The organism is Streptomyces sp. MK7 (assembly GCF_032658145.1).
GTDB classification, from domain to species: domain Bacteria; phylum Actinomycetota; class Actinomycetes; order Streptomycetales; family Streptomycetaceae; genus Streptomyces; species Streptomyces spiralis.
The window spans coordinates 172253-228079 of the sequence record NZ_JAVACL010000004.1; the positions used below are offsets into that span (position 1 = coordinate 172253).

Consider the following 55827-nt stretch of genomic DNA (forward strand, 5'->3'; position numbering starts at 1 on the left):
CGTGCTGGACGGGGTGGCGCGGATCGTCGCCGTGCACTGCGACCCCCGGGTGGACGCCGGGATGATCGGGCTCAGACAGGGCGCCATCACCTCCGCCTGCGACCGGCTGGAGGTCTCGCTGGACGGCCCCGGCGGCCACAGCGCCCGGCCGCACCTGACCACCGACCTCGTCACCGCCACCGCCCGGGTCGTCACCGACGTGCCCGCGCTCGTCGGCCGCCGTGTCGACACCCGCGCCGGGCTGGCGGTGACCTGGGGACGGATCGAGTCCGGGCACGCCCCGAACGTCATCCCGCAGCACGCCGAGCTCTCCGGGACCGTGCGCTGCCTGGACATCAACGCCTGGCGGCACGCACCCGACATCGTGGTCGCCGCGATCGACGAGGTCGCCAACCTGCACAAGGCCAAGTCGGAGATCAACTACGTCCGCGGGGTGCCGCCGGTCGTCAACGAACCCGGGGCGACCGAACTGCTGCGCGAGGCCATGGTGGCGCGGCGCGGCGAGGACTCCGTCGAGAGCACCGAGCAGAGCCTGGGCGGCGAGGACTTCTCCTGGTACCTGGAGCACGTCCCCGGCGCCATGGCCCGGCTCGGCGTGCGCACCCCCGGCGAGCGGACCCTGCGCGACCTGCACCAGGGCGACTTCGACGCCGACGAGTCCGCGATCCGGGTGGGCGTGGAGCTGTTCACGGCCGCCGCCCTGCTCCACGCGGTGGGCCGGTGAGCGGCGGCCCGGTGAGCGGATCGGCGGACCGTTGAGTGGCGGCCCCCGACGGGGCCGTCGCACCGCCTGGCACACGGCGGTAACAAGCCACTCGCACACGGCCCGAAATCCGCGCCGTACAACCGCCAGACCCTGAGTTCAGATGCCGTTTGCCTCGAATCGATAACGGCTTCGCGAGAGGTCTTTTTCTGACATCTACGCGCGTTACGATGCCGAAGCCGGCGCCGTCGGGGCGTCTCGGTTCGAGCACTGGAGTGGTGCTCACATCAAGCGCCGACATGGCGCTCAGGTCAGGTGAAGGAGCCTTCCCGTGCGCCGGGTAGCCAAGCTTTCCGCTGCGTGTGCCGCCACCGCAGCCCTCGCACTGTCTGCCACTGCCTGTGGCAGCACCTCCTCCGAGAACAACGACAAGTCGTCGTCCTCCTCCAGTGATGGCAAGGGCGTCAAGATCGGCCTCGCCTTCGACGTCGGCGGCCGTGGTGACCGCTCCTTCAACGACTCCGCCGCGCGTGGCGCCGACAAGGCCAAGAGCGAGTTCGGCGGCGAGATCAAGGAGCTGACCGCCAAGACCTCGGACACCGAGGCCGACCGCGAGCAGCGCCTGTCGGACCTGGCCCAGGCCGGCTACAACCCGATCATCGGCGTCGGCTACGCCTACTCCGACTCGATGAAGAAGGTCGCGGCCAAGTTCCCGAAGACCAGCTTCGGCATCGTCGACTCGGTGGTGGACGTCAACAACGTCGACAGCATCACCTTCACCGAGGAGCAGGGCTCCTACCTGGCCGGTGTCGCCGCCGCGCTGAAGACCAAGAAGAACCACGTCGGCTTCATCGGCGGCGTCGACGTCCCGCTGATCAAGAAGTTCGAGGCGGGCTACGTCCAGGGCGTCCACGACACCAACCCGAAGATCAAGGTCGAGACGCAGTACCTGAGTCACGGCTCGGACACCTCCGGCTTCGCCAGCCCCGACAAGGGCAAGGCGGCCGCGCAGGGCATGCTCGACAAGGGTGCCGACGTCATCTACTCGGCGGCCGGCTCCTCCGGCAACGGCGCGATCGAGGCGGTCAGCGGCGCCAAGGGCACCTGGGCCATCGGCGTGGACTCCGACCAGTACAACATCCCGGGCCTGGCCAAGTACAAGAACTCGATCCTGACGTCGATGGTCAAGAACGTCGACGTCGGTGTCTACGACTTCATCAAGTCCGTCCACGACGGCAAGCCGCTGACGGGCGTCAACTCCTACTCGCTCGCCAAGGACGGTGTCTCGCTGGCCACCAGCGGGGGCTTCATCGACGACATCCAGGCCAAGCTGGACGCGGCGAAGAAGAAGATCGTCGACGGCGGCATCAAGGTCAAGACCACCCCGTGACCTGATGGGTCCCGTCGGACCCGGCTCGACGAGGGGCCGCAGCGCAGCCCCTCGTCGAGCCATAACAATGTGCCAACTCTACGCGCGTAGCAAGGAGTTGCCGCGCTAGCGTCGCCGACGCCTGCCCTCCCCCCGCAGCCCCTTTCCCCGAGGAGAGTGCGCCATCAACGCGTCCAGCCCTCCCGCTGCCGTCGAACTGCGCGGCATCACCAAGCGCTTCCCCGGCGTCGTCGCCAACCGCGATATCGACATCACGGTCCGCACGGGCACCGTTCACGCCCTGTGCGGTGAGAACGGCGCCGGCAAGTCCACCCTGATGAAGATCCTCTACGGCATGCAGCAGCCGGACGAGGGCACCATCACCGTGGGTGGCGAGCAGGTCACCTTCCACAACCCCGCCGACGCCATCGCACGCGGCATCGGCATGGTGCACCAGCACTTCATGCTCGCCGACAACCTCACCGTCCTCGAGAACGTCGTCCTCGGCGCGGAGAAGCTGTACGGCATCGGCGCCAAGGCGCGCGCCAAGATCAAGGAGATATCCGACGCGTACGGCCTGAACGTGCGCCCGGACGTCCTGCTGGAGGAACTCGGCGTCGCCGACCGTCAGCGCGTGGAGATCCTCAAGGTCCTCTACCGCGGCGCCAAGATCCTCATCCTCGACGAGCCCACCGCCGTCCTCGTGCCGCAGGAGGTCGACGCCCTCTTCGACAACCTGCGCGGGCTGAAGGCCGAGGGGCTCACCGTCATCTTCATCTCCCACAAGCTGGGCGAGGTGCTCTCCGTCGCCGACGAGATCACCGTCATCCGGCGCGGCACCACGGTCGGCACGGTCGACCCCGGGACGACCACCACCAAGCAGCTCGCCGAACTGATGGTCGGCAGCGAACTGCCCACGCCGGAGACCGAGGAGTCCACCGTCACGGACGTCCCGCTGCTGAAGGTGGAGAACCTGCGCCTGGCGCAGACCGACCTCGACGGCGTCGAACGGATCATCCTCGACGACATCTCCTTCACCATCCACAAGGGCGAGGTCCTCGGCATCGCCGGTGTGGAGGGCAACGGGCAGTCCGAACTGGTCGAGGCCATCATGGGCATCCGCAACCCGGACGCCGGCGTCATCACGCTCGACGGCACCGACATCTCCCACAGCCCCACCCGCCGCCGCCGCGAGGCCGGCGTCGGCTACATCCCCGAGGACCGCCACCGCCACGGCCTGCTCCTCGAGGCGCCGCTGTGGGAGAACCGCATCCTCGGCCACGTCACCGAGCGGCCCAACTCGCGCGGCGGACTGCTCGACCTCAAGGCCGCCCGCGCCGACACCGAGCGCATCGTCGAGGCCTACGACGTGCGCACCCCGGGCATCGAGGTGACCGCCGCCTCGCTGTCCGGCGGCAACCAGCAGAAGCTGATCGTCGGCCGCGAGATGAGCCACGACCCGAAGCTCCTCATCGCCGCCCACCCCACGCGGGGTGTGGACGTCGGCGCGCAGGCCGCGATCTGGGACCACATCCGCGAGGCCCGCCGCAAGGGCCTGGCCGTGCTGCTGATCTCCGCCGACCTGGACGAGCTCATCGGGCTCTCCGACACCCTGCGGGTGATGTACCGCGGCCGCCTGGTCGCCGACGCCGACCCCGCCACCATCACCCCCGAGCAGCTGGGCTCCGCCATGACGGGTGCGGCCACCGGCCACCTGGAGCACACAGAGGACGCCGACCGATGAACAAGCTGACCCAACGGATCGACAAGGAGCGGCTGCTCCTCGGGATCGCGGCGCCGCTGCTGGCCGTGGTCGCCGCGCTCGTCGTCACGACCCTGGTCATCCTCGCCACCGGCAAGAACCCGGGCGACGCCTTCAGCGACATGGTGACCTACGGCTCCGCCAGTGACAGCCAGGTCTACATCCTGAACAAGGCGACGACGTACTACCTGGCGGGCGTCGCGGTGGCCCTCGGCTTCCGCATGAACCTGTTCAACATCGGCGTCGACGGCCAGTACCGGCTCGCCGCGTTCATGGCCGCGGTCCTCGGCGGGGCGCTCACCGTCCCCGGCTGGATCGCCATTCCGCTGATCATGCTGTGCGCCGTGGCGACCGGCGCCCTGTGGGCGGCCATCGCCGGCGTTCTGAAGGTGACCCGCGGGGTGAGCGAGGTCATCTCGACGATCATGCTCAACTCGATCGCCACCGCGATCATCGCCTACCTGCTCCAGCCCGGAAAGCTCGGCCAGCTCGACCAGGCGGGCACCCTCGTCTCCACCAAGCCGCTGCCGGGGGCCTCGCACCTGTTCAACATGGACACGGGCCCCGCGGGCGTCCTCGACGGCTTCATCTTCTTCGCCGTGATCGTCGGCATCGCGTTCTGGTTCGTCCTCGGCCGCACCCGCTTCGGCTTCGACCTGCGCACCGTCGGCCAGTCCGAGTCGGCGGCCTCCGCCAGCGGTGTCAGCGTCAAGAAGATGGTCGTCACCAGCATGGTCGTCTCCGGCGCCGTGGCCGGCCTGATCGGCATGCCCACGCTGCTGAACGAGAGCTACCAGTTCGACAACAGCTTCCCGGCGGGCATCGGCTTCACCGGCATCGCCATCGCGCTGCTCGGCCGCAACCACCCGGTCGGCATCGCACTCGGCGCCCTCCTGTGGGGCTTCCTGGAGCGCACCACCAACCATCTGGAGTTCGAGGGCTACGACAAGGAGATCCTCGGCGTCATCCAGGGCGTCATCGTCCTGTGCGTCGTGATCGCCTACGAGGTCGTCCGCCGCTACGGCCTCAAGCGCCAGCAGCAGCGGGTCGGTGCCGAGCTCGCCGCCCAGGCCGTCGCCCCGATGAAGAAGCAGGAGGTGGCGTGATGACTGCCACGATGACCGACACGCCGCCGCCCGTGGCGCCCAAGGCGGACGCCGCGGCCAAGCGCCAGGGCCGGTCGCTCGGCCAGATCCTCATGATCGTCGCGGGCGCCCTGCTGCTCGTCGCCGCGGTCCGCGTGATCACCGGCGCCAACCAGCTCGACTCCGCCGGCCAGATCAGCGCCGCGCTGGGCCTCGCCGTGCCGATCGGACTCGCCGGACTCGCCGGTCTGTGGTCCGAGCGGGCCGGTGTCGTCAACATCGGTCTCGAGGGCATGATGATCCTCGGCACCTTCGGCGCCGGCTGGATCGGCTGGCAGACCAGCCCCTGGCTCGGCCTGCTGTGCGGCATCGGCTTCGGTGTCCTCGGCGGCCTGGTGCACGCCGTCGCCACCGTCACCTTCGGCGTCGACCACATCGTCTCCGGTGTCGCGATCAACCTGCTCGCGCTCGGCGCCACCCAGTACCTCGCCAAGCTCTTCTTCGTGGACGGCAAGGCCGCGGACGCCGGCGGCAACCCCAAGCAGTCCCCGCCCTCGGACTCGCTGCCCAACTTCGACGTGCCCGGCCTCTCGGACGCTCTTCAATCGGTCGAGAAGCACCACTGGTTCCTCGTCTCCGACCTCGCCGGCATCCTCGGCGGCCTGGTCACCAACCTCTCCGTGGTGACCATCCTGGCCGCGGTGCTGTTCGTCGGAACCTGGTGGCTGCTGTGGCGCACCCCGTTCGGCCTGCGGCTGCGCTCCTGCGGTGAGAACCCGACCGCCGCCGAGTCCCTCGGCGTCAACGTCTACACCTACAAGTACGCGGCCGTGGCCGTCTCCGGCGGTCTCGCCGGTCTCGGCGGCGCCTTCCTCTCGCTGGTGACCTCCCACATCTACCTCGAGGGCCAGACCGGCGGACGCGGCTACATCGGCCTCGCCGCCATGATCTTCGGCAACTGGCGGCCGGGCGGTCTGGCGATGGGTGCGGGCCTGTTCGGCTTCTCCGACGCGCTCCAGCTGCGCAACGGCGGCGTGACCGTGCACGCGCTGCTGCTCCTCCTGGTGGTTCTTCTCGCGGTTCTCGCCGGCTGGAAGCTCTACCGCAAGGCCCTGTGGCAGGGTGTCATCAGCGCCGTCATGGCCGCGCTCGTCCTGGTCTGGTACCTGGTCACGGACGAGGTGCCGGGCGACTTCGTGGGTGCCACCCCGTACGTCGTCACCCTGCTGGTGCTGTCGCTGTCCGCGCAGCGCCTGCGGATGCCCAAGGCGGACGGCATGCGGTACCGGAAGGGACAGGGCAAGTGATCTCGGACGCGACGACGGTCGACTGGGAGAGGCTGCGCGAGGAGGCGCGCGCGGCGATGTGCCGCGCCTACGCCCCCTACTCGGGCTACCCGGTCGGCGTCGCCGCGCTGGTCGACGACGGCCGCGTCGTCACCGGCTGCAACGTGGAGAACGCCTCCTACGGCCTCGGCCTGTGCGCCGAGTGCGGACTCGTCTCGCAGCTCCAGAACAGCGGCGGCGGCCGGCTCACCCACTTCACCTGCGTGGACGGCCGGGGCGAGATCCTCGTGCCGTGCGGGCGCTGTCGTCAGCTGCTGTACGAGTTCGGCGGGCCGGACCTGCTCCTGGAGACCCCGGCGGGGATCCTGCCGCTGTCCCAGATGCTGCCGCAGGCCTTCGGGCCCGACCACCTCAGCAAGTAACAACCGTCCGGCCCCGTGCGAGCCGTCCCTCGTGGCCGGCCCGCACGGGGCCGTCTCCCTTCGCACCCGGAAGGACCCGATCCCATGGCCATGGACGCCATCTCCGTCATCCGCACCAAGCGGGACCGCGGCGAGCTCAGCGACGCGCAGATCGACTGGGTCATCGACGCGTACACCCGCGGGGAGGTCGCCGACGAGCAGATGTCCGCGCTCGCGATGGCCATTCTGCTCAACGGCATGGACCGCCGGGAGATCGCCCGCTGGACCGCCGCGATGATCGCCTCCGGCGAGCGCATGGACTTCTCCTCCCTGTCCCGCCCCACGGCCGACAAGCACTCCACGGGGGGCGTCGGCGACAAGATCACCCTGCCGCTGGCCCCGCTGGTCGCCGCCTGCGGTGCCGCCGTCCCCCAGCTGTCCGGCCGGGGCCTCGGCCACACCGGCGGCACGCTGGACAAGCTGGAGTCGATCCCCGGCTGGCGGGCGCTGCTGTCCAACGAGGAGATGCTGCGCGTCCTGGACGAGGTCGGCGCGGTGATCTGCGCGGCGGGCGACGGCCTGGCCCCCGCCGACAAGAAGCTCTACGCCCTGCGTGACGTGACCGGCACGGTCGAGGCGATCCCGCTGATCGCCTCCTCCATCATGTCCAAGAAGATCGCGGAGGGCACGGGCAGCCTGGTCCTGGACGTGAAGGTGGGCTCCGGCGCCTTCATGAAGACCATCGAGGACGCCCGTGAGCTGGCGTCCACGATGGTCGGCCTCGGCACGGACCACGGCGTGAAGACGGTCGCCCTGCTCACCGACATGTCGACGCCGCTCGGCCTGACGGCGGGCAACGCCCTGGAGGTCCGCGAGTCCGTGGAGGTCCTGTCGGGCGGCGGCCCGGCGGACGTGGTGGAGCTGACCCTGGCCCTCGCCCGGGAGATGCTGGACGCGGCCGGCCTGAAGGACGTCGACCCCGCCAAGGCCCTGGCCGACGGCTCGGCGATGGACGTCTGGCGCCGCATGATCGCCGCCCAGGGCGGCGACCCGGACGCGCCCCTGCCCACGTCCCGCGAACAGCACGTGGTCAAGGCCGCCGCCTCCGGCGTCCTGACCCGCCTCGACGCCTACGACATCGGCGTCGCCGCCTGGCGCCTCGGCGCGGGCCGCGCCCGCAAGGAGGACCCGGTACAGGCGGCGGCGGGCGTCGAACTCCACGCCAAGCCGGGCGACACGGTGACGGAGGGCCAGCCCCTCCTGACCCTCCACACGGACACCCCGGAGCGCTTCGAATACGCCCTCGAGGCGGTGCGGGGCTCCTACGACATCGCGGCACCCGACACGGCCTTCACGGCGTCCCCCGTGGTGCTGGAACGTATCGCCTGATCAGGCGTTTCTCCTTTCGGGTGAACGGGATCGGTGGACCACCGCCGGTCCCGTTCGGCATGCTGGGATCGGTGACGCACCGATGGGAGAACCGCCATGAGCGCACTCACCGTGAGCCAGGACCCCGACCAGAGCTGGGACGACCTCGTCCGGTTCTGGGAGGAGATGGAATGGCCCGAGGGCAGCAAGGTGGAGATCATCGAGGGGATCATCACCGTGTCGCCTGCTCCCGCACCCCGCCACAACGTCATCGCGGAGCTGATCCAGCGTCGCCTCTACTCCGCGATCCCCGACGACTGGGGCATCTACCAGACACTGGCGATCGCCGTGCCGTCGCGTCTGGGCATGCTCATTCCGGACCTTGTGGTGGCTCCGCGACCGGAGTGCGCGGAATCGGACACACACGTCCCGGCCGCTCTCGCCGAACTCGTCGTCGAGGTGACGTCCAAGTCCAACGCCCGCCACGACCGCATCAGCAAGCCCGCCGCCTACGCCACCGCCGGCATCCCGCTGTACCTCCTCGTCGACCGATGGGCCCCGGACGGTCCCACCGTGACGCTCTACGGAGAGCCGAAGGGCGATGTCTACCGCCCCTTGGTCACGGCCAAGTTCGGCGAACCCGTCAAACTGCCCGCCCCCTTCGACGTCGTGATCGACACCGGCGAGTTCCCGGTGGACTGAAACTTCGTCACCCCAACAACGCCGCCACAGCCACCAGCACCGGCACCGACAGGATCGTCGACAGCAGGATCGACTCCTGGGCCAGTGACTCGCCCACCCGGTAGCGGCTGGCGTAGGTGAAGAGGTTCTGGGCGGCGGGCAGGGCCGAGGTCACCACCACGTCCAGCAGTTGCGGGCCCCGCAGCCCGAAGACGCTCGTCGCCAGTGCCCAGGCGGCGACCGGCTGGCCCACCGACTTCAGCGCGACCGACAGCAGCACCGGTTGACGGTCCCGGCCCCGGCCGGGGGCCGGGCTGCCGCGCAGGGCGATCCCGAAGGCCAGAAGGACGGCCGGGACGGACATGTTGGCGATCAGGGTGATCGGCTCCATCACCGGGCCGGGCACGTGCACACCGGTCGCCGAGATCAGTACGCCGCTCAGGGCGCCCACCGCGACCGGGTTGCGCAGCGGCGTCAGCAGACGCTGCCACAGGGGGCCCTTCTCACCCGCGCCGGACAGGTCCAGGACCGTCAGGGCGATGGGCGTGACCAGGATCTGCTGGAACAGCAGCACCGGCGCCACCAGCGAGGCGTCACCGAGGACATACGCGGCGATCGGGATGCCCAGATTGCCGGAATTGACGTAACTGGAACACAGGGCGCCGATCGTGGTGCGGCCCACGCCCCAGTGCCGTACCGCGCCGAACGCCACGAAGACGCCCGCCGCTGCCGCCGTGCTCGCCGCCGTCACCAGCAGCCGGCCGGAGAAGACCACCGACAGGTCGGCCCGCGCCAGCGTGGTGAACAGCAGAGCCGGGGTCGCCACATGGAAGGCCAGCTTGGTCAGCACCTCCCGACCCTGGTCGCCGAGGTAGCCGCGCCGCCCGATCAGATAGCCGACGCCGATCACGGCCGCGATGACCGCGAACCCGGTCAGCACCCCTTGCACACGGCCTCCTCGGCACAGCTCAGGAGGCCGTCGGGTATCCAGGGCGGTGCTGATGCATGGGGCATGCACTCACCCTCAGGTGAGGGAGGGCTGCGGGTCAATGTGATCTCCGGCGGGTCGCCCCACCGCGATGAGTTGTGCCCCGGCCGGGGGTCTACCGATCGTGGACGCCATGACACCCGCCGTGCTCGTGCTCGCCGGCCCCGTCACCCGGGAGGAGGTGAGGGGGCTGTGCGACGACGTGCGCGGTCTGCTGGAGAGGACCGGGGCCGGTGTCGTGGTGTGCGACGTGGGCGGGCTGGGACCGCCCGGCCTCGGCACCGTCGACCTGCTGGCGCGGCTTCGGCTGGCCGCCCGGCGGGCCGGGGGCCGCATCCGGCTGCGCGACCCCGACCCCGCGCTACACGCCCTGCTCGCCCTGGTCGGCCTCACCTTCGAGATGGAGGGGCAGCCCGAACAGCGGGAACCAGCGCTGGGTGTCGAGGAAGCAGTGGAAGCCGAGGATCCGGCCGTCTGAGATCTCCAGCACCTGCACGGCCCACGGCGTGAAGCCGCCCTTCTCCGGGTCCGGCTTGTACTGGGCGAAGCCCGGCAGCCCGTTCGCCCGGACCGGCAGCAGACGCGAGCCCGCACAGGCCGCGCCGAGCGTCGTCATGAAGCCCGTGATGTCCGCCGAGCCGGTCAGCCACAGGTCGAACGGCGGCATCGTCATCACCGCGTCCTCGTGCAGCAGCGCGGTCAGCGCCGTCATGTCGTACCCCTCGAACGCCTTCACATAGCGCTCCAGGAGCTTCTGCTGCTCCTCGTCCAGCGGATCGGACACCTCGGCTCGGGCGCCTGTGTCCTCCCGCTCGGCCAGTGTGGCCCGTGCCCGCTGCAGGGCGCTGTTGACCGAGGCGACCGTCGTGCCGAGCAGCTCGGCGACCTCGCTCGCCTTCCAGGCCAGCACCTCGCGCAGGATCAGCACGGCCCGCTGCTTGGCCGGGAGCTGCTGGAGCGCCGCCATGAACGCCAGCCGTACGGACTCCTTGGCGATCGCCGCCTCCGCCGGGTCCTCGACCGCCGGCAGGATCCGGCCGTCCGGCATCGGCTCCAGCCAGGTGTTGTCCGGGCGGGGCGCCAGAGCCGCCCGGGCCAGTGGTGTCGACTCCGTCAGATCCATCGGCCGGGCCCGCTTGTTGCCCGCCGACAGCATGTCCAGGCACACGTTCGTCGCGATGCGGTACAGCCACGAGCGAAGGCTGGAGCGGCCCTCGAACCGGTCGTGGCTGCGCCAGGCGCGTACCAGGGTGTCCTGCACCGCGTCCTCGGCCTCGAAGGACGAGCCGAGCATGCGGTAGCAGTAACCGGTCAGCTCGACCCGGTACTTCTCCAGCTCTGCGTCGAGGTCCGCCGTCGCCGTACCGTTGCTCATCGTCGTCCACCCACCCCTGCGGCCGTTCCGTCCGTGCGCGTCGTCGCGCCCAGCACTTCGGAAGCTACAGCAGCCCACTGACAACGGCCCCCGAAGCGGAGAAAGCAGCAGGTCACAGGCGTGTGAGGGGCCCGTGTCCCAGTTCGCCCGGGCTACGCCGCCACCGGCTCGCGCCGCGCCGCCACCCGTGCCGCCCGGGATCCGAGCACCGTGATCGCCACGACGCCCAGCACCGCCAGCAGGCCGACCCCGACCGTCCCCGGCCAGCCCTGGGCGTGAAAGGCCATGGCGCCGACGGTGCTGCCGGCGCTGGAGCCGATGTAGTACGCGGACTGGTACAGGGCGGAGGCCTGGGCGCGGCCGTGGGCGGCGGTCCTGCTGACCGCCGAGGAGGCCACCGCGTGCCCGGCGAAGAAGCCCGCCGTGATCAGGACCAGGCCGAGGAGCACCGGCACGACCGAGTCCAGCAGCGACAGCAGCAGTCCCGCCGCCGTCGTGGCACCCGCCAGGTACAGGGCGCCCCTGCGGCCCAGCCGGCCCACCAGCCGTCCCGCCGTCGACGCCGACACCGTGCCCACGAGATACACCAGGAAGATCGAACCGACGATGCCCTGGGGGAGGGAGAACGGCGCCTCGGTCAGGCGGTAGCCGATCACCGTGTAGACCCCGCCGAACACCGTCATGAACAGCGCGCCGATCGCGTACAGACGGCGCAGCAGCGGGTCGGCCAGGTGGTCGCGGACCGTGCCGGCCAGCACGCGCGGGCGCAGTGAGCCCGGCCTGAAGTGCCTCGGCGCCGGCAGCAGCAGACGGAACGCCGCCGCGCACAGCACCGCGATCACGCCGACGACGCCCACGGCGATCCGCCAGCCCCACGCCTGGGCGACCCAGCCGGTGATGACCCGGCCGCTCATCCCGCCCACGCTGTTGCCCGCCACGAACAGGCCGATCGCCGTGACCAGCGCCCTCGGGCGGACCTCCTCCGCCAGATAGGCCTGCGCGGAGGCCGGCAGCCCCGCCAGCGCGGCACCCTGCAACGCCCGCAGCGCCACCAGCGCGCCCAGCGACGGCGCGAACGGCACCAGCAGGCCGACGGCCACCGCGACCGTCAGCGAGACCGTCATCACCGTACGGCGGCCGAAACGTTCCGACAGCGCGCTCATCGGGAGGACGAACAGGGCCAGCCCACCGGTCGCCGCGGCGACCGTCCAGCTCGCCTCGCTCGCCGCCACCCCGAACTCCCCGGAGATCAGCGGCAGCAGCGCCTGCGTGGAGTACAGCAGCGCGAAGGTCGCGACACCGGCGAGGAAGAGGGCGAGGCTCATCCGGCGGTAGCCGGGACCGCCCGGGGTCATACGGGAATCGGTGGCGTCGACGGCAGGGACGGTGCGTGCGGCGCCCACGACGGTGGACGCCCCGGTACTGGCGGGAGACATGCTTCGACCGTAGGAACCCCGACCCTCATCCGTCCAATGCATGGAATGGCCATAATCGTTCCCATGGCGCATCAGCAGAGGTCACAAGGTCGGCTGTCACCGTCCGGTGACACAGAAGACATCGAAAGGAACACCGAGGAGATCGCGCGCCTGCTCGCGCCCCGCCTCGCCCACTTCGCCGGCGTCGCCCGCATCGAGCACGTCACGCGCGCCGCGCAGGAGATGCGGGTCCCGCAGTCGACCCTCTCCCGTGCCATGGTCCGCCTGGAGCAGGACCTCGGCGTCGACCTGTTCGCCCGGCACGGCCGTACGGTGTCCCTGACGCCCGCCGGCCGCACCTTCCTCACCTCCGTCGAACGGGCCCTCGCCGAGATCGAACGCGCCGCCGAGGAGGTACGCGCCGACGCCGACCCGGCCACCGGCAAGGTCGCCTTCGGCTTCCTGCACACCATGGGCGCCGAGACCGTGCCCGGACTGATCCACGCCTTCCGCGCCGACCACCCCCGCGTCCGCTTCAGCCTCGTCCAGAACTACGGCGAGGCCATGCTGGAACGGCTGCGCGCGGGCGAGCTGGACCTCTGCCTGACCTCACCCGTGCCGGACGCCCCGGACCTCGTCGCCCGCCGCCTCGACGAGCAGAAGCTGCGCCTGGTCGTCCCCGCCGACCACCGGCTCGCCGCCCGCCGCCGCGTCCGCCTCGCCGAGGCCGCCGAGGAGGTGTTCGTGACCCTGGAGCCCGGCTACGGACTGCGCCGGATCACCGACGCCCTGTGCCGTGAGGCCGGCTTCAAACCGAGGGTGGCCTTCGAGGGCGAGGAGACGGAGACCCTGCGGGGCCTGGTCGCCGCCGGGCTCGGAGTGGCCCTGCTGCCCCCGCCGCCCGTCCCCCGGCCCGGGGTGGCCGAGCTGTCGGTCACGGCCCCGCGCGCGGTACGGGAGATCGGCGTCGCCTGGCTGGAGGGCCACCCGGACACGCCCCCGGTGGCAGCGTTCAAGAAGTTCCTGCTGTCCCGGCGCGGCAGGCTGCTGCCGTGACGCCGCTAGGGCCTTTCGTTTGGATCAGGCCGGATCAGGGAGCGGGGTCTGGTGATGGGGGTACCTCCCACGCCGTTCAGGCAGTGGGGGAGGATCGCAAGGCGGAGGAGGGCGTCAGGGCGGAGCCATGGCAACCGACGACAACGCGGCGAGGCGCGGTGCCAGGGCCCGCGAGCCCGGCATGATCCAAACGAGAGGCCCTGGGGCGATCAGTGCCGCAGCGTCCTGCCGAACCCCGCCGCCAGCGGCATCCGCAGCCCCAGCGGCGGGGGTGCGGCCAGGGCGTCCTGCACGGGCCGTGAGAACGGCCGCCCGAACAGGGTGCCCATGATGAAGTCGGTGGCCAGCGCGGTGACCTCGTCGCGGTACTGGCGCAGCCCGTGCCCGTCGGCGTGCACCTCGAACCGGCACACGTCCCGGTTTGCCTTCTTGGCCCGCGCCGCGAACCGGAAGGACAGCTCGGGATCGCTCCGCTCGTCGTTGGTGCCGTGCACGATCAGCACCCGGCGCCCGACGAGCTGCTTGACCGGTTCGGGTGAGGCGGCCACGTCCTCCTCGGGCAGCCAGGGGGCGATCGCCACCACCGCCTCGACGGCCTCGTGCCCGCCCGCGTGCAGCGCCGCCCGGCCGCCCATGTCGAGTCCGGCCAGGCACACCGGGACGTCGCCGTAGCGCCGTACGACCTCCTCGACCGCCCATGTGGCGTCGCGGGCGAGGTGTGCCTCGCTGCCGTTCCAGCCGCGGTAGCGGTAGTGCACCACGTGCGTGGCCAGGCCCTCGTCGCGGGCGGCGCGGGCCAGCCTGCGCCCGAGGGCGCGCATGGAGGCGCTCGCCAGCACCGGGGAGGGCCTGCGCCCGGAGACCTCCCGGCCGCCCGGGAGCAGCAGCACCGCTCCGCTCACCGCCGTCGGCTCCGGGCCGAGCGTCCTCCCCAGCCGGGCCGCGCGGACCGGCGTCGCTTGCTGTGCCATGACAGAACAGTGGCAGAAGCACCGGTCCACGCCACCCGTCCGTGCGGTCACCGTTACGTATCGACGGATCTGTACAGGGCGGGAACCGGACATCTGCCGCACGCTCCCGGAACGGCGGATTTCTACGCGCGTAGGCGTTAGGGTGCGGAAATGACGAGCCAGACTGCCCACCTGGGGAACACCCCGAGCACGGACCAGATCCGCCGGGCGCCCAAGGTCCTGCTGCACGACCACCTCGACGGCGGACTCCGCCCCGGCACCGTCGTCGACCTCGCCCGCGCCTCGGGCTACTCCCCACTCCCCGACACCGACCCGGAAAAGCTCGGCCTGTGGTTCCGCGAGGCCGCCGACTCCGGCTCGCTGGAGCGGTACCTGGAGACCTTCTCCCACACCGTCGGCGTGATGCAGACCCGGGACGCGCTCGTCCGCGTCGCCCGCGAGTGCGCCCAGGACCTCGCCGAGGACGGCGTCGTCTACGCCGAGGTGCGCTACGCCCCCGAGCAGCACCTGGAGGGCGGACTGAGCCTGGAGGAGGTCGTCGAGGCCGTCAACGAAGGGTTCCGGGAGGGCGAGCGGCTCGCCCTCGCCGAGGGACGGCGCATCCGGATCGGCGCCCTGCTCACCGCCATGCGGCACGCCGCACGCGCCCTGGAGATCGCCGAACTCGCCAACCGCTACCGCGACTTCGGCGTCGTCGGCTTCGACATCGCGGGCGCCGAGGCCGGTTACCCGCCCACCCGGCACCTGGACGCCTTCGAGTATCTGAAGCGGGAGAACAACCACTTCACCATCCACGCCGGCGAGGCCTTCGGCCTGCCCTCCATCTGGCAGGCGCTCCAGTGGTGCGGCGCCGACCGGCTCGGGCACGGGGTGCGCATCATCGACGACATCCACGTCCACGAGGACGGCACCGTCACCCTCGGGCGGCTCGCCTCCTACGTCCGCGACAAGCGCATCCCCCTGGAGCTGTGCCCGAGCTCCAACCTCCAGACCGGCGCCGCCGCCTCCTATGCCGAGCACCCCATCGGGCTGCTGCGCCGCCTGCACTTCCGTGCCACGGTCAACACGGACAACCGGCTCATGTCCCACACCAGCATGAGCCGGGAGTTCGAGCACCTGGTCGAGGCATTCGGTTACACGCTCGACGACATGCAGTGGTTCTCCGTCAATGCGATGAAATCAGCGTTCATTCCTTTCGATGAACGGCTGGCCATGATCAACGACGTGATCAAGCCCGGATATGCGGCGCTGAAATCCGAATGGCTGTTTAGTCAAACCGCCTCCACCAGGGCTTCTGTGCCCTCGGAGGACTGAAAGCGGCACGGCGGACGACGGGCGGGTGTGGACGGCTTTCACAAGCCGTCCGCATTTCACTGTTTGCGGCGGACGGCCCGGCGTGTTTACGGTCGTGGACCGCTCGGTTCCCCGTCTTCCAGTCAAGGACGCATTTTCATGAAGCAGTCTGCCGCCAAGACCCTCGGTGTCGCCGCCCTCGGCGCCGCATTCGCCGCCGCAGGGGCGGGCGCCGCGAACGCCGCACCGGCCGTGCCGGACGCCGGCCAGGCGCTGGGCACCGTCAGCCAGGCGCTCCCGACGGAGAACGTCACCAACATGCTGCCGGGGGCCGGTCCGGCGCTGAAGCAGGCCAAGCCCACGCTGGCGACGGGGCTCGCCGCCGCGCAGCCGGTCGCCCAGAGCGTGCTCGAGCACGGCCCCACCAAGCCGGTCGCCGGACTGCTCGGCGGACTGCCGGTCCAGGGCCTGCCCACGCACGGCCTGCCGGTCAACGGCCTCCCCGTCGGCTGAGCACCGCCCACCACCGCATCGCAGCGCACCGCAGCACACAGCACCGACGCCGACATGCCGCCGGGGCGCACCCCTTGCTTCAGGGTGCGCCCCGGCGGCGTCTGTTCCGGCGATGTCCGGCGGATCCGGCGATGTCCGGCCGGTGCGGCTACCAGGCCGTGCGGGCGGCCTTGTCCTCCGAGGGCAGCAGGACCCACAGCGCGAGGTAGACCAGGAACTGCGGGCCCGGCAGCAGACAGGACAGCAGGAAGATCACCCGCATCGTCGTCGCGGAGGTGCCGAAGCGCCGAGCCAGCGCGGCGCACACTCCGCCGATCATGCGGCCGTTCGTGGGGCGGGCAAGGGCGGCGTTCATCTGTCTGCCTCCGTGAGCTGTCGGTGGTGCGGGGGCTCCCCTTCGGCGCCCCGTCTGACATCCACGCTACGGAGACGAAGGGGGCAAAGCGTCGCTCCACGGAGCGATCCCGACCCTGGGAATCGTCGGGGTACGACCCTGAGGCGGCTCCTCCTGCCGTACCTCCGAAACCTCCAGGCGCTCGGCCCTGCGGCGCAGGCGCGAGCGGAGAGCCGGGACGACGGCGAGATGGGCGAGGGCCACGCCCAGGGTGTTCAGCAGCAGCGTGTCGACGTCCACGACACGTCCGGGCACGCCCGTCTGCAACAGCGCGATGCCCACGGATATCAGGGCGCCCGCCGCCACCGTACGGGCCAGGGACGCGAGCGGGGAGGGGCGCGGCCTGCCGCCCGCCAGCGGCAGCAGCACCCCCAGCGGGGCCAGCAGCCCCAGGTCCTCACCGATGCGCCGGGCCGCTTCGGGCCAGCCCAGCGCCAGATCGGCGCGGACGCCGGCGAGGGGCCGCAGATTGGCCGGCATCACCCACGGGACGTTCAGCGGACGCAGCATCAGCCAGGCGACGAGCGCGAGATGGGCGACGAGGAGGACACCTGCCGTCACGCGGACGCGGATCGCGGCGCTGCCGCCGATGGAGCCTTGACGCTGCACGCCCCCCAAGACGCGCCTATCGCCCCGATCGGTTCCGCGCGCCCTTTTTTGTGGCTCGGTTCGCCTCCGGGGCGCAGAAGCCTGTGCCGAGTGGGTGATCGTGCTCGACCCTTCGGGCCTCCGCGTGTTCACCCACTCGGCACAGGCGCGCCCCTTCGGCTCACTCGCCGCGCCGGGCGCCCGCGTTCCGGGGGAGCCGGGATGCCGTGATGCCGCGAGATCCGGAGTGTCGTGAGGTCCGTGAGGTGCCCTGCCTCAGCCGTCCGTGGCATCCGTCGACGACGGCTTCGTCGTGCCCGGGTGGGAACGGAGGCCGTCGGTGCACGCGTAACGGCGCAGCCGGGTGTCGTCGGGGCCGCCGAGCACCACCGAGCCGTCCCCCTCGGCGGCGGCCGAGTCGGACAGTGTGCAGACGATCTGCGCGAGGGCGTACGGATTCAGGCCGGCCGGGGCCTTGCTCACCCGGAGCGTGTCCTCCGGGTCCTTGGGGTGCGGCCCGGTCACGGTCAGGCCGCGCGGGACGTGCGTGGCGTACCCGGCCGCCTTCTCGCCGGCCGACGGCGAGGCGGCGAGCTGTTCCAGCAGACCCTGCGCGACGATCACACGCCGCCGCGCGTCCGCCGTGCCCTCCGGCACCCGCACCACGCGGTCCACGGCCACCAGCGACGAGCCGCACAGCAGGAACACCTGCACGGGCACCCCGCGCGAGGTCTGCGTGGTCAGGTCGGGCCCGGGCAGCGAGCACGGCACCCGCGAGGGCGCGGCGCCGAAGTCGGTGGGCACCTGGGTGGGACGGATCCCGCACCCGGCGAGAAGCAGCAAGGCCAGCGCCGGAAGCGCCGGCAGGCACCGGCGTGCGGACACCCGTCGTCCCCGGCGTCCCTGTCGTCTGTCGTGTGCCGTCATCGGGCACCCCCCTTCGCCGTGCCGCCGCTTCCGCCGCCCCGGCTCTCGCCGCCGCCCTTGCCCTGGCCCTCGCCGTTCCCGTCGCCCTCCGTCGTCTGCGCGGCGAGCGCGGAGGCGTCCCGGGGCAGCCGCAGCGTGAACACGGCGCCGCCGTCGGGCGAGTTGGCGGCGGTGATGTCGCCGCCGTGGATGTGGGCGTTGTTCAGGGCGATGGACAGGCCCAGGCCGCTGCCCTCGGAGCGCGGCCGGGAGGCGCTCGCCTTGTAGAAGCGGTCGAAGACGTGGGGAAGGACGTCCTCCGGGATGCCGGGACCGTGGTCGCGCACCTGGATCACCACCTCGTCGTCCGCCTCCCGCACCGACACCCGCACCGGCGAACCACCGTGCTTGAGGGCGTTGCCGATGAGGTTGGCGAGGATGACGTCCAGGCGGCGCGGGTCCAGGCGGGCGTGGATGCCGCGCTCGGCGTCCAGCTCCACCGCGTCCAGCCAGGCACGGGCGTCGATACAGGCCGTGATCTGGTCGGCGATGTCGACGTCGTCCAGGACCAGCCGGGCCGTGCCCGCGTCGAAGCGGGTGACCTCCATCAGGTTCTCGACCAGGTCGTTCAGCCGCCGGGTCTCGCTGACCACGAGCCGTACGGCGGGCTCGATCATCGGGTCGATGCCGCCGCCCTCGGAGTCCAGTTCCTCCTCGAGCACCTCCGTCACGGCGGTGATCGCGGTCAGTGGCGTACGCAGCTCATGGCTCATGTCCGCCACGAAACGGCGGGAGGACTCGTCGCGCGCGGCCATGTCGGCCACCCGCTTCTCCAGTGCCTCGGCGGCGTTGTTGAACGTCCGGGAGAGATCGGCGAGTTCGTCCGTGCCGGACACCCTGAGCCGGGTGTCCAGCTTGCCCTCGCCGAGGCGGCGCGCGGCCACTCCCAGGCGGTGCACCGGCTTCAGCACCGTCGTGGCGGCGGCCTGCGCCAGCAGCGCGGCCCCGACCAGCGCCAGCGCGGTGGCGATGCCCAGCGACCACGCCAGCGAGTTCAGATCCTTCGCCTCCGGCTCCAGCGACTTGAGCATGTAGCCGGTCGGGCCGCCGCCGATCACCTTCGTCCCCGCCACCAGACAGGGCGTGCCGTGATCGGTGATCCGCTGCCAGTACAGGTGGTACGGCGCCTTGTTGGCCGAGGAGAGCTTCTGCTGCTTGTTCACCGCCGTGCGCAGCGAGACGGGCACGTCCTCGAGGGAGAAGCCGCTCAGCCCACCGGAGTTGCCGTACACCGCCCGGCCGTCCGCGTCCTGGCCGACCAGCAGCACACTGAACCGCTGGCTGCTGCCCGCCATCTGGCCGGCCGTGCGCTGCAACTGGTCCTGCGTGGGATGCACCGGCAGCGCACCCGCACGGTTCTGCATCTCCTGCTGGAAGTCGCGCAGCACCGCGTCCTGCGTACGGGTCAGCACCGCCTCGCGGTTGAGCCAGTACGCGATCCCGGACGCGGACACGGCGGCGGTCAGCGCCACCAGCGCGAAGACGACGACCAGCCGCAGACGCAGACTGGTGAACCGCAGCCGGGACAGAGTTCCCTTACGGCCCGCGGTCCAGCCGCCAAGGCCCCCTTGCCGATCCGTCACTGAGGCGCGTCCAGGCGGTAACCGACTCCGCGCACGGTACGGATCAGCGTCGGGGACGACGGCACGTCCTCGACCTTGGCGCGCAGCCGCTGCACACAGGCGTCCACGAGCCGCGAGTCACCGAGGTAGTCGTGCTCCCACACCAGCCGCAGCAGCTGCTGCCGCGACAGTGCCTGACCGGGCCGCCGGCTCAGCTCCAGGAGCAGCCTGAGTTCGGTCGGGGTCAGCTGGAGGTCCTCGCCGTTCTTCGTCACCGTCATCGCCGCCCGGTCGATGACGAGGCTGCCGAAGGTCGCCGAGTCGTTCGCCTCCCGCTCGCCGCGCCGCAGCACGGCCCGGATCCGGGCGTCCAGGACCCGGCCCTGCACGGGTTTGACCACGTAGTCGTCGGCACCGGACTCCAGGCCCACGACCACGTCGATGTCATCGCTGCGCGCGGTCAGCAGAATGATCGGCAGCTGGTCAGTGCGCCGGATGCGCCGGCACACCTCGAATCCGTCGATGCCGGGCAGCATCACGTCCAGCACGATCAGGTCCGGCCGCTGCTCGCGCAACAGCTTCAGACCGTCCTCACCGCTGGCAGCGGTGGCCACCCGGTGTCCCTGGCGCGTCAGTGAGAGCTCCAGGGCCGTCCGGATGGCGTCGTCGTCCTCGATCAGCAACAGGGAAGGCACGGGCCTCATTCTGGCCCATACGGGGGTGGGGTTTCGACACCTGGAGCGCTCCCACACATCTCCCGCGAATGACGACCGTCACCAATGGCCCCTGTGACAGGTCTGTGACAGTCGGCGGACACGGCCATGAAGTGGCCGGGGCAAGCTTTTCGGCACAGGCAAGCAAGCGGTGAGAACCGAGCAGGGCGAACACGGGGACTCCACGACGGGGGGCGCGAGATGAACACGCTGCACAGCAACAGCACCAGCGCAGTGGTCACGCGTCTGCACGACGTGACCCGGGGTTCGGAGAAGTCCGGTGCCGTGAGCTTGCGGGGGTGCGCTCGCGGCACCGGGCGTCAGCACACCGGGTTCATGACGGTGGCTGACGCGCACACGGGGGAAACACACGGGGGAACCGCGTACGGGGAGGGCTCGGGGGAGCGCCGTACCCGGTCGGAGGCCGTGGACGCCGAAGCGGCGTTCACCGCCTACGTCCAGGAGCGCCGCGCCTCCCTGTACGCGACCGCCTACCACCTCACCGGCGACCGCTTCGAGGCCGAGGACCTGCTGCAGAGCGCACTGTTCTCGACGTACAAGGCGTGGGACCGGATCAGTGACAAGGGGGCCGTCGGCGGATACCTCCGCCGCACCATGACCAATCTGCACATCAGCGCCTGGCGGCGCCGCAAGCTCAACGAGTACCCGACCGAGGAACTGCCGGAGACGCCCGGCGACACGGACGCGATGCGCGGCACCGAACTGCGCGCGGTCCTGTGGCAGGCGCTGGCCCGGCTGCCCGAACTCCAGCGCACCATGCTGGTCCTGCGCTACTACGAGGGCCGCACGGACCCGGAGATCGCGGACATACTCGGCATCAGCGTCGGCACGGTGAAGTCCAGCATCTGGCGCTCGCTGCGCCGGCTGCGCGAGGACGAGGTCCTCAGCTTCGGCCGTGACCAGGAGGAGTCCTTCGGCGAGCTCGTCGCCTGAGCTCACCGGGGGTCTGGGGGAAACGGGGGAAGTACCGGGGGACCGGGGGGAATCACGGGGGCTCACGGGGGAGCGTGACGGGGGACCCCCGGGGGAAGTGGGGGAGCACCAAGGGGAGCGGGACTGGAGGGCCGGGGGGTCCTTCCAGTCCCGTTCTCGTCCGCGCGCGTACGTACCGACGGCGGCCGTACGGCGCTCAGGCCGCCGTGGGCGTCCGTCCCTGGCGGCCTGTCGCCGCGGCGGCCATCCGGCCGAGCGCCTCCTCCCGGCCGCAGGCGTGGGCGCCCAGGGCGATCTGACGGGCGATGATCGACCGCTCGGCGCGCATCAGCCGCCAGCCGCGGCGCAGCAGGAACCGCACCGACTTGCGGCCCTCCCGCAGATCCCGCAGGAAGCGCCGCCGGAAGGTGGTCACGGGCCCGCGGGTCAGGCACAGCGCGTCGGCCAGCACGCCCAGTTCACGGCAGCGCCCGACGATCTCGGCGGCGAAGATGCCCTCCGCGATGAACAGCGGCGTACGGCCGATGTCCAGGATGCTCTCGCCGGTGCGGGCGCTGCGGGCGAGGTCGTACACCGGCACTCCGGTGCTGCCCGTCGCGCACAGCTGGGCGATCGCCTCGACCGCGACGTCCGCGTCCCAGGACTCCGGGTGGTCCCAGTCGATGTCCGAACTCCCCGCCACCAGCGGCAGCGTGGGGTCGTCGCCCTCCTTGTAGAAGTCGTCGAGGCGCAGCACGGGCAGCCCGGAACGGGCGGCGACCAGGGACTTGCCCGAACCCGAAGGGCCGCAGAGCAGCACGACACGGGCGGCAGACGGGGGATGAAGGCTCACGGAACACCAGTTTGACGCATGGTGGCCCTCCTGCCGACCCCGCGGGTCGGCTTTGGAGCGTGGGTTGCGTCTCAACTACCCTGTGCGCTGTTCTCGTTACTCTGCGCACCAGAAGGTGGCACCAGACATGGCTCGACACGCGTCCCCCTCCCAGCTCTCCCGCCCCACCGCCCGGCGTGCCCTGATCGCCGTCGCGACCGCCGGTGCCGCCCTGGGAGCGGGCGCGGCGACGGCCTCGGCGGAGACCGTCCCGGTGGTGGGCGGGACCTACCGCACCGGCTCGCTGGGCAAGGTCGACCCGCAGGCGGGCCTTCAGGCGCTGGCCGGCACGGTCGGCTACGTCACCGGACCGGTCGCCGGCCTCAAGCCCAACCCCCTGGCGGGAACCGGCGTCGACCCGCTCGACAACGGCGTCGGCACCCAGGTCGCCGACTTCCGGCCGCTGACGTCGAGGATGCTCACCGGCCCGGTGGCGCAGGCCCCGTCGGTCGGCAGCATTCCGGTGGTGGGGCAGGCGGTCGGGTCGCTGCGCTGACCGAGGCGAACGCGCACGAAGAGAGCCGCGCCTCCCCCGGACGGAGGGGAGACGCGGCTCTCCGCGTGGGCGGGTCCGTCAGTACGACGAACCCGACGCGCCCAGCGACCCCGTCGGGTGCCAGACCGTCTTGGTCTCCAGGAAGGCGGTCATGCGGTCGATGCCGGGAGTCGCGAAGAAATCCACAGGCTGTGGACGCAGAACGCGCTTGAGGTTGTCGGCCGCCGCGATCTCCAGTTCCTTGGCCAGCGCCTCGTCGGCTCCCGCCAGGTCGATCGCGTTGACGTCCTGGTGCGCGGCGAGCGGGGAAGCGATCTCCGCCGTACGGCCGGACAGGACGTTGACGACCCCGCCGGGCAGGTCGGAGGTGGCCAGCACCTCACCCAGGGAGAGCGCCGGAAGCGGGGACCTCTCGCTCGCGATCACGACCGCGGTGTTCCCGGTGGCGATCACGGGGGCGATCACCGAGACCAGGCCCAGGAAGGACGACTCCTGGGGCGCCAGTACGGCCACGACACCGGTCGGCTCGGGCGAGGAGAGGTTGAAGAACGGCCCGGCGACCGGGTTGCCGCCCCCCACCACCTGGGCGATCTTGTCGGTCCAGCCCGCGTACCAGACCCAGCGGTCGATGGCCGCGTCCACGACCGCCGCCGCCTTCGCCTTCGACAGGCCCTCGGCGTCGGCGACCTCGCGCACGAACTGCTCGCGCCGGCCCTCCAGCATCTCCGCGATGCGGTAGAGGATCTGACCCCGGTTGTACGCGGTCGCGCCCGACCACGCACCGAACGCCTTGCGCGCGGCCACGACCGCGTCACGGGCGTCCTTGCGGGAGGACAGCGGGACGTTCGCCAGCCAGTTGCCCTTCGAGTCCGTCACCTCGTACACCCGGCCGCTCTCGGAACGCGGGAACTTCCCGCCCACGTACAGCTTGTAGGTCTTGAAGACCGAAAGCCGCGGTTCGGTCTTGTCCGTCTTGTCAGACATCGAGGTACGCCTCCAGGCCGTGGCGGCCGCCCTCGCGGCCGAAGCCCGACTCCTTGTAACCGCCGAACGGCGAGGTCGGGTCGAACTTGTTGAACGTGTTGGACCAGATCACGCCCGCGCGGAGCTTGTTCGCGACGGCGAGGATCCTCGACCCCTTCTCGGTCCAGATGCCCGCCGAGAGGCCGTACGGCGTGTTGTTCGCCTTGGCGACCGCCTCGTCCGGCGTGCGGAAGGTGAGCACCGACAGCACCGGGCCGAAGATCTCGTCGCGGGCGATGGTGTGCGCCTGGCTGACGTTCGTGAACAGCGTCGGGGCGAACCAGTAGCCCGACGACGGCAGTTCGCAGGCCGGGGACCAGCGCTCGGCGCCCTCCGCCTCGCCCCGCTCGGCGAGCGCGGTGATCCGGGCCAGCTGCTCGGCGGAGTTGATCGCGCCGATGTCGGTGTTCTTGTCCATCGGGTCGCCGAGGCGCAGCGTGGACAGGCGGCGCTTGAGGGACTCCAGCAGCTCGTCGTGGATCGACTCCTGGACGAGGAGGCGGCTGCCCGCGCAGCAGACCTGGCCCTGGTTGAAGAAGATGCCGGTGACGATGCCCTCGACGGCCTGGTCCACTGGTGCGTCGTCGAAGACGATGTTGGCGCCCTTGCCGCCCAGTTCGAGGGTGAGCTTCTTGTCGGTGCCCGCGACGGTCCGGGCGATCTCCTTGCCGACCGCGGTGGAACCGGTGAAGGCCACCTTGTTCACGTCCGGGTGCGCCACGAGCGCGGCGCCCGCGTCACCGTAGCCCGGAAGGATGTTGACGACACCCTTCGGCAGGCCCGCCTGGCGGCAGACGTCGGCGAAGAAGAGCGCGGACAGGGGCGTCGTCTCGGCGGGCTTGAGGACGACCGTGTTGCCGGTCGCCAGCGCCGGGGCGATCTTCCACGCCAGCATCAGGAGGGGGAAGTTCCAGGGGATGACCTGGCCGGCCACGCCCAGCGGCTTCGGGGCCGGCCCGAAGCCCGCGTGGTCGAGCTTGTCGGCCCAGCCCGCGTAGTAGAAGAAGTGCGCCGCCACCAGGGGCAGGTCGGCGTCCCTCGTCTCCCGGATCGGCTTGCCGTTGTCCAGCGTCTCCAGGACCGCCAGCTCACGGCTGCGCTCCTGGATGATGCGGGCGATGCGGAACAGGTACTTGGCGCGCTCCGAACCGGGCAGCGCCGACCACTTCGCGAACGCCCTGCGGGCGGCCTGCACCGCGCGGTCCACGTCCGCCTGGCCGGCCTGGGCTACCTCGGACAGCACCTCCTCGGTGCTGGGCGAGACCGTCTTGAAGACCTTGCCGTCGGCCGCCTCGGCGAACTCGCCGTCGATGAACAGGCCGTAGGAAGGGGCGATGTCGACGATCGAGCGGGACTCGGGCGCCGGTGCGTACTCGAATGCGGAAGACCGCTTCTCGATGGTCATGGTGATCAGTCCACCGTCACGTAGTCGGGGCCGGAGTAGCGGCCGGTGGCCAGCTTCTGGCGCTGCATCAGCAGATCGTTGAGCAGGGAGGAGGCGCCGAAGCGGAACCAGTGGTTGTCCAGCCAGTCCTCGCCCACGGTCTCGTTGACCAGGACCAGGAACTTGATCGCGTCCTTGCTGGTGCGGATGCCGCCGGCCGGCTTCACGCCGACCTGGACACCGGTCTGGGCGCGGAAGTCCCGCACCGCCTCCAGCATGAGCAGGGTGTTGGCGGGGGTCGCGTTGACGGCGACCTTGCCGGTGGAGGTCTTGATGAAGTCGGCGCCGGCGAGCATGCCGAGCCAGGAGGCGCGGCGGATGTTGTCGTACGTGGACAGCTCACCGGTCTCGAAGATGACCTTCAGCCGGGCGGACGTCCCGCACGTCTCCTTCACGGCGGCGATCTCGTCGTACACCTTCATGTACTTGCCCGCGAGGAACGCCCCGCGGTCGATGACCATGTCGATCTCGTCGGCGCCCGCGGCGACGGCGTCCCGCACGTCGGCCAGCTTGACGTCGAGGGCGGCACGGCCGGACGGGAAGGCGGTCGCCACCGAGGCGACCTTCACGCCCGAACCGGCGACGGCCTCCTTGGCGACGGCCACCATGTCGGGGTAGACGCAGACCGCGGCCGTGGTGGGGGTCGTACGGTCGGTCGGGTCGGGGTGGACCGCCTTGGCGCCGAGCGCCCGGACCTTGCCCGGGGTGTCCGCGCCTTCCAGCGTCGTCAGGTCGACCATCGAAATGGCGAGGTCGATGGCGTACGCCTTCGCGGTGGTCTTGATGGAACGGGTCCCGAGCGAGGCGGCGCGCGCCTCCAGGCCGACCGCGTCGACGCCGGGCAGCCCGTGCAGGAAGCGGCGCAGCGTGCTGTCGGACGCGGTGACGTCGACGAGAGCCCGCGCGGGGGGTGCGGAGGGTGCAGTGGTGGGCATGGTCACCAGGCGAGCATATCTACGCGCGTAGCGGCTTGTACAGTCCCGGGTTTTGTCCGGGCGCGGGGGCGGGGCTCGGGGTTGGGGCTTGCGGGGCTGGTTCGGGGGCGGGGGTGGGACGGGTTTCGGGCCGGAGGCCGGCGGGGGGCCGTCCGGGTTCCGGGCTAGGCCCGAGGCCGGTGTCCGGGGCGCCGGGCGGTGTCCGGGACCGGAGCCCGGCGGGGGCCGGAGCCGGGCGGGGCCGAGTTCCGTCTGTGCCCTGACGAGGTCCCGAGGTCCGCCTGTGCCGGGCGGGATGCGTCTGTGCCGTGCCGTCCCGTGCTGTGCCGGGTCTGAGGCTGTCGCCCGGGCCGGGTCCTGAGCCGGCCGGGAGGTGGGTCCTGTCCATGCCGGGCCGGATGTCGCCGCATTCCGGGTTCGGTCCGGATTCCGTCCGCGCCGGGCCGGGTCCCGTCCGTCCCGGGTCCTGGGTTCGGCTGTGGCGGGCGGATCCGTCCGTGCCGTGCCGTGCAGGGTCCGTGGTTGCGGTCCGGGCCGGGTTCTGGGCCGGGGGGTGAGCCGGGTCCGGTCCCATGCCCGGCCGGGTTCCGTCCGGATTCCGGCTTCCGTCCGTGCCGGGCCGGACCGGGCTGCGTGCGTGCCGGGCCGGGGTCGCCGGGGCCGGGTGCGGGGTCCGGTCGTGGCGGGGCGGGTTCGTTCGGGCGGGGGTGAGTCGTGTCTGTGGCGAGGCCGTGCCCGGGCCGTGCTCTTCGGTGGGCGGCCGTCGGGCAGAATCGGGGCCATGACGACCGAGCACGAGTCCCCCGCGCCGCAGCCACCGGGCCCCGAGTTCCAGGACCGGGTCCACCGGTCCTCCGGAGGCATCGCGGGGGGTGTCCTCCTGCTCGCCATCATCCTCTGGCTGGGCTTCGACGCGATGTTCAGCGGAACTGGCCGCACCCCGTGGCTGGCGCTGGCCGTGATGATCCTCGCCGTGCCCCTGGTGATCGCCTTCACCCTCCGCCCGGCCGTGTACGCCAACGCCGACCGGCTGCGCATCCGCAACCCCTTCCGCGTGGTCGTGCTGCCCTGGGGCCAGGTCGCCGCCCTGCGCTCCGGCTACTCCAACGAGGCGATCGCCAAGTCCGGCGCCAAGTACCAGCTCTGGGCGGTGCCGGTGTCCCTCCGGGCGCGCAAGCGGGCCGCCCGGCAGGAGGCGCGGGCCGCCGGCGCCGGGGAGCGCGGCCTCGGAAGGGGCGGGCGCGCCGGCGGCACCGCGGGGGCCGGTGGCGGGGAGAGCGAGCCGATCCGTGCGCAGGCCGACCAGTTCATGGCCGACCTCCGCGAGCTTCAGGAGACCCGCGAGAACGCGGAGAGCGCTCAGGGCGAGGTGCGGGTGCGCTGGGCCTACGAGATCGCCGGTCCCGCCCTGGCGGGCGCGTTGGTGCTGGCGATCCTGCTGGCGGTGGGCTGAGGTCCGTCGGCGCCGGGGGGTGAACGGAGGACCGGTGCCGGTGCCATGGGTGTGTGGCACCGGCACCGGTCCTCCCGTCCCTCCCGTCGTCTGTCGCCGGACGGCCGTCGGCGTCAGATGGCCGCGGCCTTCGCCAGGTCCTGCTTGAGGGTGGCCAGGAGGGTCGTCGCCCTGGCGCGGGACGCCGGGAGGTCGGCGTGGGTGGCGACCGGGACCACCACCTCCAGGTAGCACTTCAGCTTGGGTTCCGTTCCGGACGGGCGGACGATCACCCGGGCGCCGTCGAGGGTGTAGCGCAGGCCGTCGGTCGGGGGCAGTGTCTCCGTGCCCCGCGTCAGGTCCTCGGAGCGGGTGATGGGCAGGCCCGCCAGCTCGGTCGGCGGCTGCTCGCGCAGGCGGCGCATCGCGGCTGCGATCAGTGACAGATCCTGCACACGGACCGAGAGCTGGTCCGTCGCGTGCAGGCCGTGCTCCACGGCCAGGTCGTCCAGCAGGTCCGGGAGCGTACGGCCCTTCTCCTTGAGGTGCGAGGCCAGTTCCGTGATCAGCAGGGCCGCGGTGATGCCGTCCTTGTCGCGTACGCCGTCCGGGTCGACGCAGTAGCCGAGGGCCTCCTCGTAGCCGTAGCGCAGGCCCTCCACGCGGGCGATCCACTTGAAGCCGGTGAGGGTCTGGGCGTAGGGCAGGCCAGCCTTCTCGGCGATCCGGCCGAGGAGCGAGGAGGAGACGATCGACTCCGCGAAGGTGCCCTGCGCACCGCGGGTCACCAGGTGGGCGGCGAGGAGCGCGCCGACCTCGTCGCCGCGGAGCATGCGCCAGTCCGCGCCGTCCTTCACGGCCACCGCGCAGCGGTCCGCGTCCGGGTCGGTGGCGATGATCAGGTCGGGGTTCGTCTCGCGGGCCCTGGTGAAGGCCAGGTCCATCGCCCCCGGCTCCTCCGGGTTGGGGAAGGCGACCGTGGGGAAGTCCGGGTCCGGGTCGGCCTGCTCGGCGACCAGGACGGGGGCGGGGAAGCCCGCGCGGGCGAAGGCGGCGAGGAGGGTGTCCTTGCCGACGCCGTGCATCGCCGTGTAGACGGTGCGGGCCGTGCGCGGGGCGCCCGGGGCGAGGACGGCGTCCGTACGGGCCAGGTAGGCGTCGAGGACGGAGTCGTCCAGGGTCTCCCAGCCGTTCTCCGGGCGGGGGACGGCGGTGAGGGTGGTGATCGCGTCGATCTCGGCGGCGATGTCCGCGTCCGCGGGCGGCACGATCTGCGAGCCGTCGCCCAGGTAGACCTTGTAGCCGTTGTCGCGGGGCGGGTTGTGGCTGGCGGTGACCTCCACGCCGGCGACCGCGCCGAGGTGCCGGATGGCGAAGGCGAGGACGGGGGTGGGGAGGGGGCGGGGGAGTACGGCCGCGCGCAGGCCGGCGCCCGTCATGACGGCGGCGGTGTCGCGGGCGAAGTCCGCCGACTTGTGGCGGGCGTCGTAGCCGATGACGACGAGGCCGGCCGTGCCGTCCCCGTGGGAGGTCCCCTGCTTCTTCAGGTACGCGGCGAGGCCGGCGGCCGCGCGGATGACCACGGAGCGGTTCATGCGCATGGGGCCCGCGCCGAGTTCGCCGCGGAGACCGGCGGTGCCGAACTGGAGGGTGCCGGCGAAGCGCGCGGCGAGCTCCTCCACGTTCCCCGCGTCGATGAGCTCGGCGAGTTCCGCGCGGGTCTCCGCGTCGGGGTCCTCGGCCAGCCACGCCTTGGCCCGTGCGATGAGGTCGTCGTGCACGTTTCCGTCAGCCTCTCGTGCTCTTGTGTTGTGTCGGTGGGGGTGGTGTGGGTGCTGTTCCGGGTGCGTTCTGCCTGCTGGTCCCGGTGTCGGTGCCGGTCGTCCGTGGTGCGCCTGCGGTGCGTTGTGCGTCGCGGGCCGCGGGGGTGCGGCCGGCCCGCCGCACACGGACATACTGCCCGGAATTCGGTTCGGCCGGACCGGGCCGTCAGGACCGCAGTACGCGGCGGGCTGTGGACGCACCCCCACGGCCCGCTTCCGTCCGTCTGCGGCTCTCCCGCCGTGGGGTGCCTGCGCGTGTCCGCCGGCCGGCGTGCCGGACTACAGGCGGTCCAGGACCTGGGCCAGCAGGGAGCCCATGCGGGTGGCGGAGTCGCGGCCCGCCTGGAGGACCTCCTCGTGGTTGAGGGGCTCGCCGGTCATGCCGGCCGCGAGGTTGGTCACCAGGGAGATGCCGAGGACCTCGGCGCCGGCCTCGCGGGCGGCGATCGCTTCCAGGACCGTGGACATGCCCACCAGGTCCGCGCCGATCACGCGGGCCATGCGGATCTCGGCCGGCGTCTCGTAGTGCGGGCCGGGGAACTGGGCGTAGACGCCCTCCTCCAGGGTGGAGTCGACCTCCTTGCACAGGGCGCGCAGGCGGGGGGAGTAGAGGTCGGTCAGGTCGACGAAGTTGGCGCCGACGATGGGGGAGGTGGCGGTCAGGTTGATGTGGTCGCTGATCAGGACCGGCTGGCCGGGACGCATGCCTTCGCGCAGGCCGCCGCAGCCGTTGGTCAGCACGATCGTCTTGCAGCCGGCGGCGACGGCCGTGCGGACGCCGTGGGCGACGGCGGCCACACCGCGGCCCTCGTAGTAGTGGGTGCGGCCGAGGAAGACCAGGGCGCGCTTGTCGCCGATCGTGTACGAGCGGATCTTGCCGCCGTGGCCCTCGACGGCCGGCGGCGGGAATCCGGGCAGCTCGGTGACCTGGAACTCGGCCTCGGGGGCGCCCAGGGCGTCGACGGCCGGTGCCCAGCCGGAGCCCATCACGAGGGCGACGTCGTGGGTCTCCGCGCCCGTGAGTTCCCGCAGGCGGGTGGCGGCGGCGTCGGCGGCGGCGTAGGGGTCGCCCTGGATGTCGTCCGGAAGAAGAGAAGCGTTCACGCGACGAGGGTAGCCCGAATTGGCCTACGCGCGTAGATGAGGGAGCTCACGGGAATGGGATCGTTGTCTTGTCGTTTCCCACGAAGGCAAGCCGGCAGGGGCTTCAGACGTCTGTGATGAGGACGTCCTTGTCGTCGAACACCTCGACGATGAAGACCAGGAGACGTCCGCGGCTGACCGTGTACTCCACGAGGACGTTCTGGGTGAGCCGGATCGTGCGGTCGTCCCCGGTGGAGCTTATGGGCCGGGACACTTCCGCGAACGGGTCGCGGGCCAGCAGGGCGATGCCCTTGTCGAACAGGATGCGCTGCCGGTCGTCGAGGCGGTCGCGGGCGGCGGCGGCCTGCACGGTGTAGTAGACCTCGTACGTGGTCGTGGGGGCCATGCGCTCTCCCGGTGGTGCGTCGATGCACTCAGCTTATGGGGCGAGACCGGCTCAGCAGGGGCGTTTGCGCAGCTCCATCACGTAGTCGTGGGGTGCGCCCGCCGACTCCGCGGCGTCCGCGATCTCGCCCAGGTAGCGGGCGGAGGGCAGGCCGCCCTCGTAGGCGTTGAGGACGTAGACCCAGGCGGGCTCCTCGCCGTCGAGCGTGTGGACGCGTACGCGCATACGGCGGTAGACGTCCAGGCCGACGCCCTCCCAGCGGTCGAGGGACTCCTCGTCCATCGGGGCGATGTCGTAGAGCGCCACGAAGACCTGGGAGATCGGGTCCTCGACGAGGGTCGCCAGCGCACCCTCCCAGCCCATGTGCTCGCCACCGAAGGTCAGCCGCCAGCCGTTGAGCCAGCCCGTGGCACGCAGCGGCGAGTGCGGGGCGCGGCGGGACATCAGCCGCGCGTCGAGATTGCCGGCGTAGGCGGCATAGAGCGACATGGGTCGAAGGGTACGGCAGGGACGCGAGGGACTCATCCGCACCGCGGGTGCGTCCCGGAGGTCGCCTCATCCGTCCCGTAGGTAACAGAACGGGCCCGGCCGGCCCCCCGGGACGTGTCACCTTGAACGGTGCGGGACAATGGAGTACGTGACTCGGATCGTGATCATCGGTGGCGGACCCGGCGGATACGAAGCGGCGCTGGTGGCCGCGCAGCTCGGCGCGGAGGTGACCGTCGTCGACTGCGACGGTCTGGGCGGGGCGTCGGTCCTGACCGACTGCGTGCCGTCGAAGACCCTTATCGCTACGGCCGAGGTGATGACCACCTTCGACTCCTCGTACGAGGAGCTGGGGATCATCGTCGCCGACGACACGCCGCCCCTGGAGCAGGCCGCCAGGGTGGTCGGTGTCGACCTGGGCAAGGTCAACCGGCGTGTGAAGCGGCTGGCGCTCGCCCAGTCGCACGACATCACCGCGTCGGTGACGCGGGCCGGCGCGCGGGTCATGCGCGGGCGGGGGCGGCTGGAGGGCATGCAGGCCCTGGACGGGTCGCGCAAGGTCGTCGTCACCGCGGCGGACGGCAGCGAGGAGACGCTCACCGCCGACGCCGTGCTCATCGCCACCGGCGGTCACCCGCGCGAGCTGCCCGACGCCCAGCCCGACGGCGAGCGCATCCTCACCTGGACCCAGGTCTACGACCTCACCGAGCTGCCCGAGGAACTCATCGTGGTCGGCTCCGGTGTCACCGGTGCCGAGTTCGCCGGGGCGTACCAGGCGCTGGGGTCCAAGGTCACGCTGGTGTCCTCCCGGGACCGGGTGCTGCCGGGTGAGGACCCGGACGCGGCGGCCGTGCTGGAGGACGTCTTCCGGCGCCGCGGCATGAACGTCATGTCCCGCTCGCGCGCCGCCGCGGCCAAGCGGGTCGGCGACCGTGTGGAGGTGACCCTGGCGGACGGCCGGGTCATCACCGGGACGCACTGTCTGATGGCCGTCGGCTCCATCCCCAACTCCGCCGGTATGGGGCTCGAGGAGGCCGGCGTCAGGCTGCGCGAGTCCGGTCACATCTGGACCGACAAGGTGTCGCGGACGACGGCTCCGGGCGTGTACGCGGCCGGTGACGTGACCGGAGTGTTCGCGCTGGCCTCCGTGGCGGCGATGCAGGGACGTATCGCCATGTACCACTTCCTCGGCGACGCGGTGGCCCCGCTGAACCTGAAGACGGTCTCCGCCAACGTCTTCACCGACCCCGAGATCGCCACCGTCGGCTACAGCCAGGCCGACGTGGACGCGGGCAAGATCGACGCCCGTTGTGTGAAGCTGCCGCTGCTGCGCAACCCGCGCGCCAAGATGCAGGGCATCCGGGACGGCTTCGTCAAGATCTTCTGCCGTCCGGGCACGGGCATCGTGGTCGGCGGTGTGGTCGTCGCGCCGCGCGCCTCGGAACTCATCCACCCCATCTCGATCGCCGTCGACAACAATATGACGGTCGAACAGATCGCGAACGCGTTCACCGTGTACCCGTCCCTTTCGGGGTCGATCGCCGAGGTGGCCCGGCAGCTGCACACGCGCAAGACGGCGGCCGAGGCCTGACGTCCGGATCCGACTCCCCGCTGGTCACGGGGAGTTGCGGCTCTATACCACTTCCTGCCCTGGCGTGCGAACAACTTCTGTTATTCGGCGCAAACCGCTGAAAGCAGACGGTCGCTGGGGTTACTGTCAGTTTCGTGTTCGCTGCTGAACGTCGCCAACTGATCCTCGAAATGGTGCGAGCGAACGGTGCCGTGTCGCTCCGTGAACTCGCCCGCGTCGTCCAGACCTCCGAAGTGACCGTACGGCGGGACGTGCGCGCACTGGAGGCAGAAGGACTCCTCGACCGCCGGCACGGCGGTGCGGTACTGCCGGGCGGGTTCACCCGCGAGTCCGGCTTCCCGCAGAAGTCGCATCTCGCGACGGCCGAGAAGACGGCCATCGCCGACCTCGCCGCGGGCCTCGTCGAAGAGGGCGAGGCCATCGTGGTCGGAGCGGGTACGACCACGCAGGAGCTGGCGCGCCGTCTGGCCCGGGTACCCGGCCTGACCGTCGTGACCAACTCCCTGCTGGTGGCCCAGGCGCTGGCCCATGCCAACCGCGTCGAGGTCGTGATGACCGGCGGCACCCTCCGCGGCTCCAACTACGCCCTCGTCGGGTCAGGCGCCGAGCAGTCGCTCCAGGGCCTGCGTGTGTCGAGGGCCTTCCTCTCCGGGAGCGGCCTGACGGCCGAGCGGGGCCTGTCCACGTCCAACATGCTGTCGGCCTCCGTCGACCGCGCCCTCGTCCAGGCCGCCGCGGAGGTCGTGGTCCTCGCCGACCACACCAAGCTCGGCGCGGACACCATGTTCCAGACGGTTCCGACCGACCTCATCACCCGCCTGGTGACGGACGAGCCTCCGGTCCACGACGACCGCGCGGCCACCGAACTCCAGGCCCTGGCGGACCAGGGCGTCCAGATCGCCGTGGCCGGCGCGATGGGAAACCCGGTGGGCGACCAGCCCCCGTCCCGCACCGACCGCCGCCGCGACGTCCCGGTCCCCGGCCCTCGTCGCAGCCAGCTCGGCGCCCCGACCGCCACCCTCCGCTCAACCCCTCTGACGGGCGAACAACCGGGCGCGGACCGAGCGGAGCGAGCAGCCCGGGTGGCGGACCTGCGGAGGCGGTGAGGGCGGGGGCACGGGCCGGAGGCCCGGCGACCGCGGCCGCGAGGGTCGCGGGAGGTGGTGAAGGGCCGGGAAGGAAGCGGGCCGACGGCGGGGGCTGGGGGCTGGGGGGAGCAGCCGGATGGCCGTCGGCGCGGACGGCGGGCCCTTTGGGGCAGTCGTGGGTCGGCCGGTGGGCGGGCGAGGTAGGGCTGGCAGGGCTGCTGGGGGCTGTTGGGGGTGGCCGGCGGGGCGTCGGTAGCGGTGGACGGCGGGTGGCTGGGGAGCGGCCGCTGTGACGGGGTCGGGGGTCCGAGAGTGGCCGTTGCGACGGGGGTCATGGGGCTGGGAACGGCCGGTGCGGGCGTGGATCGGGAGCGGCCGGTGTGATGCGGGGCGTGGGGCTGAGGGCGGCCGTTGCGGTGGGCGGTACCCACCGGCCGCGCCCGACGCCCCGCCGACAACCGCACCACGACCAGCCCGAAACTGCCCCGAGGCCGATGGGCCCGGTGGAGCGGTTCCGAGGGGCATAGCTGCTGGAGGGGCGTCGGTGGCGGCTGGGGACGCCTGGGGCCTGGGCGGGCAGCGGCGCGGGGCCTGCGGTGGCGGCGTTCCTGTCAGCCCCCGAGGGCGGCCGGAGGCCGGGCTTGCGGTGTGTGCAGGGTTTGTGCCGCGTAGGGGCGGACAGAGCGGGTGTTTCGGTGCCGTGGGTGGGACGAATCCTGCGGACATGCAGCAGTGAGGCGCCCGGCGGGGTGGCCGGGCGCCTCACGAGGCTGGTGTGGGTCAGTCCTTGATGTCGCAGATGGAGGCGCCGGAGGTGATGGAGGCGCCCACCTCGGCGGACAGGCCCTTGACGGTGCCGGCCTTGTGGGCGTTGAGGGGCTGTTCCATCTTCATGGCCTCCAGGACGACGACCAGGTCGCCTTCCTTGACCTCCTGGCCTTCCTCGACGGCGACCTTGACGATGGTGCCCTGCATGGGGGAGGCGAGGGTGTCGCCGGAGGCGACGGGGCCCGACTTCTTCGCGGCGCGGCGCTTGGGCTTGGCGCCGGCGGCCAGGCCGGTGCGGGCCAGGGACATGCCCAGGGAGGTGGGCAGGGAGACCTCCAGGCGCTTGCCGCCGACCTCCACGACGACCGTCTCGCGGCCCGTCTCCTCCTCCGCCTCGGCGTCGGCGGGGGCGGTGAAGGGCTTGATCTCGTTGACGAACTCGGTCTCGATCCAGCGGGTGTGGACCGTGAAGGGGTCGGTTGAGCCGGTGAGTTCGGGGGCGAAGGCGGGGTCCCGTACGACCACACGGTGGAACGGGATGGCGGTGGCCATGCCCTCGACCTGGAACTCGTCCAGGGCGCGGGCGGCGCGCTCGAGGGCCTCCTTGCGGGTGCGGCCCGTCACGATCAGCTTGGCGAGCAGGGAGTCCCAGGCGGGGCCGATCACGCTGCCGCTCTCCACGCCGGCGTCCAGGCGCACGCCCGGGCCGGAGGGCGCGGCGAACTTCGTCACCGTGCCGGGGGCCGGGAGGAAGCCTCGGCCGGGGTCCTCGCCGTTGATGCGGAACTCGAAGGAGTGGCCGCGCAGCACCGGGTCGTCGTAGCCGAGCTCCTCGCCGTCGGCGATGCGGAACATCTCGCGGACGAGGTCGATGCCGGCGACCTCCTCGGTCACCGGGTGCTCGACCTGGAGGCGGGTGTTGACCTCCAGGAAGGAGATCGTGCCGTCCTGGCCGACGAGGAACTCGCAGGTGCCGGCGCCCTCGTAGCCGGCCTCCTTCAGGATGGCCTTGGAGGCGCGGTAGAGCTCGGCGACCTGCGCCTCGGACAGGAACGGCGCCGGGGCCTCCTCGACCAGCTTCTGGTGACGGCGCTGGAGCGAGCAGTCGCGGGTGGAGACGACGACCACGTTGCCGTGCTTGTCCGCCAGGCACTGGGTCTCCACGTGACGGGGGCGGTCGAGGTAGCGCTCGACGAAGCACTCGCCGCGCCCGAAGGCCGCCACGGCCTCGCGGACGGCGGAGTCGTAAAGCTCGGGGACTTCTTCCAGGGTGCGGGCGACCTTCAGGCCGCGGCCGCCACCGCCGAAGGCGGCCTTGATGGCGATCGGCAGGCCGTGCTCGCGGGCGAAGTCGACGACTTCGTCGGCGCCGGAGACGGGGTCGGGGGTGCCGGCGACCAGGGGGGCGCCGGCGCGCTGGGCGATGTGGCGGGCGGCGACCTTGTCGCCGAGGTCGCGGATGGCCTGCGGCGGGGGGCCGATCCAGTTCAGGCCGGCGTCCAGGACGGCCTGGGCGAAGTCGGCGTTCTCGGAGAGGAAGCCGTAGCCGGGGTGGATGGCGTCGGCGCCGGACTCCTTGGCGGCCTTCAGCACCTTGTCGATGTCCAGGTAGCTGGTGGCGGGGGTGTCACCGCCCAGGGCGAACGCCTCATCCGCGGCGCGGACGTGCAGAGCGTCCCGGTCGGGGTCGGCGTAGACGGCCACGCTCGCGATCCCGGCGTCCCGGCAGGCCCGGGCAACGCGGACAGCGATTTCGCCACGGTTGGCGATGAGCACCTTGCGCACGATTGAGGCTCCCTCCTTGAAACAAGCCGAGTTTAGGGACTGCCGACACGGCACTTCGACCCGTCCCCAATGGTGAGCTTGCCCACACGGAGCGTGATTCGAGGCGCGCTCGACCCGCGAAACCCCTTGTCGCACCTTGGTACGCAGGGTTCCTCCCGGAAACCCTAGCCCTCTGATGTGGTCAAGGTCTCTGTGAGAGCGTGCTGCGGCCCACTTGGTTTCTTTGTGGAGTCCCTACGAATGGCCCAATGATTCTTTGCCGCCCGTACGGCCCTTGCGCGACCCCTGCACGACCCTTGTCCTCGTGTTTACCCGTTAGTAGCGTTCGCGATGTCGAAGAGAGTGCGCGGCCCGAAGGGCCTCCTTGAGGGGTGGTGGTCGGGCGACGGGTGGGCAGTACTCGCGGTAACAGCGCTTCCTGGGTGGAGCGGCAGGCGAAGGTGGGTGGGACCGGTGGTACGCAGACCGGTGGCGTGGATCGTGGCGGTCGTGCTCTTCGTCGAGGCGCTCGGCTTCGCGGCGGTGAACTGGTTCCTCGGGGTGGTCGTCGACCGGCAGAAGATGTCCCTGGCCGGCCTGGACCCGGACGTGATGTCGACCTCGTCGAAGATCGCCGGGGTGGTCTTCGGCCTCTACTTCGCCCTGTGCGGCCTCGCCGCGCTGCTCGTCGCGGTGCGGGACCGCCGTCCGGCCGGCCTCGGCCGGATCCTGCTGATCAGCGCGGCCGTGGTGCACGGGCTGCTGGGCGCCTTCGCCTGGGGGCCGATGGGCTGGACGGCGTTCCTGTTCATGGTCGTCGTGCTCGCGCTCATCGTGCTGCTGCTGATGACGTACGACCGCGAGGAGGGTGTGCCCGCCGACGGGCCCGACGGCGCCGAGGGCGCCCCGAAGAGCGGCGCGCCCGCTCCCGTCCCGCCGGTCGCCCCTCCGGGGGAGCCCAGCGCCTCCTGAGCGGCGTCAGTCGCCGTCGGCAGGCGACCACAACTCGGTGATCGGGACGCCCAGATCGGCCAGCAGCCGGCGCACCAGGGGCAGGCTGATGCCGATGACGTTGCCGTGGTCGCCGTCGATGCGGTCGATGAAAGGGGCCGACCGGCCGTCCAGGGTGAAGGCGCCGGCGACGTAGAGCGGCTCACCCGAGGCGACGTACGCGGCGATCTCCTCGTCCGTCGGCTCCCCGAAGTGCACCACCGTGGACGCGACCGCCGAGGCGTGCCGCCCGCCGGCCGTGTCCCAGATGCTGTGCCCGGTCTGGAGGGTCCCGGCCCGTCCGCGCATCGTCTTCCAGCGGGCCGTCGCCTCCTCGGCGTCGGCGGGCTTGCCGAGCGCCTGGCCGTCCAGGTCGAGCACCGAGTCGCAGCCGATCACCAGGGCGCCCCGGATCTCCGGCTTCGCCGCCACCACGGAGGCCTTCGCCTCGGCCAGCGCCAGCGCCAGCTCGGCGGGGGTGGGCGCGGTGATCGCGTCCTCGTCGACCCCGCTGACGACGACCTCGGGGTCCATCCCGGCCTGCCGGAGCAGCCCGAGCCGGGCGGGGGACTTCGAGGCGAGAACGAGGCGGCGGCGCGGCTGGTCAGTCATGCGGTCAGAGTATCCATGCGGGCCTCGGGGCTCACCTCACTCCGATCACGAACATCGCCAGCACCATGGCCAACGCCACGAGAACGCCCAGCCGACGCAGCATCGCCTGCATGTCGCGCAGTTCCTTCGGCGGCTCGTTCTCGGGGTCGGACCACAGCATTCCCCGATGGTGCGGCGGCGGGCGGGTCCGGCGCCTGAGTACGCGTACTCAAGTCGGCCGGACCCCGCCGCGTGGTGCGGACGGCTCAGGCGGGCCAGTAGGTGCGCGCCCAGGAGGCCGGGCCCGGCCGCGGGACACGGTGGGCGGCGATGCGGGACGGGTCGGCCCAGGAGTCCCTCGGGCCGGGCGCGCCGGACGGCGCGGTGGCCGCCGCCGCGGCGCGTGCCCTGACCACCGCCAGGGCGGCGGCGAGCTCCTCGGGGGTGGGGTTGCCTCGTACGACCTTGATCACAGCGACTCCTTACAGGGGGATGTTGCCGTGCTTCTTCGGGGGCAGGGACTCGCGTTTGGTGCGCAGCTGGCGCAGGCCGCGGACGATGTGGGAGCGGGTGTGGGAGGGCATGATCACCGTGTCGATGTAGCCGTGCTCGGCGGCGATGTAGGGGTTGAGGAGGGTGTCCTCGTACTCCTGGATGAGGCGGGCGCGGGTGGCGTCGGCGTCGTCGCCGGCCTCGGCGATGGTGCGGCGGTGCAGGATGTTGACGGCGCCCTGGGCGCCCATGACGGCGATCTGGGCGGTGGGCCAGGCCAGGTTGAGGTCGGCGCCCAGGTGCTTGGAGCCCATGACGTCGTAGGCGCCGCCGAAGGCCTTGCGGGTGATGACGGTGATCAGGGGGACGGTGGCCTCGGCGTAGGCGAAGATCAGTTTGGCGCCGCGGCGGATGATGCCGTCGTGTTCCTGGTCCACGCCGGGCAGGAAGCCGGGCACGTCGACGAAGGTGAGCACGGGGACGTTGAAGGCGTCGCAGGTGCGCACGAACCGGGCGGCCTTCTCGGATGCGTCGATGTCCAGGCAGCCGGCGAACTGCATGGGCTGGTTGGCGACGATCCCGACCGGGTGGCCCTCGACCCGGCCGAAGCCGGTGAGGATGTTCGGGGCGAACAGTGGCTGGGTCTCGAAGAACTCGGCGTCGTCGAGGATGTGCTCGATCACCGAGTGCATGTCGTAGGGCTGGTTCGCCGAGTCCGGCACCAGGCTGTCCAGCTCCAGGTCCTCGTCCGTGATGGTCAGGTCCGCCTCCTCGGGGAAGACGGGGGGCTCGGAGAGGTTGTTGGAGGGCAGGTAGGACAGCAGCTGCTTGACGTAGTCGATGGCGTCCTTCTCGTCGCCGGCCATGTGGTGGGCCACGCCGGAGGCGGAGTTGTGGGTGCGGGCGCCGCCGAGTTCCTCGAAGCCGACGTCCTCGCCGGTGACGGTCTTGATGACGTCGGGGCCGGTGATGAACATGTGGCTGGTCTGGTCGACCATGACGGTGAAGTCGGTGATGGCGGGGGAGTAGACCGCGCCGCCCGCGCAGGGGCCGACGACCAGGGAGATCTGGGGGATGACGCCGGAGGCGTGGGTGTTGCGGCGGAAGATCTCGCCGTAGGCGCCCAGCGAGGCGACGCCTTCCTGGATGCGGGCGCCGCCGGAGTCGTTGATGCCGACGACGGGGCAGCCGGTCTTCAGGGCGAAGTCCATCACCTTGGCGATCTTCTGGCCGTAGATCTCGCCGAGCGCGCCGCCGAAGACGGTGAAGTCCTGGGAGAAGACGGCGACGGGGCGGCCGTCGACCGTGCCGTAGCCGGTGACGACGCCGTCGCCGTAGGGGCGGGTCTTCTCCAGGCCGAAGTTGGTGGAGCGGTGCCGGGTGAACTCGTCGAGCTCGACGAAGGAGTCCTCGTCCAGCAGGAGCGCGATGCGCTCTCGGGCGGTCAGCTTGCCCTTGGCGTGCTGCTTCTCCACGGCGCGTTCCGAGCCGGCGTGCGTCGCTTCCTCGATGCGGCGCTGAAGATCCGCGAGCTTGCCCGCGGTCGTGTGGATGTCGATCCCTTGGATCTCGTGACGCTCTTCCGGCTCGGACATCGGGATGCGGCTCCCTGCCTGCTCAAAAGGGGGGACGGTTACTCATCCGTAGCGTAGTGTCACCCCCACGGTTCGGCAGTGCGGTGTTTGCCACACCTAGGGTGGCTTGCATGACGCCGCGAGATGCAGCAGACAACAGCCCCGGGAACTCCGGGAACTCCGAGAACTCCGGGAACTCCGAGAATCCCGAGAGCTCCGGCGAGTCCTCGGGAGGCGGCCGCTGGTCGGACCTGGACCGCCCGCCCCTGAACGCCACCGCGCTGCGGCGCGGACTGGTCCGCGAGGGCGGCCTGTGGTCCGAGGTGGATGTGGTGCAGCGCACCGGTTCCACCAACGCCGACCTGGTGGCCCGCGCCGAGGCGGGCAAGGCGGGCGAGGGCGCCGTGCTGGTCGCCGAGGAGCAGACCGCCGGCCGGGGCCGCCTGGATCGCAGGTGGACCGCGCCCGCCCGTTCCGGTCTCTTCTTCTCCGTGCTGCTCAGGCCCACCGACGTGCCGGTCGCCCGCTGGGGCTGGCTGCCGCTGCTCACCGGTGTCGCGGTGGCCACCGGGCTGGCCCGGGCCGCCGGGGTGGACATGGCGCTGAAGTGGCCGAACGACCTGCTCGTGACGGTCGGCGACGAGGAGCGCAAGGCCGGCGGCATCCTGGCGGAACGGGCCGGGGACGGCGGTGTGGTCATCGGCGTCGGCGTCAACGTCACGCTCCGGGCGGACGAGCTGCCCGTACCGCAGGCCGGTTCGCTGGCCCTGGCCGGGGCGGTGAGCACGGACCGCGATCCGCTGCTGCGCGGTGTCCTGCGCTCGCTGGAGGACTGGTACGGGCGGTGGCGGGCCGCCGGCGGCGACCCGGTCGACAGCGGCCTTCAGGAGGCGTACGCGGCGGGCTGCGCGACCCTGGGGCGCCGGGTGCGTGCCGAACTGCCGGGCGAGCGGTCGCTGGTGGGCGAGGCGGTCGCGCTGGACGGCGACGGCCGTCTGGTCCTGGCGACCGAGGACGGGGTGCAGGAGCCGGTCGGGGCGGGGGACATCGTCCACTTGCGGCCCGCGTGAACCTGGGATCGGGTGGCTGTGCGGGGAGCGGATGCCCTCACCGCGTACGGGCGCGCAGGGGTACGTACGGCCGTGCACGGGTACACGGGCGTGCGCTCGCCGCGTAATCGCCGGTCAGGTCACCTCACGGCCCGACCTGACCGAGTGAGCTGGCGCACACCTGCCGTAGAGTTGAGGCCGGTCGAACCTGACCGCGGCAGATCGGAAGGGCAGCAGGCGTGACCGTCGACGACTCGGGCTCCGGCACGGACGCGGACGGCCGGGTGGACCCCCACGCCGCCGACCCCGGCGAGGACCCGCTCGCGCTGCGTCTCGAACATCTCATCCTGGGCGCGGAGCGGCGCTACACCCCCTTCCAGGCGGCCCGCAGCGCCGGCGTCTCGATGGAACTCGCCTCCCGCTTCTGGCGGGCCATGGGCTTCGCCGACATCGGCCAGGCCAAGGCGCTGACGGAGGCCGACGTGCTGGCCCTGCGCCGACTCGCCGGTCTGGTGGAGGCGGGGCTGCTCAGCGAGGCCATGGCCGTGCAGGTGGCGCGGTCCACCGGGCAGACCACCGCCCGGTTGGCCGAATGGCAGATGGACTCCTTCCTGGAGGGGCTGACCGAGCCGCCCGAGCCGGGCATGACGCGCACCGAGGTGACGTACCCGATCGTGGAGCTGCTCCTGCCCGAGCTGGAGGAGTTCCTGGTCTACGTCTGGCGCCGCCAGCTCGCCGCCTCGGCGGGGCGGGTGGTGCAGGCCGCCGACGACGAGGAGATGGTCGACCGCCGGCTGGCCGTGGCCTTCGCCGACCTGGTCGGTTTCACCCGGCTGACCCGCCGGATGGAGGAGGAGGAGCTCGGCGAGCTGGTCGAGGCCTTCGAGACCACGGCCGCCGACCTGGTGGCGGCGCGCGGCGGGCGGCTGATCAAGACGCTCGGCGACGAGGTGCTGTACGTGGCCGACGACGCCGGCACGGCCGCGGACATCGCCCTGCGTCTGGTCGAGACGATGGAGAACGACGAGACGATGCCCGAGCTGCGGGTGGGCATGGCGTTCGGCACGGTGACCACCCGCATGGGCGATGTCTTCGGCACGACCGTCAACCTCGCCTCCCGCCTGACCTCGATAGCCCCGCGCGACGCCGTGCTCGTCGACAGCGCCTTCGCCGAGGACCTGACCCGTTCGCGTGACGCCCCGGCGTCCGAGGCGGAGGCGGCCGAGGCCGCGGCCGCCGCGGAGAAGGAGGGCGAGGAGCCGCCGACGTACCGCTTCGCCCTCCAGCCGATGTGGCAGCGCCCGGTGCGCGGACTGGGCGTGGTCGAACCCTGGCTGCTCACCCGGCGGGACGAGCGGACGACCTGACCGCCGCCCCCGGCCGCCATCGGGTTCGCCGTCCGCTTCACCGCCTGGTCCACCGCTCGGTCCGCCGCTCGGTCCGCCGTCTGTCCGCCTCGTCGCCCGGTTCACCGGTGATCAGCCGATCCCGACGCACAGTCCGACGATCGGGAGACACAGGCCTGCGCCGCCGGACGAGGGCGGCGGGGTCTCCGGGGCGTGCGAGCTGCGGCTCGGGGCGGGCGTGGGCCGCGGTGCGGGGCGTGTGGTGGCGGGCGGCCGGGAGTGGCCGGTGGGGTTCCGGGCCGGCGGGTTCGCGGTCGCCGGCGGGTTCGGGTCCTCGGGGACGGTCGTGGGCACGGTGTCCGGCGCGGGCGTGGTGCCGGTCGTGGTGTCCGGGAGGGCCGAGGGCGGGACGGCGGCGGCCACGGACGGGGACGCCGACGGCGCGCGGCTCGCCTCCGGGCCCGCCGTGTCGCTCGTGCCGCCCATGGGCACGGTCGCCGAGGGCAGCGCCGCCGGGCCGGCGCCGACGGTGGCCGAGACACCGGCCGACCGGCCGGTGCCGTCGCCCGCGCGGGCGTCCGCGTGGGGCTCGGCCGCGCCCGGACCGCCGCCCGCGTACTCGGGTGCCAGCCGTACGAGGCTCAGCGCACCGGCGGCCAGCGCGAGCCCGCCGGCGACGAGCAGCACCTTGCGGGGCCGGGGCCGACGGTGCCGCCCGCGCAGGCGCGGGCCGGGCGACGGCGCCGGCGAGCTGGTGCCTCGCGGGCCGGTGGTGCCTCGCGGGCCGGTGGTGTCCTGTGGGCCGGTGGTGCCCTGTGGGCGAGCACCCGTGCCCGGCGCGCCGTCTCCGCCCTGCCGAGCCGGGTTCGCACGTATGCCGGTGTCGTCCTGCTGAACCGAGGTCGTGTCCTTCGTCATCGCCGTCCTCCCGGTGCGCGCCCCCTGTGCGCCGTGGCGCACGCACGTTATGCGGTGGCGCGCGGAGTTCGCGGGAGTTGGGCGGGATGTCACTCGAACGGGGGGTCGGTGCTCGACAAGCGGCCCCTTTCCCTCCAGGGGCGCGGCTGCCATGATCGGGGCGTACGTCGTTAACCCGCGTTAACCCGGAGGGTGTCATGAGCGAGGAGCGGTTCGGGGAGTTCGTGCTGGTGCGGCGGCACGAGTACGTCGCGGAGCTCGTCCTCGACCGGCCCAAGGCCATGAACGCCGTGTCGACGGACATGGCCCGCTCGATCGCCGGAGCGTGCGCCGCGCTCGCCGCCGACCGTGACGCGCGCGTCGTCGTCGTGTCCTCGTCGCACGAGCGGGCGTTCTGCGTCGGGGCCGACCTGAAGGAGCGGAACTCCTTCAGCGACGCGGACCTGATGAAGCAGCGGCCGGTCGCACGCGGGGCGTACACCGGCGTACTGGAGCTGCCGATGCCCACGATCGCCGCGGTGCACGGGTTCGCGCTCGGCGGCGGGTTCGAGCTGGCGTTGTCCTGCGATGTGATCGTGGCCGACCGTACGGCCGTGGTGGGGCTGCCGGAGGTGTCCGTCGGGGTGATCCCGGGCGGCGGCGGTACGCAGCTGCTGCCGCGGCGGGTGGGTGCCGCGCGGGCGGCCGAGCTGGTCTTCACGGCACGCCGCCTGGAGGCCGCCGAGGCGCACGAGCTGGGGCTCGTGGACCAGCTGGTCGACGAGGGCCGCGACCGGGCGGAGGCCCTGGAGCTGGCCTCCCGGATGGCCGCGAACTCGCCGGTCGGCCTGCGCGCGGCCAAGCGTGCCCTGCGCCTCGGGCACGGGCTGGATCTGCGGACCGGCCTGGAGGTGGAGGACGCGGCCTGGCGGTCGGTGGCGTTCTCGGCGGACCGGGCGGAGGGCGTCGCCGCCTTCAACGAGAAGCGCGCCCCGCGCTGGCCGGGCGAGTGACCGCGGCGCGTCGGTTCTCGGGCGGGCGCGGCGTGTCCGCTTCTGAGCGGGCAGGCGGTGCGGCCCACCGACAGGCGCATCAATGTCCCGGATTGTGCAAAACATCCCTAGCCTGGGGGAATGGGCGAGAACAGGCGGCTGGCCGCCGTCGTGGCGTTGGCGCAGGGGATGGCCGCGGCGCACACTCCGCGTGAGTCGTGGCGGGCGGCGGCGCTCGGCGCCTGCCGGGCGCTGGAGGGGAGTTTCGCCGCGCTGTCGGTGTGGGAGCGCGACCGCGGCCGGCTGCGGGTCCTGGTGAACGTGGGGGACCGCGCGCCCGGGGAGGAGGAGTTCCCCGAGGACGAGACCTACCCCGTGCACCAGTTCCCGGAGATCACGGAGTTCCTGCACGAGCGGTGGGCCGCGGGCGGTGAGCCGGACGCCTGGGTGGAGGCCGCCGAGGGACCCGCGGCCGGCCGCCCCGGCTACTGCCACCAGCGGGTCGCGGCCCTGCGGCGGCGCGGCCGGGGCTGCTGCGTGGTCGCGCCGATCGTGCAGCACGGACGCGCCTGGGGCGAGCTGTATGTCGCCCGCTCGTCCGGCGACCCCTTCTTCGACCGCGCCGACGCCGACTTCGCCACCGTCCTGGCCGCCGTGGTGGCCGCGGGCCTGGCGCAGACCGAGCGGCTGGAGGAGGCCCGCAGGCTGGCCTTCACCGACGCGCTCACTGGGCTCGCCAACCGCCGGGCCGTCGACGTGAGGCTGGAGGAGGCCATCGATCGGCACCGCGCGGACGGGACCGTGGTCAGTCTCGTCGTCTGCGACCTCAACGGCCTCAAGCGGGTCAACGACACCCTCGGTCACGCCGTCGGCGACCGGCTGCTCGAGCGGTTCGGGTCCGTGCTGTCGCTGTGCGGTGCGATGGTGCCCGGTGCCCTCGCGGCCCGCCTGGGCGGGGACGAGTTCTGTCTGCTCTCGGTCGGCTCGCCCGCCGACGAGGTGGTCAAGGCGGCCGACGAGCTGTGCCGGCGCGCCGCCGAGCTGGAGCTGGGGGAGGGCGTCGCCTGCGGGGTGGCCTCGACCGAGGACGCGATCGGGCCGGTGCCGTCGGCCCGGCGGCTGTTCCGGCTCGCCGACGCCGCGCAGTACCGGGCGAAGGCGCTGCGCGCCGACCGGCCGGTGGTCGCCGGCCGGGAGGGACCGGAGGATCCGGTGGTCCGCCTGGCCGACGAGCCCACTCCCGAGCCGCGGGGCGCGGGCGAGCGGCGTCGCTTCCGCGGCCGCCGGCCGTGACGCGGTGCGCGTACGTGCCCGTGGCGTGGGTCACCCGCGTGGTAAGGGGTGCACCCGGCACCCACTAGTGACATCTCCGCATTCACTGCGTACGCTCCTGAATATGGATATGCACACAGTGGTGGTGGGGACATCCGGTGTCACCGCGTCCGACGTTCTCGCCGTGGCGCGCGGCGGCGCGCGGGTCGAGCTCTCCGGGGAGGCGGTGGCGGCCCTCGCGGCGGCCCGGGAGGTCGTGGAAGCGCTGGCGGCCAAGCCCGACCCCGTCTACGGCGTCAGCACCGGCTTCGGCGCCCTCGCGACCCGGCACATCAGCCAGGAGCTGCGCACCCGGCTGCAGCGCAACATCGTCCGCTCGCACGCCGCCGGCATGGGCCCGAGGGTGGAGCGCGAGGTCGTACGGGCGCTGATGTTCCTGCGCCTGAAGACCGTCTGCTCCGGGCACACCGGTGTGCGCCCCGAGGTCGCGCAGACCATGGCCGACGTCCTCAACGCCGGGATCACCCCGGTCGTGCACGAGTACGGCTCGCTCGGCTGTTCCGGCGACCTCGCCCCGCTGTCCCACTGTGCCCTCACGCTCATGGGCGAGGGCGACGCCGAGGGCCCGGACGGGACCGTCCGCCCGGCGGCCGAACTCCTCGCCGAGCACGGCATCCAGCCCGTCGAGCTGCGCGAGAAGGAGGGCCTGGCCCTGCTCAACGGCACCGACGGCATGCTCGGCATGCTGATCATGGCCCTCGCCGACCTCGACACCCTCTACAAGTCCGCCGACATCACCGCCGCCCTGTCGCTGGAGGGGCTCCTCGGCACGGACAAGGTCCTCGCCCCCGAGCTGCACGCCATCCGCCCGCACCCCGGCCAGGGCGCCAGCGCCGCCAACATGCTGGCCGTGCTGAAGGGCTCGGGCCTCACCGGCCACCACCAGGACGACGCACCGCGCGTCCAGGACGCCTACTCGGTGCGCTGCGCCCCGCAGGTCGCCGGCGCCGGCCGGGACACCCTCGCGCACGCCCGCCTGGTCGCCGACCGCGAGCTCGCCTCCGCCGTGGACAACCCGGTGGTGCTGCCTGGGGGCACCTCCCAGGCGTTCAGCACTGGGGGAGGACGGGTGGAGTCCAACGGCAACTTCCACGGTGCCCCGGTCGCCTACGTCCTGGACTTCCTCGCCATCGCCGCCGCCGACCTCGGCTCCATCGCCGAGCGCCGCACCGACCGGCTGCTCGACAAGAACCGCAGCCACGGCCTGCCGCCGTTCCTCGCCGACGACGCCGGCGTGGACTCCGGCCTGATGATCGCCCAGTACACGCAGGCCGCGCTGGTCAGCGAGATGAAGCGGCTGGCCGTACCGGCGTCCGCGGACTCCATCCCGTCCTCCGCCATGCAGGAGGACCACGTCTCCATGGGCTGGTCGGCGGCGCGCAAGCTGCGCACGGCCGTCGACAATCTGACCCGGATCATCGCCATCGAGCTGTACGCGGCCGCACGCGCCGTCGAGCTGCGCGAGGGCCTGACCCCGGCTCCCGCGAGCCGGGCGGTGATCGACGCCGCCCGGGAGGCGGGCGTGGGCGGTCCCGGCCCGGACCGCTTCCTGGCCCCCGACCTCGCCGCCGCCGACGCCTTCGTGCGCGACGGCCGCCTGGTCGCCGCGGCGGAGACCGTCACCGGCCCGCTTCAGTAGGCCGGGCCCGCGTCGGCCCGCGTCGGCCCGCACCGGCGGGCGCGGGTCGCACCGGCGGCTGCCGGTGCCGGCGCCGGGAACGTCAGAAGCCGAGGCGTTCCCGGCGCACCGAGTACACGACGAAGCCGGCGCCGACGGCGAGGAAGAGCGTGCCGCCGGCGACGTAGGGAGTGGTGTCGACGCTTCCCGTGTCGGCGAGTTCGGTTCCGTCCGTGGACGGGGAACCCGCCTGGGTCCCGGCCCGCGAGCCAGGCCCCGTGATCGCCCGCGCCGCCACGGACGTCGAGGCGGCCCGCCCCTGCTCGGTGACGTGCGCCGTCGACTCCGCCGAGGTCACCGCTCTGGCCGACGCGTCCGTCGCGTTCGCGGAGGGGACGAACCACAGGGCGCCCAGCAGGGTGCCCGCGGCGGTGGCGGTCAGCAACGTGCGGCGAGCGGATGACACGGAATATCGATCCCCTTGTGGCGCTGGTGAATTGGCCGTGTGGGCTGAGCTGATGTTAGTGAAAGTGGTGGGTCACGGGAAAGTCACGGGAGGTTTGAACCCTCGGGGCTCCTGTGGCCGGAGGCACCGACGAGGCACCGACGAGGCACCGTTCAACGGGGATTGGCGAGAGTTGTCGGCAGCATGTGACAGACAACACAGTGGTGGCCTGGCGGAATCGGCGGGTCCGCTCGTACTGATCGGCGAAGGCGAGACGGCGGAGCCGGCGAACGCCCGGACCGGCCACGGATCGCACGACATGCCAGGTGCCACCCCGGTTCGCCGCACCCCGGGCCCGGCGAGGATGATGGCGACCGGCACGCGCACCACCCGACGCCCACTCGCCCACCCGCCCGACCGTCCCGGCGGACGTGGCGAGGCACACATCAGTGCGGCCTCGGGAACCGGACGAAACGGTCGTAGCGTTGATGAATCGCGACGGGGGACGCGTGGGGTCTTGGGGAATTCGCAACGATGGAGAAGCGTTTGATGACGAACAGTAAGCGGCGCAGGGCCCTGATGGCCCCGTCCGCACTGCTCGGCGGTGTGCTGGTGCTCTCGGCCTGTTCCGGCAGCGGCAACGCGGCCGGCAAGAACGGCGGCGACACCTCGCAGGCAAAGGCCGACAAGGCGGCTGCGCAGCAGTCGTCGGAAGCCCAGATCAAGATCACACCGGCGGACGGCTCCGACAACGCCTCCATCAACAACTCCGCCGTCGTCACGGTCGCCAAGGGCACGCTGACGAACGTCACCATGACGACGGTCGACGGCAAGGCCGTCCCGGGTGAGATATCCGCGGACAAGACGAGCTGGAAGCCGGGCGCCCAGCTCGACCGCGCCACCACCTACAAGATCGCCGCGACCGCCACGGACGCCAAGGGCCGTGCCGCCCACGAGAACGCCTCCTTCACCACGGTCGCCCCGGCGCACAGCTTCATCGGCTCCTTCACGCCGGACAACGGCACCACGGTCGGCGTGGGCATGCCGGTGTCGATCAACTTCGACAAGGCGATCACCAACAAGGCGGCCGTCCAGAAGGGCATCACCGTCACCTCCTCCAGCGGCCAGGAGGTCGCCTGCCACTGGTTCGGCACGCAGCGCATGGACTGCCGGCCCGAGCAGTACTGGCAGGAGAACTCCACCGTGACGCTGAAGCTCGCCCTCGACGGCGTCCAGGGCGCCCCGGGCGTCTACGGCGTCCAGCAGAAGACGGTCACCTTCCACATCGGCCGCAACCAGGTCTCCTACGTCGACGCGAAGACCAAGCAGATGAAGGTCACGCACGACGGCAAGGTCGTCAAGACCATCCCGATCTCCGCCGGCGCCCCCGAGCACACCACCTACGAGGGCCAGATGGTGATCTCCGAGAAGTTCCAGCAGACCCGGATGAACGGTGCGACGGTGGGCTTCACCGACGACGACGGCAAGGGCGAGTACGACATCAAGGACGTGCCGCACGCCATGCGTCTGACGACGTCCGGCACCTTCATCCACGGCAACTACTGGGGCGCGCCGTCCGTGTTCGGCAACGTCAACACCAGCCACGGCTGTGTGGGCCTGCAGGACGTCAAGGGCGCGGGCGACTCCAGCACGCCGGCCGCCTGGTTCTACGGCCACTCGCTGATCGGTGACGTCGTGGTCGTGCAGAACACCGGCGACAAGACGGTCTCCCCGGACAACGGCCTCAACGGCTGGAACATGAGCTGGGCGCAGTGGAAGGCCGGCTCCGCCGTCTGATCCGCCGTCAGTCTCCGTGCCGATGCCGCCCTCCGGGGCGGCATCGGTCATGTCGGGGCCGTGTCTCTCACAGTCCCTTCTCATGGTTCTCTGATGACGGCCTTATCCCTTCATCACGCTGCGTCCCTACCTTGCGGCGCATGTTCTTCACCTACCTGAGGCGCGAGCTGCGCCGCCGCAGAAAGGCGGCCCTCGTCGTCGCCTCCGGCCTCGCGCTGGGCATCGCGCTGGTCATCGTGGTCAACTCCGTGTCCAACGGCATGGGCAAGGCCCAGGACAAGGTCCTGCAGTCGCTGTACGGGCTGGGCACGGACATGACCGTCACCAAGGCGGCGAACCCGGACGGCGACGGCGCGCAGCGGCCGCGCTTCAAGTTCGGCGCCAAGGGCGACGGCGACGACTCGTCGCAGAGCAGCGACGTGGTCATGGCGCAGGGCTTCACCACCCTGCCCACCTCGACGGTCACCAAGGTCGCGGACCAGAAGGGCGTGTCGTCCGCCGTCGGCGGGCTGAGCCTGCGCGTGGTGAAGGTCGACGGCCAGTTCACCCGCGGCAAGTTCCAGCAGGACCAGAGCACCGGCGGCAAGCGGTTCGAGGGCGGCCAGCCCCCCCAGGGCAAGGTCGTCGGCGGCGGCGCCGACTTCGACGTCAACCAGTACACGGTCTACGGCACCGACGTCACCCAGCCGGCGCTCGGCCCGCTGACCTCCTCGAAGATCACCAGCGGCCGTACCTTCAGGACCACCGAGACGGACGCGAAGGTCGTCGTCGCCGACTCCGCGTACGCAAAGGAGAAGAAGCTCAAGGTCGGCGGCACGGTCACCGTCAAGGGCGTGAAGTACGAGGTGATCGGCATCGCGACCGCCGACAGCGGTGACGCGGCGGCCAACCTGTACATGCCGCTGAAGCAGGCGCAGACGCTCAGCGACAACAAGGACAAGGTCACGACGATCTACGTCAAGGCGACCGACTCCCAGGAGATCGGTTCCGTCAAGAGCGCCATCCAGAAGAACGTCTCGGGGACCACGGTCACCACCTCCGCCGACCTGGCGAAGACCGTCTCCGGCTCGCTGTCCACCGCCTCCGACCTGGCCACCACCGTCGGCAAGTGGCTGTCGATCACGGTGCTGGTGGCCGCGTTCCTGGTCGCCGGGCTGCTGACCTCCTCGGCGGTCTCCCGCCGGGTCCGCGAGTTCGGCACGCTCAAGGCGCTGGGCTGGAGGTCCGGCCGGGTGACCCGGCAGGTGGTCGGCGAGGCCGTCGTCAACGGACTGGTCGGCGGCGCCCTCGGCATCGCGCTCGGCCTGGCGGGCGCGTACGCGGTGACCGCCGTCAGCCCGACCCTGCAGGCGCAGCTCGGCGGCTCCGGCGGGGGCGGCGAGGGTCTCGGCGCCAGGTTCGGCGGCGGGGGCGGCCTCGGAGGCCCCGGCCGGCAGGCCGCGAAGTCCCTGGAGGTGGCGCTCACCGCACCGGTCAGCCTCACCACCATCGCCGTGGCGGTCGCCCTCGCCGTGGCCGGCGGGCTGATCGCGGGAGCGTTCGGCGGCTGGCGGGCCTCCAGGCTGCGGCCGGCCGACGCGCTGCGACGCGTCGAATAGCACCCGCGCCGCCCCACCCCGTCACGCACCCCAGGAGTTGCCACACCATGTACGAACTCACCGGCGTCACCAAGCGCTACACCCGCGGCAAGGAGATCGTCCTCGCCCTCGACGGCGTCGACCTGACCATCCCCGACGGCGACCGGCTGGTCATCCAGGGCCCCACCGGCGGCGGCAAGTCCACCCTGCTGCAGATGCTCGGCGGCCTGGACCGGCCCACCTCCGGCCAGGTCGTGCTCGACGGCACCGACATGGCCCGGCTGCCCGAGGCCCGGCTCACCAAGGTGCGCAGCGAGAACATCGGCTTCGTCTTCCAGTCCTTCAACCTCATCCCGACGCTGACCGCGCAGGAGAACGTGGAGACCGCCCTCGTACCCCTCGGGATCAAGGCCAGGGACCGGCGCGAACGTGCCGCCGAGGCACTGAGGTCGGTGGGGCTCGGCGAACGGCTCGGCCATCTGCCCGGCGAGATGTCCGGCGGCCAGCAGCAGCGCGTCGCGATTGCCCGCGCCCTGGTCAAGCAGCCCAAGGTGCTGCTCGCCGACGAACCCACCGGCAACCTGGACGAGTCGACCCGCGACGAGATCATGGACGTACTCGAACGCATGTGGAAGGAGCACGGGCTGACGTTCGTCATGGTCACCCACGACTCCGCGCTCGCGAGGAAGGCCCCGCGCGTGGCGACCATCCGCAAGGGCCGCATCACCGTCAAGGACAACGCACGGGCGTGACCCACACCGACCCGGCCGGTACCCCGGCAGGCGGACACCGCCTGCCGGGGCCGGTCGGGGCGGTCGGGACAGGTCGGGGCCGCTAGCTCCCGGTCCCCGCCCTGGTGGCGTCCGCGCCCCAGCTGGCCAGCAGTCGCAGCGCCTCCGCCGACGGGGAGCCCGGCTCGGCGTGGTAGAGGACCATGGACTGGTCGGCGTCGTCCGCGAGCTTGAACGACTCGTAGCGCAGATCCATTTCGCCGGCCAAGGGGTGGCGCAGGCGCTTGACGCCGTGGCTCTTCTCCTTGACGTCGTGGGCGGCCCACAGCCGCCGGAAGTCCTCGCTCTTCACCGACAGCTCACCCACCAGCGCGGACAGCCGGGGATCCTCCGGATAGCAGCCGGCCTCCATGCGCAGCCCGCACACGACGTCGATCGCCTTCTGCTCCCAGTCGAGGTACAGGTCCCGGTACTCGGGCTTCAGAAAGACCATCCGCGCCCAGTTGCGCTCCTGCGCCGGCATCTGGGACCAGTCGCCGAAGACCGCCGCCGCCATCCGGTTCCACGCCAGCAGCTCGGCGCGCCGCCCCACGACGTACGCCGGGACCGCGTCCAGCGTGTCCAGCAGCTGCCGCAGCGAGGACCGCACCTGCTGGGTCGGTGCGGCCTGCTTCTTCTTGTGCTTGGGCTTGGCCAGATGGGTCAGGTGGGCGTGCTCGGCGTCGGTGAGGCGCAGCGCGCGGGCGATGGAGTCGAGAACCTCCGCGGACACGCCCTGCCCGTTGCCCTGCTCCAGACGCGTGTAGTACGCCACCGACACCCCGGCCAGCTGGGCCAGCTCCTCGCGGCGCAGCCCCGGCACCCGGCGGTGACGGCCGTAGTGCGGCAGCCCGACGTCCTCCGGCTGCAGCCGGGCGCGCCGGGTGCGCAGGAACTCGCTGAGCTCGGCCCGCCGGTCCAGCCCGGCACGGGCGTCCGCACCGGCACCCGCGGCGGAGGCGGTCGTGCTGTCCGGCTGTTCGTCCATGTCTCCAGTATCCGTGGTCGTACGTACCGCAGCCTGACCCCGCCAGTAGTAGGAACGCCGAACGTAGGCAGAGCTGTGACCTGGGCGAACACTCTCCGGCCCGGCACCCTGGAGAACGTGTCCGGCCGGAAGGCGGCCGGACACGCACAACCCCGAGGAGAACCCCGGCATGACCACCCCTGTTGCCGCGTACGCCGCGCCCGCCCCCAAGGCTCCGCTGGAGCGGACCAGCATCGAGCGCCGGGCGGTCGGTGCGTACGACGTCCTGATCGACATCAAGTTCGCCGGCATCTGCCACTCGGACATCCACCAGGCCCGCGAGGGCTGGGGCGAGGCCATCTTCCCGATGGTCCCCGGCCACGAGATCGCCGGCGTCGTCGCCGAGGTCGGCTCCGGCGTCACGAAGTACAAGGTCGGCGACCACGTGGGCGTCGGCTGCATGGTCGACTCCTGCCGCGAGTGCGACAACTGCAGGGCCGGCCAGGAGCAGTACTGCACCGGCGGCGGCATGGTCGGCACGTACAACGCCGTCGGCAAGGACGGCGAGCCCACCTACGGCGGCTACTCGCAGAAGATCGTCGTCGACGAGAACTTCGTCGTCCGCATCCCCGACGGCCTCTCGCTGGACGTCGCCGCGCCGCTGCTGTGCGCCGGCATCACCCTGTATTCCCCGCTCAAGCGCTGGGGCGCCGCCCCCGGCAAGAAGGTCGCGATCCTCGGCATGGGCGGCCTCGGCCACATGGGCGTGAAGATCGCGCACGCGCTGGGCGCCGAGGTGACCGTGCTGTCGCAGTCCCTGCGCAAGAAGGAGGACGGGCTGCGGCTGGGCGCCGACCACTACTACGCCACCAGCGACCCGAAGACCTTCGAGGAGCTGGCCGGCACCTTCGACCTGATCGTCTCGACGGTGTCGGCGCCGCTGGACTTCAACGCCTACCTGTCCCTGCTGAAGAGCCAGGGCGCCCTGGTGAACGTGGGTGCGCCGGAGGAGCCGATCTCCCTGAACCTCTTCTCGGTCATCGGCGGCGGCAAGACCCTCGCCGGTTCCATGATCGGCGGCATCGCGGAGACCCAGGAGATGCTGGACTTCTGCGCCCGGCACGGCATCGGCTCGGAGATCGAACTGATCAGCGCCGACCAGATCAACGAGGCGTACGAGCGGGTGATCGCCAGCGATGTCCGCTACCGGTTCGTCATCGACACGGCGACGATCTGAATCGACCGGTGACGATCTGAACGGGCGCGGCGACGACACCACGCCGCCCTCGGCCGTCGCGGGCCGGCCGTGGCCCACCGGTTCCCCCCGGGGCCATGGCCGCCGGTCCCGTCAGCCGCTACCGGGGCCGCGGGCTCGGAGAAGTGGGGTCCGGCGTTCACGGCGGCCGGAATCCGTCGGATCCGGATCTGCCGGGGGAGCCATGGAACCGCTGACGGCGGTGACCGCGGGCAGGGCCGCGGCGGGCAGACGGTTCGCGTTCTACGTCTCCGTGCAGCTGACCTCGGTCATGGTCCCGGACTCGTCACCGTGACCTCCCCGGCCGCGCTCATGCCGCACGCCCGGCACCCGGAGGACCTCGGCGCGGCCCTCGGCGACGCCGCGCGGACCGTCCGGGGACCGGCCGTGGTCCTCGTCGACACCACGGCCGGTCCGGACCGTCAGGGCAGCTTGACGAAGGGGGACAGGAAGGCGCGGGCTGCCGGGGTGTCGAGACGGTAGGTCACGTTGGTGGCGTAGCACGGTGTGTCACCGGTGATCGTGGTCGCGGCGAGGATGTTCCTGCCGCCGACGACCGCGAAGTTGGGCCCGCCCGAATCGCCGTAGCAGGCACCGCCGTTGCCCTGAGGTGCGGTCATGGCCAGCCGTATCCAGGCGTTGTTGAGGGCGTCGAAGGTGACGGGTGCCTTCATGCGCACGCCTCCGCCGGGATGGGTCTGCCCGCCCGGACCGTTGACGGCTTCCTGGGTGCCGTACCCGGCGACGAACCAGTCGAGGGCCCCCAGCCCCTGCGGGCCGAGCGCGCCGAACTGGCCGGCGGTCGGGAGGGTGGCGGGCGTGAAGCTCCAGCGCGCCTTCATCTTCTGCGCGGGCAGCTCGATCACCGCGATGTCGTGCGGGTCGGAGGAGGGGCCGGGGTAGGCGGGGTCGGTGTGGGCGGCGCCCTCGACGCCGACGGCGCCCGCCTGCGCGGCCGGATCGCCCGGGTACTTCGTGGCGGCGGCGTCGAGCCCGGCCTGGACGTTCTGGTCCAGCGAGACGTAGAACCGCACGTCGGCCGGCCAGTCCGTGGTGCAGTGGGCCGCGGTCAGGAAGGTGTTCCCGTCGATCATGGTGCCGGAGCAGACCCAGTCGACGCGGTCCGGGGTCGCCGGGTCGCCGTCGTCGTCCCAGGTGGCGACGAGGGCGCCGACCTCGGTGCGCTCCGGCGCGGGGCTCGCGTTGTAGGAGTTGATCGCGGACGAGGGCAGCGCGGTCGCGAGCACGGCGGCACAGGCGGCCGCGGCGACGGCGGTGATGCGGGCCATGGTGGTGGCACGTCGCTTGATCAAGAGAAGACCCTTCGGATGGGTGGGACGGGCGTTCTCCTGTGGGGGGTGTGAGCCGCGATCAGTGAACCGCCTGCGACCGGCCGCGACAAGAGCGCGGCGGCGCCTTGCGGGGCTCTTCGTGACCACACCGCATGCCGAGGCGTGTATGACGGCTATATCGTGACCAGAG

General features: G+C 71.9%; 53 protein-coding genes (1 of these 53 running past the window's edge). 27 read left to right on the top strand and 26 right to left on the bottom strand.

What is annotated here, in order from left to right; translation table 11 throughout:
• The 8 genes from R2S09_RS07510 to R2S09_RS07545 form a co-directional block, all read left to right on the top strand.
• A protein-coding gene (locus tag R2S09_RS07510; RefSeq protein WP_306186508.1) for an amidohydrolase crosses the window boundary here: on the top strand, positions 1-724 show its 3' portion. The gene continues 599 nt to the left of window position 1, outside the view; the window shows 724 of its 1323 coding nt (coding positions 600-1323); its start codon lies beyond the left edge, outside the window; it ends in the stop codon at positions 722-724.
• 310 nt (positions 725-1034) lie between these two features.
• On the top strand, positions 1035-2093 hold the full coding sequence (locus R2S09_RS07515) for a BMP family ABC transporter substrate-binding protein (protein WP_316740210.1): 1059 nt from the start codon (positions 1035-1037) through the stop codon (positions 2091-2093).
• A gap of 196 nt (positions 2094-2289) precedes the next feature.
• On the top strand, positions 2290-3816 hold the full coding sequence (locus R2S09_RS07520; RefSeq protein ID WP_316740336.1) for an ABC transporter ATP-binding protein: 1527 nt from the start codon (positions 2290-2292) through the stop codon (positions 3814-3816).
• The gene (locus R2S09_RS07525; protein WP_306186238.1) at positions 3813-4940 is read left to right on the top strand and encodes an ABC transporter permease; all 1128 of its coding nucleotides are present in this window, start codon (positions 3813-3815) and stop codon (positions 4938-4940) included. The genes R2S09_RS07520 and R2S09_RS07525 overlap by 4 nt, the downstream gene beginning before the upstream one ends.
• Positions 4940-6226: an ABC transporter permease gene (locus R2S09_RS07530; RefSeq protein ID WP_306186236.1), complete on the top strand. Its 1287-nt coding sequence runs from the start codon at positions 4940-4942 to the stop codon at positions 6224-6226. The genes R2S09_RS07525 and R2S09_RS07530 overlap by 1 nt, the downstream gene beginning before the upstream one ends.
• Positions 6226-6627, top strand: a complete 402-nt coding sequence (locus R2S09_RS07535) for a cytidine deaminase (protein WP_306186504.1) — start codon at positions 6226-6228, stop codon at positions 6625-6627. Before R2S09_RS07530 ends, R2S09_RS07535 begins: the two co-directional genes overlap by 1 nt.
• Before the next feature lie 84 nt (positions 6628-6711).
• A complete protein-coding gene (locus R2S09_RS07540) occupies positions 6712-7995 on the top strand; it encodes a thymidine phosphorylase (protein WP_316740211.1) in 1284 nt (427 codons plus the stop codon).
• A 96-nt stretch (positions 7996-8091) separates the two neighbouring features.
• Positions 8092-8676, top strand: a complete 585-nt coding sequence (locus R2S09_RS07545; protein WP_306186234.1) for a Uma2 family endonuclease — start codon at positions 8092-8094, stop codon at positions 8674-8676.
• 7 nt (positions 8677-8683) lie between these two features.
• Here R2S09_RS07545 and R2S09_RS07550 read toward each other — a convergent pair whose 3' ends face one another.
• The gene (locus R2S09_RS07550; protein ID WP_316740212.1) at positions 8684-9604 is read right to left on the bottom strand and encodes an AEC family transporter; all 921 of its coding nucleotides are present in this window, start codon (positions 9602-9604) and stop codon (positions 8684-8686) included.
• 172 nt (positions 9605-9776) lie between these two features.
• Here R2S09_RS07550 and R2S09_RS07555 point away from each other — a divergent pair, with 172 nt between their 5' ends.
• Positions 9777-10121 carry an STAS domain-containing protein gene (locus R2S09_RS07555; protein WP_306186230.1) on the top strand — a complete coding sequence of 115 codons (345 nt, stop codon included), beginning with the start codon at positions 9777-9779 and terminating at the stop codon, positions 10119-10121.
• Here the strand turns inward: R2S09_RS07555 and R2S09_RS07560 are convergent.
• Positions 10005-11018: a sigma-70 family RNA polymerase sigma factor gene (locus R2S09_RS07560; protein ID WP_306186228.1), complete on the bottom strand. Its 1014-nt coding sequence runs from the start codon at positions 11016-11018 to the stop codon at positions 10005-10007. The two genes, R2S09_RS07555 and R2S09_RS07560, sit on opposite strands and share 117 nt — an antisense overlap.
• A gap of 152 nt (positions 11019-11170) precedes the next feature.
• The gene (locus R2S09_RS07565) at positions 11171-12454 is read right to left on the bottom strand and encodes an MFS transporter (protein ID WP_316740213.1); all 1284 of its coding nucleotides are present in this window, start codon (positions 12452-12454) and stop codon (positions 11171-11173) included.
• Positions 12455-12517: 63 nt separating this feature from the next.
• Between R2S09_RS07565 and R2S09_RS07570 the strand changes: the two genes are divergently transcribed.
• Positions 12518-13489 (top strand): LysR substrate-binding domain-containing protein, encoded by a 972-nt coding sequence (locus R2S09_RS07570; RefSeq protein WP_316740214.1) that lies wholly within the window; start codon positions 12518-12520, stop codon positions 13487-13489.
• A 209-nt stretch (positions 13490-13698) separates the two neighbouring features.
• Here R2S09_RS07570 and R2S09_RS07575 read toward each other — a convergent pair whose 3' ends face one another.
• A complete protein-coding gene (locus R2S09_RS07575) occupies positions 13699-14460 on the bottom strand; it encodes an alpha/beta hydrolase (RefSeq protein WP_306186224.1) in 762 nt (253 codons plus the stop codon).
• 150 nt (positions 14461-14610) lie between these two features.
• Here R2S09_RS07575 and R2S09_RS07580 point away from each other — a divergent pair, with 150 nt between their 5' ends.
• Positions 14611-15774, top strand: a complete 1164-nt coding sequence (locus R2S09_RS07580) for an adenosine deaminase (RefSeq protein ID WP_316740215.1) — start codon at positions 14611-14613, stop codon at positions 15772-15774.
• Between the two features lie 138 nt (positions 15775-15912).
• Positions 15913-16266: an ATP-binding protein gene (locus R2S09_RS07585; protein ID WP_306186220.1), complete on the top strand. Its 354-nt coding sequence runs from the start codon at positions 15913-15915 to the stop codon at positions 16264-16266.
• Between the two features lie 148 nt (positions 16267-16414).
• On the opposite strand, the gene R2S09_RS07590 is transcribed toward R2S09_RS07585, so the two are convergent.
• The 5 genes from R2S09_RS07590 to afsQ1 form a co-directional block, all read right to left on the bottom strand.
• Positions 16415-16621, bottom strand: a complete 207-nt coding sequence (locus tag R2S09_RS07590) for a PspC domain-containing protein (protein WP_306186218.1) — start codon at positions 16619-16621, stop codon at positions 16415-16417.
• A gap of 66 nt (positions 16622-16687) precedes the next feature.
• Positions 16688-17269, bottom strand: a complete 582-nt coding sequence (locus R2S09_RS07595; RefSeq protein ID WP_316740216.1) for a VanZ family protein — start codon at positions 17267-17269, stop codon at positions 16688-16690.
• Between the two features lie 255 nt (positions 17270-17524).
• Positions 17525-18133, bottom strand: a complete 609-nt coding sequence (locus tag R2S09_RS07600; RefSeq protein WP_316740217.1) for a hypothetical protein — start codon at positions 18131-18133, stop codon at positions 17525-17527.
• Positions 18134-18171: 38 nt separating this feature from the next.
• Positions 18172-19797 (bottom strand): sensor histidine kinase, encoded by a 1626-nt coding sequence (locus R2S09_RS07605; RefSeq protein WP_399143928.1) that lies wholly within the window; start codon positions 19795-19797, stop codon positions 18172-18174.
• Positions 19794-20471: a two-component system response regulator AfsQ1 gene (gene afsQ1 / locus R2S09_RS07610; RefSeq protein ID WP_037868090.1), complete on the bottom strand. Its 678-nt coding sequence runs from the start codon at positions 20469-20471 to the stop codon at positions 19794-19796. Before afsQ1 ends, R2S09_RS07605 begins: the two co-directional genes overlap by 4 nt.
• 219 nt (positions 20472-20690) lie before the next feature.
• Between afsQ1 and R2S09_RS07615 the strand changes: the two genes are divergently transcribed.
• Positions 20691-21443 (top strand): SigE family RNA polymerase sigma factor, encoded by a 753-nt coding sequence (locus tag R2S09_RS07615; RefSeq protein ID WP_316740218.1) that lies wholly within the window; start codon positions 20691-20693, stop codon positions 21441-21443.
• 196 nt (positions 21444-21639) lie between these two features.
• On the opposite strand, the gene R2S09_RS07620 is transcribed toward R2S09_RS07615, so the two are convergent.
• Positions 21640-22275: a uridine kinase gene (locus tag R2S09_RS07620; protein ID WP_316740219.1), complete on the bottom strand. Its 636-nt coding sequence runs from the start codon at positions 22273-22275 to the stop codon at positions 21640-21642.
• Positions 22276-22402: 127 nt separating this feature from the next.
• On the opposite strand from R2S09_RS07620, the gene R2S09_RS07625 reads away from it, so the two are divergent.
• On the top strand, positions 22403-22810 hold the full coding sequence (locus R2S09_RS07625) for a hypothetical protein (protein WP_316740220.1): 408 nt from the start codon (positions 22403-22405) through the stop codon (positions 22808-22810).
• Positions 22811-22888: 78 nt separating this feature from the next.
• On the opposite strand, the gene R2S09_RS07630 is transcribed toward R2S09_RS07625, so the two are convergent.
• Genes R2S09_RS07630 through deoC form a run of 3 tightly spaced genes read right to left on the bottom strand, consistent with a single transcriptional unit; the run spans position 22889 to position 26212 of the window.
• Entirely contained in the window at positions 22889-23794 is a 906-nt protein-coding gene (locus tag R2S09_RS07630; RefSeq protein ID WP_316740221.1) for an aldehyde dehydrogenase family protein, read from the bottom strand.
• Complete coding sequence (locus R2S09_RS07635; RefSeq protein WP_306186208.1) at positions 23787-25238, bottom strand: aldehyde dehydrogenase family protein; 1452 nt, start codon at positions 25236-25238, stop codon at positions 23787-23789. The genes R2S09_RS07630 and R2S09_RS07635 overlap by 8 nt, the downstream gene beginning before the upstream one ends.
• Positions 25239-25243: 5 nt before the next feature.
• Positions 25244-26212, bottom strand: coding sequence for a deoxyribose-phosphate aldolase (gene deoC, locus R2S09_RS07640; RefSeq protein WP_316740222.1), 969 nt, complete (start codon positions 26210-26212; stop codon positions 25244-25246).
• A gap of 781 nt (positions 26213-26993) precedes the next feature.
• Between deoC and R2S09_RS07645 the strand changes: the two genes are divergently transcribed.
• Entirely contained in the window at positions 26994-27665 is a 672-nt protein-coding gene (locus R2S09_RS07645) for a PH domain-containing protein (protein WP_306186206.1), read from the top strand.
• Between the two features lie 113 nt (positions 27666-27778).
• Here the strand turns inward: R2S09_RS07645 and R2S09_RS07650 are convergent, their stop codons facing one another.
• From R2S09_RS07650 to R2S09_RS07665, 4 genes are all read right to left on the bottom strand, one after another.
• Complete coding sequence (locus R2S09_RS07650) at positions 27779-29425, bottom strand: phospho-sugar mutase (RefSeq protein WP_306186205.1); 1647 nt, start codon at positions 29423-29425, stop codon at positions 27779-27781.
• A gap of 321 nt (positions 29426-29746) precedes the next feature.
• Positions 29747-30571: a purine-nucleoside phosphorylase gene (locus tag R2S09_RS07655; RefSeq protein WP_316740223.1), complete on the bottom strand. Its 825-nt coding sequence runs from the start codon at positions 30569-30571 to the stop codon at positions 29747-29749.
• Between the two features lie 103 nt (positions 30572-30674).
• The gene (locus tag R2S09_RS07660) at positions 30675-30956 is read right to left on the bottom strand and encodes a hypothetical protein (protein ID WP_316740224.1); all 282 of its coding nucleotides are present in this window, start codon (positions 30954-30956) and stop codon (positions 30675-30677) included.
• A gap of 51 nt (positions 30957-31007) precedes the next feature.
• Positions 31008-31445 carry a gamma-glutamylcyclotransferase gene (locus R2S09_RS07665; RefSeq protein ID WP_306186202.1) on the bottom strand — a complete coding sequence of 146 codons (438 nt, stop codon included), beginning with the start codon at positions 31443-31445 and terminating at the stop codon, positions 31008-31010.
• Between the two features lie 139 nt (positions 31446-31584).
• On the opposite strand from R2S09_RS07665, the gene R2S09_RS07670 reads away from it, so the two are divergent.
• Complete coding sequence (locus tag R2S09_RS07670; protein WP_306186201.1) at positions 31585-33033, top strand: NAD(P)H-quinone dehydrogenase; 1449 nt, start codon at positions 31585-31587, stop codon at positions 33031-33033.
• A 170-nt stretch (positions 33034-33203) separates the two neighbouring features.
• Positions 33204-34139: a DeoR/GlpR family DNA-binding transcription regulator gene (locus R2S09_RS07675; RefSeq protein WP_372337670.1), complete on the top strand. Its 936-nt coding sequence runs from the start codon at positions 33204-33206 to the stop codon at positions 34137-34139.
• Positions 34140-34901: 762 nt separating this feature from the next.
• On the opposite strand, the gene R2S09_RS07680 is transcribed toward R2S09_RS07675, so the two are convergent.
• Complete coding sequence (locus tag R2S09_RS07680) at positions 34902-36674, bottom strand: biotin carboxylase N-terminal domain-containing protein (RefSeq protein ID WP_306186198.1); 1773 nt, start codon at positions 36672-36674, stop codon at positions 34902-34904.
• 453 nt (positions 36675-37127) lie between these two features.
• Here R2S09_RS07680 and R2S09_RS07685 point away from each other — a divergent pair, with 453 nt between their 5' ends.
• Complete coding sequence (locus tag R2S09_RS07685) at positions 37128-37625, top strand: hypothetical protein (protein ID WP_306186196.1); 498 nt, start codon at positions 37128-37130, stop codon at positions 37623-37625.
• 6 nt (positions 37626-37631) lie between these two features.
• Here R2S09_RS07685 and R2S09_RS07690 read toward each other — a convergent pair whose 3' ends face one another.
• From R2S09_RS07690 to R2S09_RS07705, 4 genes are all read right to left on the bottom strand, one after another.
• Complete coding sequence (locus tag R2S09_RS07690) at positions 37632-38255, bottom strand: nucleoside triphosphate pyrophosphatase (protein ID WP_316740225.1); 624 nt, start codon at positions 38253-38255, stop codon at positions 37632-37634.
• Positions 38256-38286: 31 nt separating this feature from the next.
• Positions 38287-38415: a morphogenic membrane protein MmpB gene (mmpB, locus tag R2S09_RS07695; RefSeq protein WP_306186192.1), complete on the bottom strand. Its 129-nt coding sequence runs from the start codon at positions 38413-38415 to the stop codon at positions 38287-38289.
• An 85-nt stretch (positions 38416-38500) separates the two neighbouring features.
• Positions 38501-38707, bottom strand: coding sequence for an acyl-CoA carboxylase epsilon subunit (locus R2S09_RS07700; protein ID WP_306186190.1), 207 nt, complete (start codon positions 38705-38707; stop codon positions 38501-38503).
• 9 nt (positions 38708-38716) lie between these two features.
• A complete protein-coding gene (locus tag R2S09_RS07705; protein WP_306186188.1) occupies positions 38717-40321 on the bottom strand; it encodes an acyl-CoA carboxylase subunit beta in 1605 nt (534 codons plus the stop codon).
• Positions 40322-40431: 110 nt separating this feature from the next.
• Here R2S09_RS07705 and R2S09_RS07710 point away from each other — a divergent pair, with 110 nt between their 5' ends.
• Both R2S09_RS07710 and R2S09_RS07715 read left to right on the top strand, forming a co-directional pair.
• Positions 40432-41370, top strand: coding sequence for a biotin--[acetyl-CoA-carboxylase] ligase (locus R2S09_RS07710; RefSeq protein ID WP_316740226.1), 939 nt, complete (start codon positions 40432-40434; stop codon positions 41368-41370).
• 218 nt (positions 41371-41588) lie between these two features.
• Entirely contained in the window at positions 41589-42716 is a 1128-nt protein-coding gene (locus R2S09_RS07715; protein WP_306186184.1) for an adenylate/guanylate cyclase domain-containing protein, read from the top strand.
• 111 nt (positions 42717-42827) lie between these two features.
• On the opposite strand, the gene R2S09_RS07720 is transcribed toward R2S09_RS07715, so the two are convergent.
• Entirely contained in the window at positions 42828-43613 is a 786-nt protein-coding gene (locus R2S09_RS07720) for a hypothetical protein (protein ID WP_316740227.1), read from the bottom strand.
• Positions 43614-43810: 197 nt separating this feature from the next.
• Between R2S09_RS07720 and R2S09_RS07725 the strand changes: the two genes are divergently transcribed.
• The 3 genes from R2S09_RS07725 (at position 43811) to hutH (ending at position 47555) form a co-directional block, all read left to right on the top strand.
• A complete protein-coding gene (locus R2S09_RS07725) occupies positions 43811-44605 on the top strand; it encodes an enoyl-CoA hydratase/isomerase family protein (protein ID WP_306186180.1) in 795 nt (264 codons plus the stop codon).
• Positions 44606-44725: 120 nt separating this feature from the next.
• The gene (locus tag R2S09_RS07730; RefSeq protein WP_316740228.1) at positions 44726-45877 is read left to right on the top strand and encodes a GGDEF domain-containing protein; all 1152 of its coding nucleotides are present in this window, start codon (positions 44726-44728) and stop codon (positions 45875-45877) included.
• A 109-nt stretch (positions 45878-45986) separates the two neighbouring features.
• Positions 45987-47555: a histidine ammonia-lyase gene (hutH, locus tag R2S09_RS07735; RefSeq protein WP_316740338.1), complete on the top strand. Its 1569-nt coding sequence runs from the start codon at positions 45987-45989 to the stop codon at positions 47553-47555.
• Positions 47556-47637: 82 nt separating this feature from the next.
• Here hutH and R2S09_RS07740 read toward each other — a convergent pair whose 3' ends face one another.
• Positions 47638-48000: an LAETG motif-containing sortase-dependent surface protein gene (locus R2S09_RS07740; RefSeq protein WP_306186175.1), complete on the bottom strand. Its 363-nt coding sequence runs from the start codon at positions 47998-48000 to the stop codon at positions 47638-47640.
• A gap of 528 nt (positions 48001-48528) precedes the next feature.
• Here R2S09_RS07740 and R2S09_RS07745 point away from each other — a divergent pair.
• The 3 genes from R2S09_RS07745 to R2S09_RS07755 all read left to right on the top strand — a co-directional run bounded on the left by R2S09_RS07745 (position 48529) and on the right by R2S09_RS07755 (position 52105).
• Positions 48529-49776 (top strand): Ig-like domain-containing protein, encoded by a 1248-nt coding sequence (locus R2S09_RS07745; protein ID WP_316740229.1) that lies wholly within the window; start codon positions 48529-48531, stop codon positions 49774-49776.
• 140 nt (positions 49777-49916) lie between these two features.
• Entirely contained in the window at positions 49917-51374 is a 1458-nt protein-coding gene (locus R2S09_RS07750) for an ABC transporter permease (protein WP_316740230.1), read from the top strand.
• 47 nt (positions 51375-51421) lie between these two features.
• On the top strand, positions 51422-52105 hold the full coding sequence (locus R2S09_RS07755; RefSeq protein ID WP_306186170.1) for an ABC transporter ATP-binding protein: 684 nt from the start codon (positions 51422-51424) through the stop codon (positions 52103-52105).
• A gap of 82 nt (positions 52106-52187) precedes the next feature.
• Here R2S09_RS07755 and R2S09_RS07760 read toward each other — a convergent pair whose 3' ends face one another.
• Complete coding sequence (locus R2S09_RS07760) at positions 52188-53111, bottom strand: helix-turn-helix transcriptional regulator (RefSeq protein WP_316740231.1); 924 nt, start codon at positions 53109-53111, stop codon at positions 52188-52190.
• 169 nt (positions 53112-53280) lie between these two features.
• Here R2S09_RS07760 and R2S09_RS07765 point away from each other — a divergent pair, with 169 nt between their 5' ends.
• Complete coding sequence (locus tag R2S09_RS07765; RefSeq protein WP_306186166.1) at positions 53281-54327, top strand: NAD(P)-dependent alcohol dehydrogenase; 1047 nt, start codon at positions 53281-53283, stop codon at positions 54325-54327.
• A 440-nt stretch (positions 54328-54767) separates the two neighbouring features.
• On the opposite strand, the gene R2S09_RS07770 is transcribed toward R2S09_RS07765, so the two are convergent.
• Entirely contained in the window at positions 54768-55658 is an 891-nt protein-coding gene (locus R2S09_RS07770) for a trypsin-like serine protease (protein ID WP_316740232.1), read from the bottom strand.
• Positions 55659-55827 lie beyond the last annotated feature (169 nt).

What these genes read in the sequence shown, in the direction of transcription:
- R2S09_RS07745 (WP_316740229.1), top strand. Translation starts at nt 48,529, where the DNA reads ATGACGAACAGTAAGCGGCGCAGGGCCCTGATGGCCCCGTCCGCACTG.
- R2S09_RS07760 (WP_316740231.1), bottom strand. Translation starts at nt 53,111, where the DNA reads ATGGACGAACAGCCGGACAGCACGACCGCCTCCGCCGCGGGTGCCGGT.
- R2S09_RS07710 (WP_316740226.1), top strand. Translation starts at nt 40,432, where the DNA reads ATGACGCCGCGAGATGCAGCAGACAACAGCCCCGGGAACTCCGGGAAC.
- R2S09_RS07580 (WP_316740215.1), top strand. Translation starts at nt 14,611, where the DNA reads ATGACGAGCCAGACTGCCCACCTGGGGAACACCCCGAGCACGGACCAG.
- R2S09_RS07590 (WP_306186218.1), bottom strand. Translation starts at nt 16,621, where the DNA reads ATGAACGCCGCCCTTGCCCGCCCCACGAACGGCCGCATGATCGGCGGA.
- R2S09_RS07675 (WP_372337670.1), top strand. Translation starts at nt 33,204, where the DNA reads ATGGTGCGAGCGAACGGTGCCGTGTCGCTCCGTGAACTCGCCCGCGTC.
- R2S09_RS07615 (WP_316740218.1), top strand. Translation starts at nt 20,691, where the DNA reads ATGAACACGCTGCACAGCAACAGCACCAGCGCAGTGGTCACGCGTCTG.
- mmpB (WP_306186192.1), bottom strand. Translation starts at nt 38,415, where the DNA reads ATGCTGTGGTCCGACCCCGAGAACGAGCCGCCGAAGGAACTGCGCGAC.
- R2S09_RS07570 (WP_316740214.1), top strand. Translation starts at nt 12,518, where the DNA reads ATGGCGCATCAGCAGAGGTCACAAGGTCGGCTGTCACCGTCCGGTGAC.
- R2S09_RS07725 (WP_306186180.1), top strand. Translation starts at nt 43,811, where the DNA reads ATGAGCGAGGAGCGGTTCGGGGAGTTCGTGCTGGTGCGGCGGCACGAG.
- R2S09_RS07560 (WP_306186228.1), bottom strand. Translation starts at nt 11,018, where the DNA reads ATGAGCAACGGTACGGCGACGGCGGACCTCGACGCAGAGCTGGAGAAG.
- R2S09_RS07630 (WP_316740221.1), bottom strand. Translation starts at nt 23,794, where the DNA reads ATGTCTGACAAGACGGACAAGACCGAACCGCGGCTTTCGGTCTTCAAG.
- deoC (WP_316740222.1), bottom strand. Translation starts at nt 26,212, where the DNA reads ATGCCCACCACTGCACCCTCCGCACCCCCCGCGCGGGCTCTCGTCGAC.
- R2S09_RS07750 (WP_316740230.1), top strand. Translation starts at nt 49,917, where the DNA reads ATGTTCTTCACCTACCTGAGGCGCGAGCTGCGCCGCCGCAGAAAGGCG.
- R2S09_RS07585 (WP_306186220.1), top strand. Translation starts at nt 15,913, where the DNA reads ATGAAGCAGTCTGCCGCCAAGACCCTCGGTGTCGCCGCCCTCGGCGCC.
- R2S09_RS07625 (WP_316740220.1), top strand. Translation starts at nt 22,403, where the DNA reads ATGGCTCGACACGCGTCCCCCTCCCAGCTCTCCCGCCCCACCGCCCGG.
- R2S09_RS07670 (WP_306186201.1), top strand. Translation starts at nt 31,585, where the DNA reads ATGGAGTACGTGACTCGGATCGTGATCATCGGTGGCGGACCCGGCGGA.
- R2S09_RS07540 (WP_316740211.1), top strand. Translation starts at nt 6,712, where the DNA reads ATGGCCATGGACGCCATCTCCGTCATCCGCACCAAGCGGGACCGCGGC.
- R2S09_RS07555 (WP_306186230.1), top strand. Translation starts at nt 9,777, where the DNA reads ATGACACCCGCCGTGCTCGTGCTCGCCGGCCCCGTCACCCGGGAGGAG.
- R2S09_RS07690 (WP_316740225.1), bottom strand. Translation starts at nt 38,255, where the DNA reads ATGACTGACCAGCCGCGCCGCCGCCTCGTTCTCGCCTCGAAGTCCCCC.
- R2S09_RS07755 (WP_306186170.1), top strand. Translation starts at nt 51,422, where the DNA reads ATGTACGAACTCACCGGCGTCACCAAGCGCTACACCCGCGGCAAGGAG.
- R2S09_RS07645 (WP_306186206.1), top strand. Translation starts at nt 26,994, where the DNA reads ATGACGACCGAGCACGAGTCCCCCGCGCCGCAGCCACCGGGCCCCGAG.
- R2S09_RS07635 (WP_306186208.1), bottom strand. Translation starts at nt 25,238, where the DNA reads ATGACCATCGAGAAGCGGTCTTCCGCATTCGAGTACGCACCGGCGCCC.
- R2S09_RS07545 (WP_306186234.1), top strand. Translation starts at nt 8,092, where the DNA reads ATGAGCGCACTCACCGTGAGCCAGGACCCCGACCAGAGCTGGGACGAC.
- hutH (WP_316740338.1), top strand. Translation starts at nt 45,987, where the DNA reads ATGCACACAGTGGTGGTGGGGACATCCGGTGTCACCGCGTCCGACGTT.
- R2S09_RS07720 (WP_316740227.1), bottom strand. Translation starts at nt 43,613, where the DNA reads ATGACGAAGGACACGACCTCGGTTCAGCAGGACGACACCGGCATACGT.
- R2S09_RS07705 (WP_306186188.1), bottom strand. Translation starts at nt 40,321, where the DNA reads ATGTCCGAGCCGGAAGAGCGTCACGAGATCCAAGGGATCGACATCCAC.
- R2S09_RS07575 (WP_306186224.1), bottom strand. Translation starts at nt 14,460, where the DNA reads ATGGCACAGCAAGCGACGCCGGTCCGCGCGGCCCGGCTGGGGAGGACG.
- R2S09_RS07765 (WP_306186166.1), top strand. Translation starts at nt 53,281, where the DNA reads ATGACCACCCCTGTTGCCGCGTACGCCGCGCCCGCCCCCAAGGCTCCG.
- R2S09_RS07530 (WP_306186236.1), top strand. Translation starts at nt 4,940, where the DNA reads ATGACTGCCACGATGACCGACACGCCGCCGCCCGTGGCGCCCAAGGCG.
- R2S09_RS07665 (WP_306186202.1), bottom strand. Translation starts at nt 31,445, where the DNA reads ATGTCGCTCTATGCCGCCTACGCCGGCAATCTCGACGCGCGGCTGATG.
- R2S09_RS07730 (WP_316740228.1), top strand. Translation starts at nt 44,726, where the DNA reads ATGGGCGAGAACAGGCGGCTGGCCGCCGTCGTGGCGTTGGCGCAGGGG.
- R2S09_RS07565 (WP_316740213.1), bottom strand. Translation starts at nt 12,454, where the DNA reads ATGTCTCCCGCCAGTACCGGGGCGTCCACCGTCGTGGGCGCCGCACGC.
- R2S09_RS07660 (WP_316740224.1), bottom strand. Translation starts at nt 30,956, where the DNA reads ATGGCCCCCACGACCACGTACGAGGTCTACTACACCGTGCAGGCCGCC.
- R2S09_RS07525 (WP_306186238.1), top strand. Translation starts at nt 3,813, where the DNA reads ATGAACAAGCTGACCCAACGGATCGACAAGGAGCGGCTGCTCCTCGGG.